Here is a 57671-nt window from a genome sequence, read left to right as displayed (position 1 = left end):
TGGTGTTTCACCGGTTCCCGGTCATCGGCGATTCCCTCTACACCCGCACCGAAGTGGTTGGGCTGCGGGCGAATTCGCCCAAGCCGGGACGGGCGCCGACGGGGCTGGCGGCGCTGCGGATGATCACGATCGACCAGGCCGATCAGTTGGTGCTCGACTTCTACCGGTGCGGCATGCTGCCCGCCAGCCCGGATTGGCAGCCAGGGGACGGGCCGCACGACGATCCGTCGCGCATCGGCGCCGACGTGCCCGGCCCGGCCCACGATCCGACCGCGCAATGGGACGGCGAGGCGTTCCGGGACAAGGTGCCAGGGCCGCACTTCGACGCCGGCCTGGCGGGTTCGGTATTCCACAGCACCGCCGACGTGGTCAGCAGCGCACCCGAACTCGCCCGGCTCACGTTGAACATTGCTGCCACGCACCATGATTCGCGCGTCGGAGGACGCCGGCTGGTGTACGGCGGGCATACCATCGGCCTGGCCCTGGCGCAGGCGAGCAGGTTGCTGCCCAACCTGGTGACGGTGTTGAACTGGCAATCCTGCGATCACACCGGGCCCGTGCACGAGGGCGACACCCTCTACAGCGAACTGCACATCGAATCGGCGGAGCCGACCGGGCACGGTGGCGTGCTGGGGCTGCGCTCGCTGGTGTATGCGGTCAGTGACGCCGCGGGTGAGCCGGACCGTCCGGTGCTGGATTGGCGGTTTCACGCGCTGCAATTCTGAGGCCGATGGGCGCCACGCGCACAATGGGGACGTGAGCTCGGCCGCCACCAACTGGGGAAGCAGCGGGCTGGCCTACCTGACCGGCCTGCCCGACGGTCCCGCCGACTTCTCCCGCGCCAGCCTGCTCACCCGCGTCCAGGAGGTCGCGACGGCCGTCGGTGACCGCCTGGGCATCGGTGTTGATGCGCCGAGCCTGCTGACGGGTCGGGCGGCATTGTTGGGACTGACCCGCGGCGGGCGGGTGTCGCCCGGCGGCGCTACCCGCCTGCTGGCCGCGCGGGACGGCTGGTGCGCGCTCACCCTGTCGCGCGCCGACGACGTCGACGCCGTACCGGCGCTGCTCGAGGCGGGCGGCGTGGCCGCCGACCCGTGGCCGGCGCTCGAGCGCTGGGCCGCCACCCGCCCGGTGTCGGAGGTCGTCGGGCGGGCGGGGCTGCTCGACATTCCGGCGGCGGCCATGGGCGAGGCCGCGCCCACGCCGCCACGGATACGCGCGGAAGGATCGCGGTTGGCGCCGCGCGCGCCGCAGGGTCTGCTGGTGGCCGACCTGTCCTCGATGTGGGCGGGCCCCCTGTGCGCGGGGCTGCTGGCGCGCGCCGGCGCCGCCGTCGTCAAGGTCGAAAGCCCGCGGCGGCCCGACGGCACCCGGGCCGGGAACCCCGCCTTCTTCGACTGGATCAACGGCCAAAAGCTGTGCTATGGCGTCGATTTCGATACACAAGCCGACGAGCTGCGGGAGCTCCTGGCGGTCAGCGACATCGTCATCGAGGGGTCGCGTCCGGCGGCCCTGGCGCGCCGGGGGCTCGGGCCGCAGGACATCGCGGCGTGCGCCGGCCGAATCTGGTTGCAAATCACCGCCTATGACGGCCGCAGGCCGGGCTTCGGCGACGACACCGCGGTGGCCGGAGGACTGGTCGGCACCAGCGCCGACGGGCCGGTGTTCTGCGGTGACGCCATCGCCGACCCGCTGACCGGGCTGGAGGCGGCCCTGGCGGTGGCCGAATCCCTGGGCCGCGGTGGCGGCGAGTTGATCCGCGTATCCATGGCCGGGATCGCCGCGACCTACGCGGCGGCGCCGACCGGGCCGTCGTCATCGAGCGCGCGGGTGTCGCTGCCGGCGGCCCCGCCGGCGGCGCCGCTGGCGTCCGGGCTGGGCGCCGACAATGCAGCGGTGCGGCGCCTGATCGACCAAAGGCGTTGCCTGTCATGCTGATTCAGCGTGCCACATTGCTGGACGGAACCACTGCGGACATCCGGGTGGGTACGCTCATCGAGGAGATCGCGCCCCCTGGCGAGGGCCTGGTGGCGCGTGCGGGGGAGGGAGTGCTGTACGCCGGCGGTGGCACGGTGCTGCCCGGCCTGCACGACCACCATGTGCATCTGCGCTCGGCGGCCTCGGCGGCCGATTCGTTCCTCGTCGGGCCGCCCGGGGTCAGCACCGAAAGCGAGCTCACCCAATTGCTGGCCAACGCCACACCCGGCCCCGACGGTTGGATTCGCGCCGTGGGCTACCACGATTCGGTTGCCGGAGAACTAGATCGGGGCGCGCTCGACGCCATCGTCCCCCACATTCCGGTGCGCATCCAACACCGCAGCGGGGCGCTGTGGATCCTCAATTCCGAAGCGCTGGGCCGGGTCGGCCTGGCCGAGCATCCCGACGGCCGGCTGCGCAGCGCCGACCGCGGCTGGTCGTTGGCCCTGCAGCGGCGCGAAACCGACCTGGCCGAATTGAGCCGCCGGATCACCGCGACCGGTGTCACCGGCGTCACCGACGCCACCCCCGACCTGGATGCCGACGGCATGCAGTCGCTGACGGTGGCGCAGCAGCTCGGCGAGTTCCGGCCCCGGCTGAGCTTCCTGTCACCGGGCAAGAAGATCCTGCACGACGACAGTCTGGACCTCGATGCGCTCACGGAATGGATTGCGCGCCAGCACAACAGCGGCCAGCCGGTGGCCGTGCACTGCGTGACCGCGGCCCAGCTGGTGGTGACCATCGCGGCCCTGCGCGAGGCGGGCGGCCACCCGCACGACCGCATCGAACACGCAGCGGTGGTGCCCGACGACAACCTGGCCGACCTCGCGGAGCTCGGGGTCACGGTGGTGACGCAGCCCAACTTCGTCGCCGAGCGCGGCGACCAGTACCTCGCCGAGGTCTCCGCCGCCGAGCACGATCAGCTGTGGCGTGTCGCATCCCTGCGCAACGCGCGGGTGCCGGTTGCGCTGTCCACCGACATGCCGTTCGGCCACGGCGATCCCTGGACGGCGATGCGCGCCGCGGTGCACCGCACCACGGTTCAAGGCGCCGTCCTAGGCCCGCGCGAATGTGTCTCGGCGCGAGAGGCTTTGACGATGTTTTTGGGCCGGGCCGATCAGCCGGGCCGGCCACGTACCGTGGATATCGGGCAGCCCGGAGACCTGTGTGTGCTCAACGAACCGCCGGAGACGGCGCTGGCCGCCCTGGACGCCGGCCTGGTGGCGGCCACCGTCATCGGCGGTGAGCTGGTGTACTTCGCGATGTGAGGCGTGTCAGGCGGCCGGGCTGAGCGCGGCGCGCAGACTGCTGCATTGGCTGTCGAAAAACCGCCGCGACACTTGGGCTTTCGGCAACACCAGGTCAAAGCCGTGGAAGGCGCCCGGAATGGTTTCGACCTGGCACGGCACTCCCGCGGCCGTCAGGCGCTCGGCGTAGGCCAGGTCTTCGTCGTGGAACAGGTCGTGCGTGCCCACCCCGATCCAGGCCGGCGGCAATCCGCTGAGGTCGTCGCGGCGGCCGGGAACGGCCACCTCAGGGTCGGCGTTGCCGAGATAGGCCGCCCAGCCGAACTTGTTGCTGCGGTTGTCCCACAACCGGTAGTGCGCCCTGGGCGCGGTTGCCGAACTGCGGTCGTCGAGCATGGGATAGGTCAGCAGCTGGAATGCCGGGCTCAGCTCGGCGCGGTCGCGGGCCAGCATGGCCAGGGCCGCCGCCAGGCCGCCGCCGGCGCTGGCGCCGCCGATGGCGATGCGGTACCGGTCCACCGAGGGCAGCCCGGCCAACCAGCTCAATGCCGAATAGCAGTCTTCCAGCGGCGCGGGATACGGATGTTCGGGCGCCAGACGGTATTCCACCGATGCGACGGTGATGCCCAGTCGCCTGCTGAAGCCGCTGCAGAGCTGGTCGTCCTGCTGGGCCGTGCCGATCACGTATCCGCCGCCGTGAATCCACAACAGCGCGGGCGTGGCCTCGGTGACCCCGATGGGACGGAACAGCCGAACGCCGGCGCCCGAATCCAGGGCGATTGCCTCGACGCCGGCGACGCGCTTGCCGAGGCGTCCCCGCCACGCGAGGCCCGCCCGCATGAGCGGCAGCGTCCGGGGGCCGACGAGGCGACGTGGGGCGATGCGGGCAAAACGTTGCAGGTCAGGATGAACGTCGTTGTTCGTCACCGCATCAGTATCACCGGCGTGCAAAATCAAGGCACGGCTGAGGGGATCATGCCGTGCACGATCAGATGTCAGGAGGCTCTCTAATGCGTTTGTCAAGCGGCGCTAGCTGAATGGCCGGCGTTGTAGGGCCGCCGGTTGCGAAGCATTGCGTGCAGAACGTTGACGCGGCGGAGCGCCAAGGAGATGACGGCTTGGTGGTGGACTTTGCCTTCGGTTCGTTTCCGCTGGTAGTAGGACTTGCTGGCCGGGTCGCAGCTGATCGCGATGAAGGCGGATTGGTAGAAGACTCGTTTGAGGGCCTTGTCTTCGGCGGTGGCACGTTGCAGGTACCGGGATTTGCCCGATTGTTTGAGCACGGGTGCCAGGCCGGCTGCCGCGGCGAGCTGATCGCCACGGGTGTAGCGGTCGATGCCACCGGTGATGGCAAGGAATTCTGCCGTGAGCGTGGCCCCCATCCCCGGCAGGCTACGGACGAGGGCCGCGTCAGGGTGTTCGGCGAGGATCGCTTCAATGCGCGCGTCGATCATTTTGAGTTGTTCACGGGCACTGAGCATTTCGGTGGCCAACGCGCGGATCAGCTGGGCGGCGACGGTTTCCCCGGGCACGGTGATGCGCTGGGTTTGCGCGGCGGCCACAGCCGCGTCGGTCAGCGCGGTCATGGTGGTTTCGCGCAGGTGGCCGGCCCTGCGCAGATGGGCCAAGAGCCGACGGCGGCCCGCAGCACGGATCTCGGCGGGAGTGACGTAACGGGTCAGCAGATGCAGTCCCGCTTTACCGGTCACATCGACGACCCGTTCCAATCCGGGATGAATCGACACCAACAGGTCCCTCAGCCGCGCTGCGCGACGGGTTTGGTCGGTGACGATTTCGCTGCGGCGACCGACCAGCAATCGCAGATCGACGTCCACGTCACGCTGAGCGGTAACTGGCCGCAGGTCCTCACGCATACGGACCTGGTCGGCGATCACCGCAGCGTCTTTGGGGTCACTTTTATGTTCGCCGTCCACAGTCGCGCGGCGGGCGCGGTTTACCGCCAGTCCCGGCACATGCACCAGCGTGATCCCGGCATCGAGCAGCATCGCCTCGGCCAGCGCAGCGATACCCCCGAGAATGTCAATCCCGACCGTGGCGGCTCCGTGTTGTTCTGCGGCAGCACGAATCTCATCAACCAAGCCAGCGATGTCCGCCGGCGTGTTGTCGACCTTATGGCTGGCCAGCAACTGACCTGTCTCAGTGATCTTCAGACATACCCAATGCATCTCTTGGGCGATATCGATACCCACAGCCACCGCCATCGGTGTACTCCTTCCCACGACTCGATACGGCACCTCGTGCAGCCGCTTCCCGCCGACGTTGCCCTACATAGCGATCAACCGCCGCAGTCCCTAGCGGTCAGGAAGAAGCAGCGGGACAGGGGGCCGAGCCTCCTTGGCCATCGAGTGCAGCCAACATGAAAACCATCCCTGCCCCGCTCGCACACCTCGATCATCCTCGAACATCGAAACGATCGAAGGCACATCAGAAAGGTAGGGCACCGTGACCGCCAACCACCCCCGACTGGCTTCGCGGTTCGTCGATACGGTTCTCGGCACGCTCCGCGTTCAGGTCAGCGCGGGCACCGGGCCCGCCGTCCTCATGTGGCCTAGCCTGTTGATGACGGGCGACCTGTGGGCCGGCCAGGCCGCGCGCTTCGGCGACAGCCATCGCCTGGTGCTCATCGATCCGCCCGGCCACGGCGGCAGCACGCCGCTGCGGGCGATGTTCAGCTTCACCGACTGCGCGCGCTGCGTCGTCGAGCTGATGGACACCCTCGACATCGACAGGGCCCACTTCGTCGGCAACTCGTGGGGCGGGATGATCGGCGGCACCTTCGCCGCCCGCCACCCCGACCGCCTCAACCGCGCGGTGCTGATGAATTGCACGGCCTCCAAAGCCGGTGTCGCGCAACAGGTGCAGTATGCCGCCATGCTCTGGATGGCGAGGCTGCTGGGAGGCATCCGGCCGCCGCTGACCCGCTCGGCCATCCGCGCCTTCTTGGGACCGACCACGCTGCGCACCCGCGCGGACGTGGTGCGGGCCGTGCGGGCATCCGTGCAGTCGGTCGACGCCGATTCGGTCCGCTGGGCGGTGCGCAGCGTGGTGTCCGCGCGGCCCGACCAACACGCCCTGCTGGCCGGGGTCACGGCCCCGGTGCTGGTGGTCGCCGGCGCGGAAGACGCCACCTTTCCGGTGGCGCAAACCCGCGCCATGGCCGACTCGATCCCCGGCGCATCCTTCACCGTGCTCGACGGGGTCGCGCATCTTGCGGCGCTCGAAGAGCCCGCGCGGGTCAACGAGCTGCTGGATGCGTTCTTGTTCGGCTAGCTGCAGCGGGCCGATACGTATCCGGCAAGCTACGAAAGGCCCTGCCATTGGCCATATTTCGGCAGCGCCCGCTACCGGCGCACGACGGCGCACACGTCCGGTCCGCATTGGTTGGTGAACCTTGCCGGTCGCTGCACCGTAGCCGCAGGGAGGGGCAAGGGAAAAAGATGGATTAACGAAGTCACGATCGGGGTATCGGAGCAGTGCTGGCGCGTGGGCCTGCCGCCAGCGCGCCCGATCGGCCAGGACGCGAGGACGTGAAATGCTTGGGCAGCTTTACGATCGGGCACTTGGCGGGGAGCGATGTTGGATCCGTCATGACGACGGCGACCTGCGGCCACTGCCGGCGCACCGATGGTTGGGTGCGCGATGTCCCGGTGATGGATCCGGTGACGCCTTCGACGAAATCTTCGACGAAGCCGTCACGCAGATGTGCACCGGGCCGACAATCGAGCTGGGTTGCGGTCCGGGCCGGTTGGTGGCCAGGCTGATCCAGCGGGGCATCCCCGCGCTCGGCATCGACCGGTCCGCGACCGCGATCCAACTGGCGGGTCGCGGTGGTGCGCCGGCCCTGTTGGGCGACGTGTTCGAGCCGCTGCCGGCAACCGGCCTGTGGCAGACGGTTCTATTGGTCGACGGCAACGTCGGGCTCGGCGGGGATCCGCGACGGATTCTCGGGCGCGCCTTCGAGCTGCTGGCCCGCGGCGGGCGTTGTGTGGCCGAATTCGAGGCCGAGGCCATCGGCATCTGTTCACGCTGGGTGCGTCTGGAGTCGGCGGGCGAGGTCGGGCCCTGGTTTCGCTGGGCATCCGTCGGGGTGGACAGCGCCGCCGCGCTGGCCGCGCAGGTGGGGCTCACGCTGACCAGCGTCAGCCTGGTCGGAGGCCGGGTGATCGCCGCCCTGGTGGCCAAGTAAGCGTGTCGTGCACAGCAAAAATCGGTGACCGCCGCGAACCACCAAAACCGTTCGAACGGTGTAAATATCGTCATGCGCGAGCTCGCCCGGCAAAGCGGTTCCGGCACGCCCTCGCGTTCTGCGGAAACGTCAGTTTGCGAGACGTCCTGGCGGGTACAGTCCCGTTCATGACGGCGATTGGACCGGGCATGACCGATTGCGTGAAATGGTTGCTGCGGGCCCGTCCCAGCGACTATGCGCTGGCATTGAGTGTGGCCGGGGCTTCGCTGCCCGTGGTCGGCAAGCATCTCGAGCCCCTGGGTGGTTTGACCGCCATGGGTGTCTGGGGCGCCCGGCACGCGCCGGAGGCGATCTCCGCGGCGACCAGAGACTGGTTCACCCCCGGCAGCAACGGCGTCCGGGACCGTGACCGGGCCAGCACCCGGCAGGTCGCGCTCGCCGCATTGCGTGGGGTCGTGTCGACAGCGGATCTCGAGATGGACTGGCCCGTCGCCGAGAAGACGCCGCCGATCTGGGACGGCTTGCGCCAGCGCCGCTATGTCCATCGCCGCGCGGTGCACTACGGCGACCACCCCGATCAAATGCTCGATGTCTGGCGGCGCAAAGACCTGCCCGCGCAACCCGCACCGGTCCTGATCTTCCTGCCGGGCGGCGCCTGGGTGCACGGCAAGTGCATGGGCCAGGGGTCGGCGCTCATGTCTCGGCTCGCCGAGCAGGGCTGGGTGTGCCTGGCGGTCAACTACCGCGTCGCGCCGCACCACCGCTGGCCGCGCCACATCCTCGACGTCAAAACCGCCATCGCGTGGGCGCGTGCCAACGTCGACAAGTTCGGCGGCGACCGGGATTTCGTTGCGGTAGCGGGATGTTCGGCCGGAGGCCACCTGGGTGCGCTGGCCGGCTTGACGCCCGACGACCCGCAGTTCCGGGCGAAGCTGCCGGAGGGCGCGGATACCTCGGTTGACGCCGTCGTGGGGATCTACGGCCGCTACGACTGGGAGGACCGCTCGACACCGGAGCGCGAGCGGTTCGTCGAGTTCCTGGAGCGCGTCGTCGTGAAGAGGTCGATCGCCCGCCGGCCCGAAATCTTCCACGACGCGTCCCCGATCGCGCGCGTGCACCGCAACGCGCCGCCCTTCCTGGTCATTCACGGCAGCAAAGACAGCGTGATCCCCGTCGAACAGGCGCGCAGCTTCGTCGAGCGGCTGCGGGCGGTGTCGCATTCGAAGGTGGGCTATCTCGAATTTCCCGGCGCAGGCCACGGATATGACCTCCTCGACGGCGAGCGAGCCGGCGCCGCCGCGCACGTCTCGTCGCTGTTCCTCAACCAGATCTACCGCACCAGAACGCGGGTCGGAGCAAAAGAGATCATCTGAACCGCCGCCGCTGAGTATGGTCCCTCTATGGGAAAGAGGCAGCGGTGAAGAGGCTTAGCGGGTGGGACGCCGTGCTGCTGTACAGCGAAACCCCGAACGTGCACATGCACACCATCAAAGCCGCCGTCATCGAGTTGGACAACGACCGCCGGTCGCTGGACGTCAACGCGTTTCGCGAAGTCATCGCCGGGCGGCTGAACAAGCTCGACCCGTTCTGCTACCAGCTCGTCGAGGTGCCGCTGCACTTGCATCACCCGATGTGGCGGGAGAACTGCGAACTCGACCTGAACTATCACATCCGGCCCTGGCGGGTGTCGCCGCCCGGGGGCCGCCGCGAACTGGACGAGGCCATCGGGCAAATCGCCAGCACCCCGCTCGATCGCAGCCGTCCGTTGTGGGAGATGTACTTCGTGCAGGGTTTGGCCAACAATCGGATTGCGGTCGTCGGCAAAATTCACCACGCGCTGGCCGACGGCGTCGCGTCGGCGAACCTGCTGGCGCGGGGCATGGACCTGCAGCCCGGCCCGGAGGGCGGGCCGTACCTCTGCGACCCGCCGCCCACCACGCGGCAGTTGATGGCGTCGGCATTCGCCGATCACCTGCGCCACATCGGCGCGCTGCCCCACACCATCCGCTACACCGCCCGGGGGTTGGGCCGGGTGCGCCGCAGCTCCCGCAACTTCTCCCCGGAGCTGACGCGGCCCTTCGAGCCGCCGCCCACCTTCATGAACCACAAGCTCACCCCCGAGCGGCGGTTCGCGACCGCCACCCTGGCCCTGGCCGATGTCAAGGAGACCGGCAAGCGGCTCGGGGCGACCATCAACGACATGGTGCTGGCCATGTCGACCGGCGCGTTGCGCACCCTGCTGCTGCGATACGACGGCAAGGCCGAACCGCTGCTGGCCTCGGTGCCGATGAGCTTCGACTTCTCGCCCGAGCGGATCTCGGGCAATCGGTTCACCGGCGTGCTGGTGGGCCTGCCGACCGATTCCGACGACCCCCTGGAGCGGGTGCGGTGCTGCCATGAGAACGCCATCGCCGCCAAGGAAAGCAACCAGCTGATGGGGCCGGAGCTGGTCAGCAGGTGGGCGGCGTACATGCCGCCCCGGCCCACCCAGGCCTTCTTCCGGTGGGCCTCCGGTCGCGCCGGACACAACAGGCTCCTCAACCTGAACATTTCCAATGTGCCCGGCCCCCGGGAGCGCGGCCGGGTGGGCGGGGCGCTGGTCACCGAGATTTATTCGGTGGGCCCGCTGACCGCCGGCAGTGGCCTGAACATCACCGTGTGGAGTTATGTCGACCAGCTCAACATCTCGGTGCTCTCGGACGGGGCCACGCTCGACGACCCGCACGAGGTTTCCGAGGCGATGGTCGCCGACCTCATCGAAATACGCAGGGCCGCAGGGCTATCCGAGAACCTGACGGTCATCGAGACCGCGATGGCTCCCGCGTGATCGGGCCGGATCGGTGGCTGATCGCCTTCGGGGGTAAGCGGGATCTGCGGGGACATCAACGCCATTTCCGGTAACCGTTACCATCGGTCCGACAGGAGCTATCTGGAAGCCACCATTCCCTTTAAGGAGCTGTGCGGCACGTGAGCACTGGGACCGACGACGCCAACGAACCCGAAGTTCTGGTCGAACAACGGGATCGAATCCTCATCATCACGATCAACCGGCCCAAGGCCAAGAACGCGGTCAATTCCGCGGTCGCCAACGGCCTGGCCGCCGCCGTGGATCGGCTCGACAACGAGACCGGCCTCTCGGTGGGCATCCTCACCGGCGCGGGCGGCTCGTTCTGCGCGGGCATGGACCTCAAGGCCTTCGCCCGCGGCGAACTGCCCATCGTCGAGGGGCGTGGCATGGGCTTCACCGAACGTCCACCGGCCAAGCCGTTGATCGCGGCGGTGGAGGGTTACGCGCTGGCCGGTGGCACCGAACTGGCCCTGGCCACCGACCTGATCGTGGCCTCCAAGGACTCGGCGTTCGGCATTCCGGAGGTCAAGCGTGGGCTGGTGGCCGGCGGCGGTGGGTTGCTGCGGCTGCCGCAGCGCATCCCGTCGGCGATCGCCATGGAACTGGCGTTGACCGGTGAGAACCTCAGCGCGGAGCGCGCCCACGCGCTGGGCATGGTCAACGTGCTGGCCGAACCAGGCGGGGCGCTGGACGCCGCGATCGCGCTGGCCGAAAAGATCGCGGCGAACGGGCCGCTCGCGGTGGCCGCCACCAAGCGGATCATCGTCGAATCGCGCGGCTGGAGCCCCCAGGAGATGTTCGCCGAGCAGAACAAGCTGCTGGCCCCGGTGTTCTCGTCCAATGACGCCAAGGAGGGCGCCATCGCCTTCGCCGAGAAGCGCCCGCCCAAGTGGACGGGCACCTGATCGCCACCAGGCGGCCCGATCCGGTTCGGCCGCAAGGCCCGAGAGTCCGCGCTGTCCTCGGCGGTGACGCGGCCGGGCCGCACGATAGTTGCATGATCTAAACTACAGACGAGCATGACACTTTTGGTCAGCTTTGTAACGTGTGAAGACCGGAGAAAGATCGAGGATGAGCATTTCGTTGCTGCTCGAGATGGCCGCGTCGGGCAACGCCGAGCGCACGGCCGTGGTGTCCGGGGACCTGCGGCTGACCACGCAACAGCTCAGCGACCTCGCCGACGGTGGCGCCGGGGTGATCGCCGCATCGAACGCCAGGCACGTCGCGTATGTGGGCATCGGCGGCGCGATGCTGCCCGTGCTGATCTTCGCCGCGGCCCGCGCCGGCGTGGCCTTCACGCCGATCAACTACCGTCTCTCCGCTGACGGCATCCAGGCGCTGATCGAGCGGCTGCCCGAGCCGTTGGTGATCGTCGATAGCCGCTACCGCGACGCCGTCGGCAATGTGTCGGACCGCGTGATGGTGTCCGACGACTTTTTGGCGGCCGCACGCACCGCCGAACCGGCGGCCGAGTTTCCCGACCCGGACTCCGTCGCGATCGTGCTGTTCACCTCCGGCACCACCTCCCAGCCCAAGGCCGTCGAGCTCTCACACAACAACCTGACCAGTTACATCACCGGGACCGTGGAATTCGGGGCGGCCGAAGAAACCGACGCGGCGCTGATCTGCGTGCCGCCGTATCACATCGCCGGGGTCAGCGCCGCGCTGTCGAATCTGTATGCCGGCCGCAAGATGGTGTACCTGCCCAATTTCGATCCGCAGGAATGGGTTCGGTTGATCAACGCCGAGAACGTGACCACCGCGACGGTGGTGCCGACGATGCTGGACCGCATCGTCACCGTGCTGGACAACGGCGACGGGACGGCCATCGAGCTGCCGTCGCTGCGCAACCTGGCCTACGGCGGGTCCAAGGTCGGCCTGCCGCTGGTCCGCCGCGCGCTCGAGTTGCTGCCCAACGTGGGCTTCGTCAACGCCTACGGCCTGACCGAGACCAGCTCGACCATCGCGGTGCTGACCCCCGAGGACCATCGCGCCGCGCAGACGGCGTCGAGCGCCGAGGCCGCCCGGCGGCTGGGGTCGGTCGGCCAAGCGGTGGCGGGCATCGAGCTGCAGATCCGCGACGAGGCAGGCAACGTGCTGCCGCCGGGTGAGACCGGCGAGCTGTTTGTGCGGGGCGAGCAGGTGTCGGGGCGCTATACCGGTATCGGCTCGGTGCTCGACGAGGATGGCTGGTTTCCCACCAAGGACATCGCCATGCTCGACGAGGAGGGCTACCTGTTCATCGGCGGGCGCAGCGACGACACCATCATCCGCGGCGGCGAGAACATCGCGCCCGCCGAGCTGGAAGAAGTCCTGGTCGAGCACCCCCACGTCCGCGACGTCGCCGTGGTCGGTGTCGAGGATCCGCAGTGGGGCCAGGCGATCGTCGCGGTGGTGGTGCCGGCGGCGGGCATCGACCCCGACCCCGAAGAATTGCGGGAATTCGTCCGCAAGAGTTTGCGCGGTTCTCGCACTCCCGACGAGGTAGTGTTTCGCGACGAGCTGCCCACCACCGCGACCGGCAAGGTCTTGCGGCGGGAGATCATCGGGACCCTCACCGGATTGCGCGCCGCACCGGCCCAGCAGTAAGCGATCAAGGACGGAAATCAATGATCAAGAACGGAACTCGTCTAGCCAGCCAGGTGTGTGACACCCAGGTGATCGTCGTCAGAAGCGCTGACAGCCTGGACGACTTGCGCTGTGGCGGTGTGCCGATGGTGCCGGTAGGTGGCGAGCGGTCGGGTGAATTGGACCCGGAGTTCGCCGACGGCACGGTCATGGGCAAGCGCTACGTCGACGAGACCGGCGCCGAGGTGCTGGTGACCAAGCCGGGCGCGGGCAGCCTGAGCATTGGGCAGACCGCCCTGCAGCTCAAAGACGTCAAGCCGCTACCCGCCAGCGACTGAGCGGGTGTCCTGTTTGCCCGCGACCTTGTTGCGAGCAACGAATTCCTTTGCCTTGATCAAGAATTCGAGTTGCTCGCCGACCTGGTGTAGCGGGCCCGCACTGCGGGTGGAGCGGGAGAGCACGATGGCGCCCTCCAGCGCGGCGATGGACATCACGGCCAGCGAGGCGGCGTCGGCGTCGTCGAAGCCGTCGTTGACGAATGCGCGGGTGAGCGCCGTGCACCAGCGGCCCAGGATGGCGCCGGCCTCGGCGGAGAGCTTGGGGCCGTCGTCGTCCGAACAGCCGATCGCCGCCGCCACGACCGGACACCCGGCGGTGAAACCGCCTTCGGTGAGCAGCCGCTCCCAAAATCCGACGAACTCCTGCAGCAACGCCCGGGCGCCGCGGCCCGCGGCGTCGTCGATCATGGCGGTGATGGAGTCACCCGAGTAGCGCAGCGCTTCGGTCAGAATCTGGTTGCGCCCGTCGGGAAAGTGGTAGTAAACCGAGCCGCGGGGGGCACCGCTGCGGGCGAGCACCGCGTCGATGGTCACGCCGGCCGCTCCGCGCTCGCGCATCACCTGGGCGGCGCTGGCCAACATCTTCGTGCGGGTACTCCCGCGTTTCGCCGGGGCCCGGCCCGGCGCGACCTGACCGATAGTCGGCACTGTCCAACCTCCGGTGGCTCGGGTCATGCAGCGTGCGAATGCCGCGACGCCGGCCAGGGCATATGACGTGGGCTGAAGCGGAATGTGCGGCGCCGCAACTCTGGCAGCTCGCGGGTGTACTGATAGCCGGCGACGTTGAGCTCGATGATCCACATGATGTTCTCCCGGCCTGTGTACGGCCCTAGATTATGCTATGAACCATATAAGAGATTCGTTAGTTAAGCAATTTCTCAGGTGAAGTGTGATGTTCGCCGCATAACCGCCGGTGGACCGAGCTATGGCCCGCAATCGCGGGCGCACGGTGCCGCGAGGATTATGCAATATTGCATAGTCACTAGAAGAGCGGTTGGCAGGCGCCGGGCCGCGAGCGTGACGGCACAGTGACGCTCGCGCCCGGAAGGGACGGCTACGTCGCGTTCGAGGTGACGAGGATCAGCTGTCGATGGTGTGGCCCATCGGCATCAACACGCTCTTCTGCTGGGTGAAGTGCTCGACGCCCTCCGGCCCGTTCTCGCGGCCGATGCCGGAGTTCTTGTAGCCGCCGAACGGGCAGCACGGGTCGAACGCGTACCAGTTGATGGCGTAGGTCCCGGTGCGGATCTTCTCCGAGATCTCGATGCCTCGCTGCACGTCCGCGGTCCACACGCTGCCGGCCAACCCGTACACCGAGTCGTTGGCGATCTTGATCGCGTCCTCTTCGGTGTCATAGGGGATGATCGACAGCACCGGCCCGAAGATCTCTTCCTGGGCGATCGTCATCTTGTTGTCGACGTCGGCGAATACCGTCGGCTGCACGAAGAATCCGCTGTCCAGGCCCTCCGGGCGGCCGCCGCCGGTCACCAGTCGGGCGCCCTCTTCAATGCCCTTGGCGATGTAGCCCTCCACCCGGGCGCGCTGCTTCTCCGAAATCAGCGACCCGATCTGGGCGGCCGGGTCCGACGGCAGGCCCACCGGCAACGCCTGCACGAACGCGCTTACCGCGTCGACGATTTCGTCGTAGCGCGACCGCGGGGCCAGGATGCGGGTCTGGGCCACGCAGGCCTGTCCGGTGTTCATGATCCCGGAGAACACCAGCATCGGGATGGACGCGGCCAGGTCGACGTCGTCGAGGACGATCGCGGCCGACTTTCCGCCCAGCTCCAAGGTGCACGGCTTGAGCATGTCCGCGGCGCGACGGCCGATCTCCTTGCCGACGGCCGAGCTGCCGGTGAAGGAGAAGATGTCGACGTCCGGGTTGGAGGTCAGCGCCTGCCCGGTCTCGATTCCGCCGGGCACCACCGACAGCACGCCCTCGGGCAGCCCGGCCTCGGCGAATGCCTCCGCCAAAGCGTTTGCGCTCAACGGGGTTTCGGCGGCCGGCTTGAGCACCACCGTGCACCCGGCCAGCAGGGCCGGGCCCAGCTTGTTGACGGCCAAAAACAGCGGCACGTTCCACGCGACGATCGCGCCCACGACGCCGATCGGCTCGCGGTGCACGATGCTCTGCCCGTAGCCGCCGGTGCGGACCTCTTTCCACTTGACCTGGTCGACGGCCGGGCCGGCGAAAAAGTTCAGCGCCCCGATCGAGCTCATCCAGTGCATCGTCTCGACGCTGGTCGGCGGCTGCCCGGTCTCGGCGGCGAGCAGCTGGGTGAACCGGTCCTTGCGCTCCTCCATCAGCTTGAGCGCGTTGGCGATCACGGCCGCGCGCTCCTTCGGCGGGGTGGTGGGCCAGGGGCCGTTGTCGAAGGCCGCCCGCGCCGCGGCCACCGCGGCGTCGACGTCGGCGACCGCGGCCAGCGGCACCTTCCCGACGTATTCACCGGTGGCCGGACAGTGCACCTCGATGACATCCGAGGTGGACGGTTCCGTCCACTTGCCGCCGATGAAAAGCTTGTCGTATTCGGTCTTGCTCTCGGTCATCTGCGCCGCTCCTCCTACCCTTTCGGATTGCGCTGCCCTGTCTATCGTCGCCGGCGCGCATGGGCGCCACCCTACCCAAGCCGGGGCAAAACGAGAACACGTTTCACTCTCGAGGTTGCAGGACCAACACCAGATTGCTGACCAGGAACTCGCGCAGCAGTGGCACCGAGGTCAGCCACCACGCCCATCGCGGGTGGTAGCGGGGAAATGCGGCCAGGGTGGCGCCGGTGTTGGCCGCCCAGTCCAGGCCGTCGGCGGCGGACACCCCGAACAACGACGACCCGTAGTTGTTTTTGGGCGGACGGCCGTGTTTGCGGGTGTAGCGCGCGGCGGCCCGGGCCCCGCCCAGGTAGTGCGTCAGGCCCATCTCGTGGCCACCGAAGGGACCCAGCCAGACGGTGTAGGACAGCACGGCCAGCCCGCCCGGCTTGGTCACCCGCAGCATCTCGGCGCCGAGTTGCCAGGGCCGCGGCACGTGCTCGGCGACGTTGGAAGACAGGCAGATGTCCACGGAGTCGTCGGCGAAGGGCAGCGCCATGCCGGAGGCACGCACGCATGGCGCAGCCCCGCGGGCGGCGGCGGGCCCGGCCGCGTGCATTTCGTCGGGGTCGGGTTCGACCCCGATGTAGCGGACCCCGGCCTCGATGAAGGCCGCCGCGAAGTAGCCGGGGCCGCCGCCGACGTCGAGCAGCGTGCGGCCGGCCGGGGAGCCACCGCGGGTGGCGCGCCACAGGTCGCCCACCATCGCCGCGGTGTCCGCCGCCAGCGCGCCGTAGAACCGGGCCGGATCCGACTGCTCGTAACGAAACTGCGACAGCAGCCGCACCGAGCGGGCCAGCGTCGCCCGCCGCGCGAAGAGGTCGGTGGCGCCCACCGGCCACACCCTACGGAGGTGGCCGGAACCGTCGCCATGCCGCCGGTGTGGATAGCCGCCGGTTAGGCTAGCGATCAATGTCTTCTTTGCGCTCCGTGCTGCTGCTGTGCTGGCGCGATACCGGGCACCCGCAGGGCGGTGGCAGCGAAGCGTATTTGCAGCGCATCGGCGCGCAGCTGGCCGCCTCCGGCATCGCCGTCACGCTGCGCACCGCGCGCTATCGCGGCGCGCCGCGGCGCGAGGTGGTCGACGGGGTGCGCATCGACCGCGCCGGCGGCCGGTATTCGGTGTACGTCTGGGCGTTGCTGGCGATGGCCTGGGCCCGGCTGGGGATCGGCCCGCTGCGCAAGGTGCACCCCGATGTGGTCGTCGACACCCAGAACGGCCTGCCCTTTCTGGCCCGCCTGATCTACGGCCGCCGGGTGGTGGTGCTGGTGCACCACTGCCACCGCGAGCAGTGGCCGGTGGCGGGCCCGGTGCTCGGCCGGCTCGGCTGGTTCGTGGAGTCGACCCTGTCGCCGCGGGTGAACCGGCACAACCAGTATGTGACGGTGTCGCTGCCGTCCGCGCGCGACCTGGTCACCCTGGGCGTCGACGGCGCTCGGATCGCGGTGGTGCGCAACGGCCTCGACCGGGCCCCGGCACAGTCCTTGTCCGGGCCCCGCTCGGCCGCGCCGCGCGTGGTGGTGCTGTCGCGGCTGGTGCCGCACAAGCAGATCGAGGATGCCCTGGAGGCGGTTGCGCGGCTGTTGCCGCGGATACCGAGCCTGCACCTGGACATCGTCGGCGACGGCTGGTGGCGCGACCGGCTCGTCGAGTACGTGCAGCGGCTCGGCATCTGCTCGGCGGTGACCTTCCACGGTCACGTCGACGACATCACCAAACACCATGTCCTGCAAGGGGCTTGGGTGCACCTGCTGCCCTCGCGCAAGGAGGGCTGGGGCCTGGCCGTCGTCGAGGCGGCCCAGCACGGGGTGCCGACCATCGGCTACCGATCCTCGGGCGGATTGTCGGACTCGATCGTCGACGAGGTGACCGGGATCCTGGTGGACAGCCACGCCGAGCTGGTGGATCGGCTCGAAGAACTGCTCGCCGATCCGGTGCTGCGCGATCAACTGGGCGCCAAGGCGCACACCCGCAGTGGCGAATTCTCCTGGACGCAAAGCGCCGACGCGATGTGTGGCGTACTGGAAGCGGTGCAAGCCGGCCGCACGGTCAACGGACTAGTCACCGGGCAGGGCTGAGCGGGTGCGGTGCCGCCACGCGCCGATCACCGCGCCGGCGCCGCCGCCGATCAACATCGCCAGCCACGCCAGATGCGCGATCACCGTCACGGTCCGCTGCCCGGCGGCCACCCCGGCGGTGCGCCCGCCGATCCGGTAGAGCGCGATTTCGCGGTCCCGGTAGACGGGCGCCAGCGCGCCCAGGGTGCGGGCGGCCGACCCCATGTAGCCGGCGCTGTCGGATTCGACCACCAGCCACGCCACGCCGGCCGCGGCCAGCGCCGACGGCTCCGGCCCGGACAACAGGAGCTCCTGCACGGCCCGGGCGTGCGCGCCTTCGCCCGCGATGGTGGTGCCCGAGATCACCAAGTCACCGGTGCTCAGGACGTCGGCTCGCACCCAGCGGGGCAGCGGATCCAACACCGGTGCCGCGCCCGACCAACCGAACAGCCGCATGGTGCCGGCCGGCAACACCGCTACGGCCCCCGGGTGGGTGTCGATCGCCGCGGCGACGGCGGTCCAGCCCCGCGGATAGCGCACGGGCGCCACCCTGCCGAGCACCCCCCAGCCCAGGTCGGGCAGCGCCAGCAGCAGCGCCAGGCAGCAGACCAGCGCCGGGGCGCCGGCGCCCGGGAGCCGCAGCCATCGGCGCAGCGTCACCACCGCGCCGGCCCCCGCCAGCGCATAGCCGGGCATCGCCAGCGCCACCCACTTCTGACCGTCGCGCAGCACCCCGAAGCCGGGCACGGTGTCGACCACGGTGCCCAGCAGCTGCAAGCCCGTGCCGGTGGCCAGCGCCGCCGGGATCAGCAACGACACGGCGGCCAGCACCAGCAGCGGCACCGCCACGGGCCGCCGGACGACCGCCGGTAGGCCCGCCGCCACCACGCCCAACAGCACCACCGCCGAGAACACCGCGAAAAGCGTGGTGCGCGAACCGGGTACGGCGTCGCCGTTCCAGATGCCACCGAGGCTGGCCAGACTGCCCAGGGTGCCCAGCCCGGGCTCGGCGCGTGGCGCGAACGCCTCGACCCCCAGCCGGTTGGCCGCCGTGTGGGCGGACAGCGACGAACCCATCACCGCCGCCGTCAACCACGGCAGCGCCGCCACCAGAGCGGCGCCCAGCGCCACCGCGGCGCACCACCGGCGCGGCCGGCCGGTACCGGGCACCACCACGCAGGCCAGCGCCACCGTCGCGGCGAGCAGCAGCCCGGTCGGGGTCAGCCCGGCCAGCGCGATCCAGAAGGGTAGCCCGAAGAACCCGAACCCGCTCGCATTCGGTGCCGTCCGCAGCGTCAGCATCGCCGCGGCCACCCAGGGCAGGCAGCCGTAGCCGACCAGCAGGCTCCAATGGCCCTGCAAAAGCCGCTCTGCGACATAGGGATTCCAGATCGCCACGGTGGTGGCGACGAACTGGCCTGGCGCGCCCGCGCCGGGCAGCGCGACCGCGACCAACCGGGCCGCGCCCCATCCCGCCAGCGACAGCCCGGTCACCAGCAGCGCCTTGACCACGACGCCGCCGTCGAGCAGGTGGGAGGCCAGCGCCACCGCGAAATCCTGAGGGGTGGCGCGCGGCGCCGACGTCAGCCCCAGCGCGGTATCGGACAGATAGGACCGCGGCGTCGACACCGCGTCGCGCAGCAGCAGGTAGCCGGGCGCCAGGAGCGGCCCGACCACCAGCAGCGCCAAGACCAGTGCGTACCCGGGTCGGGTCCAGCGCACGGTTAACGCATCCGGGCCGGGCTATTCCCGGTCGTGGGTGCCGGGCGGGTGGGATTCGGTGGGCCCCGCTTCGGTGGGCTCGTCCGGGCCGGGCGTGCCGGATGGCTCGGAGCCCGGCGGACCGGACTCCTGGCGCGGCTCGGGTCGCTGGGTGGGCAGCTTCTCGGTCTCGGCTTCGGCGCCGGGCACCGGTTCCTCGAGGCCGGTGCGGCCGAAGAAGTCCTGGTCGTCCCGGTCCAGGCCGGGGTCGGTCAGCGCGCTCTCGCTGCGCAGGCTGAATGAGGCGAGCAGCCCGCCGCCGATCAGCGCGATCAGGCCTACCGCGGTGAAGGTGATCGGCAGCACCCGCGACCACAGCGCCAGCCGGTCGCGCTCATCGCGGGCGGCATTCACCTGGGATTCGACGGTGTCTTCGTTCGAGGTGACCTTGTAGTCGGCCAGGGTGAGCTCCGGCTTGAGCGGATCGCGCGCGAAGTAGTGATCGGCGTGCTCGGTCTCCTTGACGATGGTGCCCGACACCGGGTCCACCCAGAACGTGCGCTGCGCCGCGTAGTAGCGGGTCATGGTGATCTGTTCGTTCGGGTCACCGCCCTGCACGCCCCACATCGACGCCGACGTCGTCTGCTTGGCATCCTCGTTGCCCGCCAACAGCGACGGGTAGGCCACCGGGGCCACCAGCTTGCCGTCGGCGTTGTAGCCGACGTTCTGAGTGAACTTGTACGTGGTCAGACCGTTGACGTCTTCCTGGGTGTCGTAGTTGACGTCGAACGCCTTCTGCGCGATCGGATCGAAATACGGGTAGGTCTTCTTCTCGGTGTGGAACGGGAACCGGTAGGACAGCCCCTCGTGCCGCAGCGGCATCGCGGTGGGCGGGTTCTCGTCGTTGACGGCACGCGGCTTCTGGACCGAACCGCCGGTGTGGGTGTCGTCGGAGACGGCCAGCGCGGTCTTGCGGTTGAGCGTGACGGTGTCGACGATCGCCAGCAGCAGCCCGCTGTCCTTCTGCTTGTCCGTGCGCCGCAACGTACTTCCGACCTGCAGCGTCACCACGTCCGAGTTGGCGGGCGACTCAACGCCGATCTGCTGCTGGGAGACCAGCGGCACGTTCTGGTTGACGACGACGTGGTCGGTCGACAACGACGCGGAATCCAGCGCGGTCCCGGTGCCGTCGCCGATCAGCGTGGCGTCGATGTTCAGGGGCACCTTGGTGATCCTGCTGGTGGTGTACGTGGTCAAAAGCAGCGCGGCGATCAGCAGGGCAGCCCCGAGTCCGATGATCCCGCATGCGGCGAACCGCAACATGACTGCTCGGTTCACGTCGCTGTGCCCTCCTCATTTCCTTGCTTCATCAGCCGCGACCCGACCCGAGCAGGCAGCCCGGGGCAAACTCGTTTGACCCTAACAGCAGAAAGTAAGGCAGCGACTTACCAGCCTGATGCTCGCGCGGACGGGTCCTGCGGGCGTGCCCGTTAGTCGGGCCACACAGCACAGGCAGACTGTGGTGGTGAGCGATGACCAGCGGGTGGGTGGGGTGCGCAGCTTCCTGCCGGCCGTGGAAGGCATGCGCGCCTGTGCGGCAATGGGCGTGGTGGTCACGCACGTCGCGTTCCAAACCGGGCACTCCAGCGGCGCCACGGGCAGGCTGTTCGGGCGTTTCGACCTGGCCGTTGCGGTGTTCTTCGCGCTGTCGGGTTTTCTGCTGTGGCGCGGGCATGCCGCGGCGGCACGGGGTTTGGGGCCGCGCCCGGCCACCGGCCACTACCTGCGGTCGCGGGTGGTCCGCATCATGCCGGCCTATCTGGTCGCCGTGGTCGTGATCCTGACGCTGTTGCCCGACGCCGACCACGCCAGCCTGACGGTGTGGCTGGCCAACCTGACGCTCGCCCAGATCTATGTGCCGCTGACCCTGACCGGCGGGCTGACTCAGATGTGGAGCCTGTCGGTCGAGGTCAGCTTTTATCTGGCGCTGCCGATTCTCGCGCTGCTGGCCCGCCGCCTGCCGGTGCGGGGCCGGGTGCCGGCGATCGCCGCGTTGGGGGCGCTCAGCTGGGCGTGGGGCTGGGCGCCCATCCATTCCGGGTCCGGCACCAATCCGCTGAACTGGCCGCCGGCGTTTTTCTCCTGGTTCGCTGCGGGCATGCTGTTGGCCGAGTGGGTGCACAGCCCGATCGGCGTGCCGCATCGGTGGGCGCGGCGGCGCATTTTGATGGCCGCCGTCGCGGTGGTCGCCTATCTTTTGGCGGCCTCCCCGTTGGCCGGGCCGGAGGGCCTGATCCCCGGCACGGCCACTCAGTTCGCGGTGAAGACGGCAGCGGGCTCCGTGGTGGCGTTCGCACTGGTCGCCCCGTTGGTGCTCGACCGCGTCGACACCCCGCACCGCGTCTTGGGGACCACCGCGATGGTGACCCTCGGGCGCTGGTCCTATGGGCTGTTCGTGTGGCACTTGGCGGCGCTGGCGATGGTGTTCCCTGTGCTCGGGACGTTCCCGTTCACCGGCCGCATGCCCACCGTGCTGGCGCTGACGCTGCTCTTCGGTTTCGCGATCGCCGCGGTCAGTTACGCGCTGGTCGAGTCGCCGTGCCGAGAAGCGTTGCGCCGCTGGGAGAAACGCGAGAAGCCGGGCGAAGCGGCTCAGGTGCTCGACGCCGAGGCGGACGCGATCGCGCCCTGACTGGCGGTCAATTGGCTTCCGCGGTCGACAAGCGCTCCATGATCTGTTCCCGGACCGCCGAGCGGCGGGCCTTGCCTGCGTCGTCGCGCAACGGCGTGTCGACGAATTCGATGGTGTGCGGCACCTTGTATCCCGCGAGGTGCTCGCGCAGAAACGCTTGCACGGCAATGGAATCCAGCGTGGACCCGTCGGCCGTGTGCACCAGGGCGTAGGGCACTTGGCCGAGGTCGTCGTGGGGGACGCCGACGACCAGACAGGACAACACGTCGGGGTGCGCCGAGAGCGCGTTCTCGATCTCGGCGGGGTAGACGTTGCGGCCACCGACGGTGAACATGTCGACCCGCCGGTCCGAGAGGTACAGGTACCCGTCGGCGTCGAAATAGCCGAGGTCGCCTAGCGAGTCCCAGCCGTCTCGGCTTTTCGCCGTGGCGCCGACATAGCGGTAGGTGGGCGCGCTGTCCGGGCCGGGCCGCATGTAGATCTCGCCGACCACGCCCGGCGGGCAGGGATTGCCGTCGTCGTCGAGCACTTTCATCTCCCCGGCGACCACCACACCGACCGACCCGCGGTGCGCCAGCCACTGGTCCCCGGAGATGAACGTCAGGGCCTGTAATTCGGTGCCGCCGTAAAGCTCCCAGACCTTCTCCGCGCCGAGCAGGTCGATCCACGCCTCCTTGATGGCGGGCGGGCAGGGCGCCCCCATGTGCCAGAACCGCCGAACCGACGACAGGTCGTAGGCGGCCGGGTCGACCTGGTACACGGGCAGCGTCCGCTGCATGATGGTCGGCACCGTCGTCAGGAACGTCACGCGATGGTCGGTGATCACCCGCAGGAACCGCTCGGGGTCGAACCGGCTCATCAACACCAGGTGATGGCGCATCAGTAAAGCGATGGTGGCGGTGGTGAAGCCGGTGTTGTGCGACAGCGGGATCGGCACCAGGGTGGTGTCGCCCTCCTGGGCGCCCAGCGGATAGCCGATCGCCGACGGTATCCGGCTGTCACCGCCGGATTCGATCAGCTTGGGCCGGCCGGTGCTGCCGCCCGAACCCATCGCCTTCCACACCGGCGACACCGCCTCCGGTAGCGCGCCGTCCGACAGTTCCGGATCGGGCGTGAAACCCGTTGGCACGTGTGGTATCTGGTGATGATCGCGGCCCACCAGCAGGGCGGGTGGCCGCAAGTCGAGCAGGCCCCGCAGTTCGGCATCGGGCAACCTCGCGGACAGCGGCTGCGGCACCGCGCCCAGCTTCCAGCACGCCACCGCGGCCTGGATCCACTCGACCGAGTTCGGCAGCACCATCGTCACGTAATCGCCGACGCCCACGCCGAGCTTCGCATAGGCGCGGGCCAGCCGATTCGTCGAACGATCGAGCTCGGCCCGGGTCAGAGTGACCCCGTCACACGTCACCGCCGGCTCGTCGGGGGCGAGCCCGGCCAGCGCCGATATCTGGGTGCCGATCGGCGGGATCGGCTCACTCATAGGAGCCCTGCCGCTCGAAGATGCGCCGCGGGTTGTCCACCAGCATGGTGTGCAGCTGCTCGTCGGTGACGCCGCGCTCCTTGAGCGCGGGGATGACGTCGTTGTGGATGTGCAGGTAATGCCAGTTGGGCATGACCTGCGGCACCAGCTCCTCGGGCAGCGCATCGAAATAACAGTTGGCGTCGTGCGAGAGCACCATCTTGTCGGCGTGCCCGCGCTCGCACATCTGCGCCACGATGTTCACCCGATCCTCGAACGGCGAGATCGCGTCGATGCCGAAGCGGTCCATGCCGAGGTAGGAACCGGCGGCGATGAGCTCTTCGAGATAGCCGACGTCGGTGCTGTCGCCCGAGTGCCCGATGACCACCCGGCTCAGGTCGACGCCCTCTTCTTCGAAGATGCGTTGCTGCTCAAGCCCGCGCCGCAGCCCGGCGTGGGTGTGCGTGGAGATCGGCACCCCGGTGCGCTTGTGCGCCTGGGCGACCGCGCGCAGCACCCGTTCCACGCCGGGGGTGACACCGGGCGCGTCGGTGGCGCACTTGAGGATCCCGGCCTTGATGCCGGTGTCGGCGATGCCCTGCTCGATGTCGCGGACGAACATGTCGGTCATGATCTCCGGCCCGCCGAGCTCGCCGCCCGGGCCCAGGTAGTGAAAGTAGAACGGCACGTCGTTGTAGGTGTAAAGGCCCGTTGCCACAACAATATTCAGCTCGGTGGCCGCCGCGACCCGGGCGATGCGCGGAATGTAGCGGCCCAGGCCTATCACGGTGAGATCGACGATGGTGTCCACCCCGCGGGCCTTGAGCTCGTTGAGCCGACTGATGGCGTCGGCCACCCGCTGTTCTTCGTCGCCCCACGCTTCCGGGTAGTTCTGGGCGATTTCGGTGGTCATGATGAACACGTGCTCATGCATGAGGGTCACGCCCAGCGCAGCGGTGTCGATGGACCCGCGAACGGTATTGAGTTCTGACACGCCACTGATGCTAGGTCGACGGACACCCGACCAACAGGGTGGTTTTGCTCCAGGTGCCCCGACGGCCGCCCTATTGCAGTACCGTCACCCTCGTCTTCGTCGAGAGCCCGCCGGGAGGCACGTCATGTTGCTCAATCCCAACCACCTGCAACGCCAGTACCCAGACCGCCGCTCGGGGGAGATCATGGCCGCCACGGTGGACTTCTTCGAATCCCGCGGCAAGGCCAGGCTTAAGTCCGACGACCACGAACGGGTCTGGTACTCCGACTTTTTGGAGCACGTCGCCCGCGAGCGCATCTTCGCGTCGCTGCTGACACCGAGCGCCTATGGGGCCTCAGAAGTAGAGGCTTGCCGCTGGGACACCTACCGGATCAGTGCGTTCGCCGAGATCGTCGGGTTCTACGGGCTCAACTACTGGTATCCCTTCCAGGTCACCGCCCTGGGCCTGGGGCCGATCTGGATGAGCGCCAACTCCGACGCCAAGCGCAAGGCCGCCGCGTTGCTCGAGGCCGGTGAGGTCTTTGCGTTCGGCTTGTCGGAGCAGACGCACGGCGCGGACGTCTACCAGACCGACATGAACCTGACGCCGTCTCCGGGCGGAGGCTGGACCGCCACCGGGGAGAAGTACTACATCGGCAACGCCAACGTGGCCCGGATGGTCTCCACCTTCGGCAAGTTCGAGGGCACCTCGGAAACTGACCGGGAGTACGTGTTCTTTGCCGCCGACTCCCAGCACGAGCGCTACGACCTGATCAAGAACGTGGTGAATTCGCAGAACTTCATCGCCAACTATGCGTTGCGCGACTACCCAGTGACCGACGCCGACATCCTGCACCGCGGGCCCGAGGCCTTCCACGCCGCGCTCAACACCGTCAACGTCTGCAAGTACAACCTCGGCTGGGGCGCGGTCGGCATGTGTACCCACGCGATGTACGAGGCGGTCACCCACGCCTCCAACCGCATTCTGTACGGGACCGTCGTCACCGACTTCACCCACGTGCGCCGGCTGCTCACCGACGCCTACGCGCGACTGGTCGCGATGCGGCTGGTCGCCACCCGCGCCTGCGACTACATGCGCAGCGCTTCGGCCTCCGACCGCCGCTACCTGCTGTACAGCCCGCTGACCAAGGCGAAGATCACCAGCGAGGGTGAGCGCGTCATCACCGCGCTGTGGGACGTCATCGCCGCCAAGGGCGTGGAGAAGGACACCCTCTTCGAGGCGATGACCCGCGAGATCGGCCTGCTGCCCCGGCTGGAGGGCACCGTCCACATCAACATCGGCCTACTCGGCAAGTTCATGCCCAACTTCCTGTTCGCCCCCAACGGCGCGCTGCCGTTGATCGGCCGCCGCGACGACGCCGCCGACGACACGTTCCTGTTCGCGCAGGGGCCGACCGGCGGGCTGGGCAAGGTGCGTTTCCACGACTGGCGCGCGCCGTTTGACGGCTTCGGGCACCTGCCCAACGTGGCGCTGCTGCGCTCGCAGATCGACGTGCTGGCCGACATGCTTGCCGCCGCTACCCCGGATGCCGTGCAGCAGAAGGACATCGACTTCGCCTTCGCCGTCGGGCAACTGTTCGCCACCGTGCCCTACGCCCAGCTCATCCTGGAGGAGGCCGGGCTCTCGGGCGTCGACGACGGGTTGATCGACGAGATCTTCGCCGTGTTGGTGCGCGACTTCAACGCCTACGCCGTCGAGCTGTCCGACAAGCCCGCGACGACCGACGAGCAGGCCCGCTTCGCGCTGCGGATGATCCGGCGCCCCGCCCACGACTCGGCGCGCTACGACCAGATCTGGAAGGACCACGTGCTGCCCCTGAGCGGCGCCTACCAGATGCGGCCCTGAGGCTCGCAGCACCGAGCTCCAATCCCCGCCGAGCGTGAAGTTAGTTTCACGTTGAGCGGCGAGCGCGAAGTTAGTTTCACGTTGGCCAGGAAAAACGCCCTTGACTGTGACGCAGCTCACCGTAGTATGACCAGTGGTCATCAACGTTAGGAGGCCGCGTTGCCAACGGTGACTTGGGCACGGGTGGACCCCGCCCGGCGCGCCGCGATCGTCGAAGCCGCGGAGGCGGAGTTCGGGGCGCACGGGTTCTCCCGCGGCAGCCTGAACGTCATCGCGCGCCGCGCCGGGGTCGCCAAGGGCAGCCTGTTCCAGTACTTCGCGGACAAGCGCGACCTTTACGCGTTCATCGCCGACGTCGGCAGCCAGCGGGTGCGGGCCCACATGGAGGACCGCATCCGCGAACTGGATCCGAGCCGGCCGTTTTTCGAGTTCCTCACCGACTGGCTCGACGCCTGGGTGGCCTACTTCGCCGACCATCCCCACGAACGCGCGCTGCACGCCGCGGCGACCCTGGAAGTCGACACCGAAGCCCGAGTCAGCGTGCAGCACGTCATTCACCGGCACTACCTGGAAGTGATGCGCCCGTTGGTGCGCGACGCGCAGCTGCGCGGCGACCTGCGCGCGAATTCCGACACCGATGCGCTGCTGTCGTTGCTGTTGTTGATCTTCCCGCACCTGGCACTGGCGCCGTATATGCGCGGCCTGGATCCGATCCTCGGCCTTGACGAGCGCACACCCGAACAGCCGGCCCTGGCGGTACGCAGGCTGGTCGCGGTGCTGGCGGCGGCGTTCTCGGCCGCGCCAATCAGCCCAGCCCCCAAACGATCTGAGGAGGTCACATGAATCGCACCCGAATCGCCTCGATGGCCCAGGGCGGCCTCAACTGGGACAGCTTGCCGCTCAAGCTCTTCGCGGGCGGCAACGCAAAATTCTGGAATCCGGCCGACATCGACTTCTCCCGCGATCGCGAGGACTGGGAGCGGCTCACCGACGACGAACGCAGCTATGCGACCCGGCTGTGCGCCGAGTTCATCGCCGGCGAGGAGTCGGTGACCCAGGACATCCAGCCGTTCATGGCCGCGATGCGGGCCGAAGGCCGGCTCGGCGACGAGATGTATCTGACGCAGTTCGCCTTTGAGGAAGCCAAGCACGTCCAGGTGTTCCGCATGTGGCTCGACGCCGTCGGCATCACCGAGGACCTGCACTACTTCCTCGACGACGTGCCGGCCTACCGCACGATCTTCTACGAGGAACTGCCGGAGTGCCTGAACGCGCTGACGGTCGATCCGTCGCCGGCCGCCCAGGTACGGGCGTCGGTGACCTACAACCACATGGTCGAAGGCATGCTGGCGCTGACCGGTTATTTCGGCTGGCACAAGATCTGCGTGGAGCGCGGCATTCTGCCCGGCATGCAGGAGCTGGTGCGTCGCATCGGCGACGACGAGCGGCGGCACATGGCGTGGGGCACGTTCACCTGCCGGCGCCACGTGGCAGCCGACGACGCCAACTGGGGCGTCTTCGAAACGCGGATGAACGAGCTGATGCCGCTGGGCCTGCGCCTGATCGAGGAGGGCTTCGCCCTCTATGACCCGATGCCCTTCGGCCTGTCGGTGGACGAGTTCATGGCCTACGCCTCCGACAAGGGGATGCGGCGCTTCGGCACCATCTCCAGCGCGCGGGGGCGACCGCTCAGCGAGATCGACCTCGATTACTCGCCGGTCCAGCTCGAGGACACCTTCGCCGAGGAGGACGAGAAGGCCCTGGCTGCGGTCTGACGCTGAGCAGACGCAAAAGCCCCCAACACTTCGGCGTGTCGCGGGCTTTTGCGTCTGCTCGCCAGCAGTCACTCGACCTTGTCGTCGCCCGACGAAGACCCGCTTTCGGATTCCCCGACCCACACGGTCTTGGCGTTGACGAACGCGCGGATGCCCAGGCCCGCGAGCTCGCGCCCGTAGCCCGACCGCTTGACGCCACCGAATCCCAGCTCCGGGTAGGACACCGTCATCCCGTTGATGAAGACCTGGCCGGCCTCGATGTCGTCGATGAAGCGCTGCTGCTCGGCCTCGTCGTTGGTCCAGGCGTTGGACCCCAGGCCGAAGGTGGTGGCGTTGGCGATCTCGATGGCCTCGTCGATGTCGGCGGCCCGGTACATCGACGCCACGGGTCCGAACACCTCCTCGGTGTAGAGCGCCATGTCCTTGGTGATGTCGGTGACCACCGTCGGCGGGTAGTACCACCCCGGCCGGTCGAGGGGCTTGCCGCCGAGCCGGATCACCGCGCCCGCCGCGGCGGCGTCGTCGACCTGCTTGGCGATCTCGTCGCGGCCCGACTCGGTGGCCAGCGGACCCACGTCGGTGTCCGGGTCGGTCGGGTCACCGACGGTCAGCGCCTCCATCTGCTCGGTGAACTTGTCGACGAACGCTTCGTAGATGTCGGTGTGCACGATGAACCGCTTCGCGGCGATGCACGATTGGCCGTTGTTCTGCACCCGGGCGGTGACCGCGGTCTTGGCGGCCTCGTCCAGGTTCGCCGACGGCATCACGATGAACGGGTCGCTGCCGCCGAGTTCGAGCACGGTCGGCTTGATCTCGTCGCCGGCGATGGCCGCCACCGACTGGCCGGCCGGTTCGCTGCCGGTCAGGGTCGCCGCCACCACCCGCGGATCGCGCAGGATGCGCTCGACCGCGCTGGAGGAGACGAGCAGGGTTTGGAAACACCCCTCGGGGAAGCCGCCGCGGGCGATCACGTCGGCGAGGTACAGCGCGGTCTGCGGCACGTTCGACGCGTGCTTGAGGATCCCGACGTTGCCGGCCATCAGCGCCGGTGCGGCGAACCGGACGGCCTGCCAAAGCGGGAAGTTCCATGGCATCACCGCCAGCACCACCCCGAGCGGCTGATAGCGGGTGTAGGCCTTCTTCGCGCCCACCGCCTCGGCGTCGGCCGGTTCGTCGGCCAGCAGCTGCTCGGCATTCTCGGCGTAGTAGCGAAAACCCTTGGCGCACTTGAGTACTTCCGCCTTGGCCGACTTCAGGGTCTTACCCATCTCCAGGGTCATCATGGCGGCGACCTCGTCGGCCTCCGCTTCGAGCAGGTCCGCGGTGGCGTTTGCCCACTGCGCCCGCTGGGCAAACGTGGTGTTGTGGCGGTAATCAAGGAAGCGTTCGTAGGCACGCGCAATGGCGGCGTCGACTTCTTCATCGGTGGCCGGGGTGAAGGTCTTCACTGTCTCGCCGGTAGCCGGGTTAATGGTGGCGATGGGCACGTCGGCCCTCCTTCATCGGGTTCGTGTTGCTTAAGGCTGAAGAGTCCAACTCCTAGCCTGCCACTATCGTTCCCTTAAGGGAGGTGTCGGATGAGCAAAGCCGCTGAGCTGATCGTCAAGTGCCTGGAAAACGAGGGTGTTTCCGTCGTGTTCGGGGTGCCGGGTGAGGAGAACATCCGGTTGGTGCAGGCGCTGGCGTCCTCGACCATCCGCTATGTGCTCACCCGGCACGAGCAGGCCGCCTCGTTCATGGCCGAGATGTACGGCAGGGTCACCGGACGCGCCGCGGTGGTGTCGGCCACGCTGGGGCCCGGCGCCATCAACATGCAGCTCGGGGTGGCCGACGCCACCACCAACAGCACCCCACTGGTCGCCATCTCCGCGCAGGTGGGCCACGACCGGGAGTTCAAGGAGTCACACCAGTACGTGGACCTGGTGTCGATGTTCGCCCCAATCACCCGGTGGTCGGCCGGCATCCCGACGGCGCGCGCCATTCCCGAGATGATCCGCAAGGCGTTCAAAGTCTCCGAGGCCGAGCGTCCGGCCGCGGTGTATTTGGCCGTGCCCGAGCACATCGATGCCGACGACACCGACTACGACCTGGGTCCGTTGCCGCGCAACGTCGTCCGCGCCGATGCCCCGGCGCCCCGCCAGGTAGCGCGCGCCGTCGATGTGCTGCGCAACGCCAAGCGCCCGGTGGTGCTCGCCGGGCACGGCGCCGCGCGCGCCGACGCCACCAAAGCGCTGGTGCGCTTCTCCGAGGAATTCGGCATCCAGGTGGCCAACACCTTCCACGGCAAGGGCGTGATGCCCGACGATCATCCGAACAGCATCGGGACGTTGGGCTTCATGCGGCACGACTACGTCAACTTCGGGTTCGACAACGCCGACGCCGTCATCGCCGTCGGCTACGAGTTGCAGGAATTCGACCCGGTCCGGATCAACCCGCAGGCCGACAAGAAGATCATCCACATTCACCGCTTCCCCGCCGAGGTCGACGCGCACTACTCGGTAGACGTGGGGATCATCGGTGACATCAGCGACTCGCTGAACGCCCTCACCGACGCGTTGTCCGGTCACACCTTCGATCACGCCGCCGATGTGCCCGGCTCGGGTCTGCTGGCGGAAGAATTCGCACGGGGGCAACAGGATTCGCGTTACCCGCTGGCACCCGCCAGGGTGGTCGCAGACACCCGCGCGGCGCTGGGCCGCAGCGACATCGTCCTGGTTGACACCGGCGCCACCAAGATGTGGATGGCTCGGCTCTACCCGACCTTCGAGCGCAACACCTGCCTGATCTCAAATGGCTTGTCCACCATGAGTTTTGCCCTCCCGGGAGCGTTGGGCGTCAAGCTGGCCCAGCCGGAGGCCAAGGTACTGGCTGCCGTCGGCGACGGAGCGTTCCTGATGAACTCGCAAGAAATCGAGACCGCCGTGCGCGAGCGGATCCCGCTGGTCGTGCTGATCTGGGACGACGGCGGTTACGGCCTCATTGAATGGAAGATGGACCTCGAACTCGGGTCGCACTACTACGTGAAGTTCAATAACCCCGACGTGGTGACCTACGCAGAAAGTTTCGGCGCCAAGGGATACCGAATTAGCAGCGCCGACGAACTGCTGCCCACGCTGCGGGCCGCGCTCGACGACGACGGCGTCTCGCTGATCAGTTGCCCGGTCGACTACTCCGAGAATTTGCGGCTGACCGACCGCCTCGGCGAGCTGGACGAAACGCTGTAAGCAACGCGCCGGCCGTGGCAGTACCTAGGAGCGGGGGCGCAGCCGGACGCGTGGTCGAATGGTCATATGCTGTTCCGTCAGCTGGAGTACTTCGTCGCGCTCGCGCAGGAGCGCCACTTCGCGCGCGCGGCGCGCACGTGTTACGTGTCTCAACCGGCGCTGTCGGAAGCCATCCGCAAGCTCGAATCCGAACTCAACGTGCCCCTGGTGCGGCGCGGCCAGAAGTTCGAGGGCCTCACCCCGGAGGGGGAGCGTCTGGTGCCGTGGGCGCGGCGCATCCTGGCCGACCGCGATGCCCTCAAGCAGGAGGTCACCGCGCTGCGAGCCGGCCTGACCGGGGAACTGCGCCTCGGTGTGGTGCCGGCCGCTTCGACTACCGTTGCGCTGCTGACGGATCCGTTCTGCGCGGCGCATCCGCTGGTGCGGGTTCAACTCGAGGTCAACCTGCGCTCGGCCGGCATCGTGGAACGGGTCCGCAAGTTCGAACTGGACGCGGGCATCCTCTATCCGGACCAACAGGACACGGCCGACCTGCTGGTCACCCCGCTGTATCACGAGCGGCCAGTCCTCATCGCCGCCGCCGAACTCCTTGGCGGTGAGGCGGACACCCTGGCGTGGTCGGATGCCGTGCAGCTGCCGCTGTGTCTGCTGACGCAGGGCATGCGGGGGCGCCGGGTCATCGACGACGCGCTGGCCACCCACGGCCTGCAGGTGACCCCGCAGCTGGAAACCGATTCCGTGGCAGCGTTGTTCGCCCATGTCCGCACCGGCCGGTGGGCGAGCATCGTGCCGCAACCATGGATCCACACCCTGGGCGTGCCCCCCGGGGTCAGCGTGCTGCGGTTGCGGCGCCCGTCGGTCACCTCGCTGATCGCGCTGGTCACCAACCGGGCCGAGCCGGGATCGTTGCTGACCCGCGCGCTGCGCCGCACGGCGCGCGAGGCACGCATCGGCGCGACGCTCAGCGAGCCGTCCTAGCGGCGCTGATCGGCGCCGCCTATCGGACGGTCGGAATCGCGTCTTGGACAACCGCGCGGTCGCCTCCCGACACTGGGCTTGACCCCCGGCTGAAGGAGGACTCGATGGCCAAGTGTGTGATGGTGCTCTACCCCGACCCCGTCGACGGGTTCCCGCCGCGCTATGCGCGCGAGCGCGTCCCGACGATCCAGGGCTACCCCGACGGCAGCACCCTGCCGAGCCCGTCGACGATCGACTACACCCCCGGCGAGCTCCTCGGCTGTGTGTCGGGCGCTTTGGGTCTGCGCAAGTTTTTCGAAGGCGCCGGGCACGAATTGGTGGTGACGTCGGACAAGAACGGCCCCGACTCGGAATTCGAGCGCGCGCTGGCCGACGCCGAAATTGTTATATCGCAACCGTTTTGGCCCGCCTACCTGACCAAGGAGCGCATCGCCAAGGCACCCAACCTGAAGCTGGCGGTGACCGCCGGCATCGGCTCGGACCACGTGGATCTGGATGCGGCGCAGGCGCGCGGCATCACCGTGGCCGAGGTGACATACAGCAACAGCATCAGCGTCGCCGAGCACACGGTGATGCAAATCCTGGCACTGGTACGCAATTTCGTGCCGTCGCATCGGTGGGCGGTCGACGGCGGCTGGAACATCGCCGATTGCGCGGCGCGCGCCTACGACCTGGAGGGCATGGACGTCGGCTTGATCGCCGCCGGGCGGATCGGTCGCGCGGTCTTGCGCCGGCTGGCGCCGTTCGACGTCAACCTGCACTACACCGACACCCGGCGGCTGGCGCCCGAAACCGAGAAACAGCTCAACGTGACGTTTCACCCCACGGTCGAATCGCTGGTTCGGGCGGTCGACGTGGTGTCCATCCACTCGCCGCTCTACGACGACACCCGCAGGATGTTCGACGAAAAGCTGATCTCGACGATGCGGCGGGGCTCCTACATCGTCAACACCGCCCGCGCCGAGGAGACCGTCCCGGAGGCCATCGCGGCTGCGCTCAGGTCCGGTCAGCTGGCCGGCTACGCCGGAGACGTGTGGTATCCGCAGCCGCCGCCCCCCGATCACCCCTGGCGAACGATGCCGAATAATGCCATGACACCGCATGTTTCGGGCACCACATTGTCCGCGCAGGCGCGCTACGCGGCCGGCACCAGGGAAATCCTGGAAAACTGGTTCGCCGGTGCGCCCATCCGTCCCGAATACCTGATCGTCGAAGGCGGCCAGCTGGCGGGCACCGGGGCGCTGTCCTACCAGAAATAGCCGTAGCTTCGACCGCCAGCGGAGGATCGCAGTGCGGAAGCACACCGAGCACGGCACGACCGACCCATCGGGGGGGGCAAGGCCCGCGATATTTCCTTGGTCGTTCAGCGACTGCCCTTGCCGCCATCCGCAGCTTGGAGTTGTCGCGGGCAGTACGCCTTCGCCGAGATGGTCGCGAACTGAGCGGCGCCGCTGGTGGTGAGTGCGGGGTTGCTGTCGCGGAGGTCGATGAGGAGTTGAAGGCCTGATTCGCCGCGCGAAATCAGGCCGCACACTGATTTGCCGGCGTTGACGGCCTGGGCTGGATCTTGAAAGCTGATCCCTACGGTGTGGAGGTCGGAGAGGAAGGATTCGGTGTTTTCGTCGCTGGCCGGCTCATCCTCGCCTGGCGTGGCGTGGGCGGGTACCGCCATAGCGATCCCCATCGCTATGCCGACAAGCGCCAGCAACAGTCTCATGATCCTCCTTCGGTGTGTCGCATGGTGGTGGTTATTTCCGTTGCGGCTGTGTGGCTCTCCTGCTTGTCGCCGTTGGAGACGGCCGCATCGCCCTCTGGTTATCCCGACTGTGTTTCTGGCTGCGCTGCGGTCGCTGCCGACTCGTCGCTTACGTGTACCGCGTGGACGCCGGGTGTTGTTCTCAGTTTGGCGACCAGGTCGTCGAGGCCGGCCTCATCGACGTTCCAGTGCTGCACCTGATCCGGCATTTCTTGCAATTGCGCGATGATGCGGTCGAGCTTGACCGGCCCTGCCCGGCGCTCGCCGGCGATTGACCGGTTCTGGATGCCGGTTGAGCTCACGACCCGGGCGGCGGGGCTACCCAGCGCACCGCCGGCCAGGCTGCCCAGGGTCGATTCGTTGACCAGCCCGCCGGGAAAACCCGCCGCGGGGGCCGCAGCGACGTCGGTGGTCGGTAATGCGTTGGAGGAGAGTCTGATCGCGGGGGCGGCGGTTGCCCAGTTGGATGGCACCGACAACTTGCCCACGGTGGGCGCGTTGCCCAGGACCGCCGATACCGGCTGCGTCGAAATGCCGGCGGCAAGACGCCCCGGCGACGTCAGACCGGCGCCCAGCGACGCTTTCGACAACCCAGCGGTCCACGGCGCGTAGAGATAGGAGCTCTTCCACACCGGAACGCCCGTACTGAAGCTGGCACCGGCCGTGTTGGCCCAGGTGACTTGCCCGCTGATTCCCTTGATGCTGGAGTACAGCTGCTCCCACGCCGGTGCTATCTTCGAGTTTCCAGTCCCCCCAAGCAGATTCTCCCAAGATTGGGTGTATTGCTTGGTGAGCGAATTGATGTAGTTTTCCAACTGTGTCAGCCACGACGACGTAGACGTAGTTGATGACGTGGACGACGTGCTCGCCGCGGTTGCCGCCGGGGTTGCGTTGCTGGTGTTGTTCGTCGTGGCTGGAGCTTTTTTGAACGGGGTGAGCTGACTGGCTTCTTCTGACGTGCTGGCGTAACTGGATATCGCGGCGACGTCCTGGGCCCACATTTGGCCGTACTCCGCTTCGGTGGCCGCGATGGCCGCGCCGTTTTGCCCAAAAATGTTGGTCGCCTGTAGTGCTGCCAGCTGGCTGCGGTTCGCCGCCACAGCCGTTGGTGGTACGGTGGCCGCCAACGCGGCCTCGTAGGCGCTGGCCGCGGCCCGGGCTTGGGCGGCGGTTTGCTCTGCCTGATCCGCCGTGGTCGACAGCCAGGTCGTGTAAGGCGCGGCCGCGGCCGCCATGGATGCCGAGGACGGGCCCTCCCACCCGTCGCTTACCAGCCCGGAAATCACTGAGCCGTAGGATGATGCGGTTGAGTGCAACGCGGCGGCCAGCGCCTCCCAGCCCGCGGCCGCGGCCAGCAGTGGCTCCGCGCCGGGGCCCGAGTAGATTTGGGCGGAGATTAACTCCGGTGGCCGTAATACGAAGTCCCCGAAAACCATTGCCGCGCCCTTCCTTTATTGTGCGTTCGGCGGTATCACGATGACAGTGGAAGTGGTGGCGATGTCGTCGGCGGCCACCGCGCCGGGCACGCGGACGGCCGTCCCGGCCACGGCGCGAGTCGCGGTCCCGGCGGCGGCCCGTCCGGCCAGGCTCGACAGGGCCGCGGGGCCGAACATGCCTGCCTCAGCGTTCGTGGCCAGCGCTGGGGCGGCGTCGACCATGGTCTCCGGCAGCTCCGAGGCGAGCGTCCTGACCGCCGGGACGGCTGAGGCCCAGTTCGCCGGTACCGACATCGTTCCGATGACTTCGGCCCGGCCCACCGCGGCGGAAACCGTTCCCGCCGAATGGATTGCGGTGGAGCCGGTCAGAAGATCGCTATGTAGCAACGGCGCCAACAGCCCGATGCGAGCGGGGTGAAGCACGCTGCCAATGCTTGCCAAGGCACGGCTCTGACCCCCGATATTCAGCGCAAGGTTGATGTAGCTCTTCGCCACGGTCGCGAACCCGCCCGGTGAGTATGGTCCGGTGGCGGCGTTGAGGACGTTGTTGAAGCTCGTCAGGGCCCCGGTCGCGTCTCCCAGGCTTAGCGGAAGGCCGGTCGCCGATGTCGCCGCCGCGCTCGTTGTGCCGCTTTGCGCCGCGGCCGGGGCCTGCGAGACCGCCTGTGAGAGCGCGGTTTCCACATTGGAGCTCGTTGAAGACTGCATCGCGGAGGCGATCGCTGCCGACTGGTTCGTTTCCCCGTCGCCGTTAGTGGTCGTTGGTGGCGCGGTGAACGGGGTTAGCTGGGTCGCGGCGGCCGAGGAGCCGGCGTAGCCGTACATAGCGGCGGCATCTTGGGCCCACATCTCGGCGTAGTGGCTCTCCGTGGCGGCGATAGCCGGCGTGTTCTGACCCAGGAAGTTGGTCGCAATCAGTGATGCCAACAAGGCTCGATTGGCGGCGATCACCGGCGGCGGCACCGTGGCCGCGAAGGCGGCCTCATAAGCGCCGGCGGCGGCCTTGGCTTGCACCGCCGTTTGCTCGGCTTGCGCGGCGCCACTGCTCAGCCACGCAACATACGGCGCGGCCGCGGCCGCCATCGACATCGACGAGGGTCCGAGCCAGCCGGTCCTCAGCTCTGAGACTACGGAGCCGTAAGAGGCTGCTGTTGAGCGCAATTCGGTCGCCAGCCCATCCCAGGCAGCCGCGGCGGCCAGCAACGGTGCCGCCCCCGGCCCCGCGTAGATCCTTCCGGAGTTGATCTCCGGCGGTAACGCCCCGAAATCCATTTTCTTCTCCGCCTCCGGCTGCGATCATTCATCGGTTTACACGCTTGCTTGCTCACTAGCGTTGAGCGCCAACAACATTGAGAAGTTCCGGCATCAACACCAGGCGCTTGAAGCTCGTTTGTCGAAAGGCTAGCCACCGTCGCCAGCAGAAACTATTGCCAACGGAAGCTGACGCCGCGTCATCGATGCGCTCCGATCTCGGCGGCTGCGCCCTCGACGGCGCGGGAAGCAAACGCACGCAAGAACCCGTCTACCTCGGGATTGAACGAGAAGGCACCTCAGGTGAGCAGGGGGGAAATCCCGAGCAAACGTTGCCCAAGCAAACAGTGTCGATAAGTAAAAATCTTGCTACGCATAATTCGAAAACGTGGATCCGGCCGAAGTCACCTGGCAGGCCGACCGCGCGTTAACCCGCTTTCCGGTGCAACGGCTGTGGTCAGCGGGGTCCGCGGGTCGGCTTCGTGGTGTCCACAGCCGCTCTCGACGGAGCCGTGCGACATGGCGCGGTCTGTCCGATGTGTTCGGCAACGCAACCGATGAAGGCCTTGCACGCCTCGGATCGCTTGTCGGAATGCGGGGCCACGAGGTATACCCGGCGGTGCATGTCCGCTCCGGCAACCGGCCGCAGCGCCAGTGTCGGATCGGCGTCAGCGCGGGTGCGGGCAACGGATTCCGGCAGCAACGCGACACCCAGGTCTTTGCGCACGAAGTGGATGACTTCTTCGACGCGCGTCACTTCGAAAGCCACACGCCGGCTTGCGTTGGCGAAGCCGCGGTCGGTTTCGTGTCGAAGACCGTAGCCCGGGGGAAAGTCGATGAACGGTAATGCGGCCAGCGCGGTGATGGACACCGATGGTTTTTTGGTAAGTGGGTGGTGGGCGGGCATGACGGCGATGAGTGGCTCGCTGAACAGACGGGTGAACGTCAAGGCACCCCCGGCGGTGGATACGTTGGAGCCCACGATGGCCACATCCAGGTTTCGGTCGCGGACCGACGCGATCAGCATGTCGCTGCCACCGCTGCGCAACGTGACGGTGACGTCGGGATAGTGCGAGTGAAAGGTCGCCATCAGGGTTGCCACATCGAGGCTTTCGGACGGGATTTCCATCATCCCGACGGTGAGCCGACCGCGAACGGTGCCGGCGAGGGCCCGGGCGTCGACCGCGATTTGGTCGATGCCGGTAACGACTTGACGCACCAGTGGCAGCAATTCTTCGCCGGCCGGGGTCAGTGACACGGACCGGGTAGTCCGCTGGAAAAGCTTGAGCCCGATTTCGTCTTCGAACCGGCCGACTTGCTGGCTCAAGGCCGATGGCACGACGAACATGGCCTCGGCCGCCTTGGTGAAACTGTTGGCCTCGGCCAGCGCCACCACATAGCGCAGCTGCTGCAGGTTCACAATTGTTCATTCTCCATGATTAATTGCGCCATATCTATTCACTGGACTCTGGGAGTGCGTTGGCCTCAGGATTAGGCCATGTCCGCGGACCCGTCTACACACGCGCCCTCTTCGGGTGCTGGTGTTGTGGTGCGTCCACAGCCGGCGTTGACCAGTAACGACTGCTCCGTCGCGGTGGTGCGCGACGAGATCACCGCGCAGTTCGACGGGTTGCCGTTTCTGGGAGAGTTGCGTTGCTCGCATGACCGGATGGTCGCGGGTTCGCTCGACGAGGTGGTGTTCACCTACATCGTCGGAGCATCTGGCATCGCGGACAGCGGTTGGTTGAAGCTTTGCTTCCGCTACTACTCGGATTGGGATCTGCAAACGACGAGGCCGGACGGTCGCGACTTCGCGAGCTCCCGCCTGGTGAGTCGATCGCTGGTCGGGGGGGCATCCGAGGACAGTGCAGCGACGGTTCAGCGACTGGTCACGAGCTACGACGTCAAAGGCGGGGAGCGTCCGTTTCAGAAGTCGCTGCTGATCCACGTCGTGGATGGGTACCTGCGGCCCGGTGACGTGATCGAGATCCGGTGCGGCGACCGCCGTTTCGGCGGCCCGGGAACGCGGGTGCAGACCTTCGTCGAAGACGAATTCGAGGTCCAACTGTTCGTCGACCCGCTGGGTACCTCCCGCATGGCGCGCGCAGCTGTGCATCGAATCGCCGTCGTGCCCGGCACACCGGAACGGGTCGTCGTGCAGGGCCCCCGCATTGTGCGCAGTGAGGCATCGGTTGTGCACCTCTACGCGCATCTTGAAGACCGTTGGGGCAACACGTGTTCCGATATCCCTGCGACGCTGCATGCGCTGATCGACGGTGCCACGGTGGCCAGCGCTCGTACGCCTGCGAATGGCTGGTCCACGGCGTCGCTGTGTGTGCCCGCGGTCGCTGCCCGCATCGCCGTTGTCGCCCAGACCAGCACCGCCGTGTTGCGGGGCGGCGAGACCCTGGTCGATGTCGTCGACGACTTCCCGGCGCCGCGGGCCTATTTTTGCGATCTGCACGTCCATTCCAATGACACCGTAGGCACGCAGGATACCGACTGGAATCTGCGCTACGCCCGCGACATCGCCGCGCTCGACGTACTCGGCTACACCGCCAACGATTTTCAGATCACCGACGACGCTTGGGATGACGTCGTCAAGGCTTGCAGGCGGATCGCCAAAGATGGCCGCTTCGTCTGCTTCCCAGGGGTGGAGTGGTGCGGCACGGCAGGTGCCGGTGGCGACCACAACGTGGTCTTCCTCGGCGAGGACACCACATTGGCGCGCTCACTGGAATGGCATCAGCGCATGGCAGCCACAGTTCCCACGCCGCAGACTTGGCCGGTCACCCGGCTATATGCCGCCTATGAGAAGGATCCGGAGTCCTACCTGCTGATTCCGCACGTCGGCGGTCGTCGAGCGATCCTGGACTGGCATCACCCCGAGTTGGAGCGGCTGATCGAGGTTCACTCGACCTGGGGAAGCAGCCCATGGTTTTTTGAGGACGCGCTGGCGCGGGGGCTACGGATGGGGGCGAGTGCCGCCGGCGATGAACACCGCGGCCGCCCTGGGGCCGGGGCACCAGGAGCCAACATCTTCGGTGGCTTTGGTGGGCTCACCGGCGTTGTGGCGCCGGCCCTTTCCGCCGGAGACATCGGTGCCGCACTGCGGGCCCGGCGCACCTGGGCCACGACGGGAGCCCGTGCGGTCGCCCTGCTGCGTAGTGGCGACAAATGGATGGGTGACGAGTTCACCACGGATGCCGACGAATTGAGCTCCGAATACGCTCTGTACGGCACCACCGGATGGGATGACGTGGCCGTCTACGACAGCGCCGGCTTGATCTGGCGCCGTGACTTGCACGCCGAAACCGGGCTTTCTGATGACCTGGTCCGTGTGCGGTGGGGTGGGGCTCGGCACCGCGACCGTTACCGGTGGGCCAGCTGGTCGGGCCAAATGCGTGTCGATGGCACCGCAGTCGAAGACGTAATCCCGTGGGCGATCACGCATCCCGAACAGGTCGTCGAATTTGACGGATCGACCATCGCATGGGATACGAAGACTTACGGTTCGGATATTGGTTTCGTGGTCCGGCTCGGCGACCTCAGCCGCGCGCGATTCGCGTTCGACACGACGGTGCGCGAAGACAACTCGAGCATCAGCGTGACCCTCTCCGGAACGGAGCTGATCGCCGAGGGGCATCGTGACGTCACCGTGGGCGCTCTCAATCTACACATCCGCCTCGAGCGAATCGCCGACCCGAAGGCGTTGCCGGCCAACGTTACCGGGGGACTCAACCTGCGCCTGCCCGGCGGTAACAGCGCAATATATGTGCGCGGCAACCAATTCGACGGGCATCAGGTATGGACCAGCCCGCTGTTCGTGACTCGCACCTTAGGAAGATCGCCGCGGTGAGGAAACCTCGGCCGTTTCTTACCCGTCGCCTGCACATCGACTTGCGACGCGTTACCTGTGCCGCCTGTCCGGCGGCGTACACCGCCGTCTGATCGCTGCGCCACCTGCGCCACCAGCACTCGGGGCGCCCAGCGCTGGGCGACGATTCGCTTAGTTCACCGGCGTGCCAAACGCGGCACGTTTCATCCACCCGATCCGAGGACACCATGGTATTGCACCGAATCGCCGGGAAGGCTGCAGCGCTGATGGTAGCGCTGACCAGCTCAGCCGTACTGGCCGGTTGCTCGGGGGCTTCGCCGATCTCCTCCACAGTGGCACTGCGCCTGGGCTACCTGACCCGCATCACGCACGCCTCGGCGCTGGTGGGTATCACCGACGGCTTTTTCACCAAACAACTGGGCCCCCGCGTCGACTTCACCGCGCAACCGTTCAATCAGGGCACCGCGGAAGCGACCGCACTGCTGTCGGGCCAACTCGACGCCGCCTACGTCGGACCCAATCCCGCCTTCAATGCCTGGCAGAAGTCGGGCGGGAAAGCGATAAAAATCATCTCCGGCGCGGCAACCGGAGGCACGTCGATGGTCGTCAAACCCGGCATTACCGACGCTGCAGACCTCAAAGGCAAGACGGTGGCCGACCACGCGCTCGGCGGAACCCAGGACGTCAGCCTCCGTGACTGGCTTGCCCGCAACGGATTGAACACGAACACCCAAGGCGGGGGCGATGTTTCGGTTAAGCCGACCAGTCCAGACTCGGCCATGGTGCAACAGTTCCTCAATAACCAGATCGCCGGCGCCCTCGCCTCAGCGCCCTTTGATGTGCAGATGATCAAGGCCGGTGGCGTGCGACTGTGGTCAGACCCCAACACCATCACCGTGCTAGTTGTCCGCCAAGACTTCCTCGCGGCCCACCCTGACGCGGTGGCCGGGCTGTTGCGCGCCCAGACCGAGGCCACCGCACGTATCACCAGCGACCCCACCGCCGCTGCGCAGTCGGCCAACACCGCTCTGGCGAAAACCCTCGGCAAGGGTCTTGAGCCTGACGTGCTCGCGGCCTCCTTTCAGGAGACCACCTTCACCAACGATCCCGGAATGGCGTCACTGCGCGACCAGGTTGCCAAGGGCGTGGCCATCGGGCTGCTGCAGCCGCTCGATATCGGTGGCCTGTACGACCCGGGACCGCTCGACAAAGTGCTCGCCGAGCCGGCAAGTCGGAGGTGACCCGTGATCCACTACGCCCACTCCGATCACCTCACCGGGAGAGAACCCGAGACCAGTCCGCAACGGTCATTGGCCGTGCAGCTCACGGAAGTGACCAAGCAGTACGGACGGGGGCGATCGGCAGTTTCTGCGCTCGATCGAATCACCTTGACCGTCGCTGCCGGTGAGTTCGTATGCGTCGTAGGGGCCTCCGGTTGCGGTAAGAGTTCACTGCTGTCGTTGATCGCAGGATTGGACCAGCCGTCCGCCGGCGAGGTCGACATCTTTGAGCGGCGGGTGGCTTTGATGTTCCAGCAACCAGCGCTGTTCCCGTGGCTGACGTCGGCCGCCAATGTCGAGTTGGCGTTGCGGGCACGCGCGGTGCCGCGCCCGCAACGCCGCCAACGCACCGCTGGCTTGTTGCAAGCAGTCGGCTTGGCCGACTTCGCTGATAAGCGCCCGCATCAGCTGTCCGGCGGCATGCAACAGCGCGTGGCGCTGGCGCGTGCGCTGGCCCAAGACGCCGACGTTTTGCTGATGGACGAGCCATTCGGGGCGTTGGATGCCCTGACCCGCGACCGCTTGCATGAAGAGCTCGAGCGCATCGTCGACGAGCGCGGCCTGACCGTCGTGTTCGTCACGCACAATGTCCGCGAAGCAGTGCGACTCGCCGACCGCGTCGTTTTGCTCAGCCCGCGGCCGGGTCGCGTCGTCGAAGAATTCGCCGTTCCGGTGCCACGGCACCACAGGGTCACCAACCCGGCCGTTGGCGAGCTGGCCGAGCACATCTCCGCGCGGCTACGGAAGGAAGGAAACCGTGGTGCTGCTCAGTAGCGATACCTCTGCCCGGAGTCCCCAACTTCCCCTGCGGCGTGACACACCACGCCCCAACCGCTTGCGGACCAGGTCGGTGCTGGCGGGGCTGCGGACGAAAGCCGTTGCCGTCGCAACGGTTCTGTTCATTTGGCAGCTGGTATACCTCAGCGGCTGGAAGCCGTCATTTGTGCTGCCCGGCCCGGGAACCGTCGCAGTCAACCTATGGCAGCGGCTGCATGAGGCTTTGCTCTGGGAAGCGATCGCGACCACGCTGTGTCGCGCGGTAGCCGGTTTCGCGCTGGCGTTGCTCATCGGGTCGGTCGCCGGGGCGGTGATCGCGCAAAATAAGCTGCTCCGCACGGCTTTCGGGCCGGTGATCACCGGCCTGCAAACCATGCCGGCCATTGCCTGGTTTCCCTTCGCCATCATCTTCTTCGGGCTTAACACGTCTGCCATCCTGTTCGTCGTCGTCATCGGCGCCGCGCCCTCGGTGGCCACCGGCGTGATCGCCGGAGCCGGCCAAATACCGCCTCTCTTGTTGCGGGCGGCAAAAACCTTGGGATTACACGGATTCAGCCTGTATCGGCATGTGGTCCTGCCCGCGTCCCTACCGATGTTTGTCGGCGGGCTACGCCAGGGATGGGCGTTTGCCTGGCGCAGCCTGATGGCCGGCGAATTGGTGGTTCTGGTCAGCAATACCGCGTCGATCGGGGTGCTGTTGGAAAACGCCCAGAACCTCAGCGATATGCCCTCGGCGATCGCCATCATGATCGTGATCCTTCTGACCGGCATCGCCATCGACGCTGTCTTCAATGCCGCCGATCAGCGCATCCGCCGGTACTGGGGACTGATCGAAACCGACTCGGAATGACTCGACCACCCGCTTTAGAACGAGGAGTTTGATGCCCGACGGCAACCACGCCCATCACTCGCCGGGACGGCCCTTTCGGCTGTGGGCATTCGGCGATGCCCACGTCGGAACCGACAAGAGCCACGGCAGGCAGAGCCTGGCAGAGGCGATTACGCAATCGGAGTCCGGTGGAACGGAAGGTGGGCCCCCCTTCGAGTGGGATATCGCCATCGACGTCGGCGACATGTCCGGCGCACACCACCACCTACCCGACGACGCCGAGGGAGCCGAACTTCGCCGCCAGTTCGGCAGCCTGCGCCGCCACCGGCGCGAGGACATCTACAGCGTCTGCGGCAACCACGACCGCAGCGGCCTGCACGAGCCGGAGGCATGGTGGTGGCAGAAGTGGGTGGATCCACTGGGACAGCACACCGAGTACTCAGGAGTCGACGCTGACGCGCGTCCTTATCCGGTCGAGGGGGCGTGGGACCACTACTCCTTCCGGGTGGGCAACCTCTTGTTCCTCATGCTCAGCGACCGCAACGAACCCACCCAAACGGTGGGGCGCGGGCCGCTTGGCGGCAACCCGGGCGGTGTCGTCACCGGTGAGGCCTTCCGCTGGTTCAAACACATAGTGCTGACCAACCCGGATTCAATCATCATCGTTGTCCACCATTACGTCCTCAAGGACACCACCGTGGCCTCCGGCGAATGGGAAGGCGTCCGCAAAGCGCCGGACGGCAGGTTGCTCGAGCACTACCACCGCCCGTTCGAACTCGGCACCCCGCAAGGAGCGTCCTATCTGTACTGGGTGGACAGCCAACCCGATTCCGGTGCGTTCGAAAACTTTCTCATCGAACATCCGGGCCGGGTTCATTTATGGATCGCCGGACACACCCATACCCACCCAGACGACACCCACGGGGGTAAGACCCATATCGAACAACGCTGGGGCACCTGGTTTTTCAATGTCGCGTCCTTAAGCCGCCACCACATGCCCATCACCACGCTCCCGATGAGCAGACTGCTCACCTTCACTCCCGGCAGCGCTGAGGTGCGCATCCAGTGCTATCTGCACACCAGCCAATACGCACGCCAAGGCTGGTACCCAAACGCCGAAAGGACCGTCACACTCAACAAGGCGTTCACGGCACCGCCGAATGATTCGCCCAGGCGGACAGGCGCGGCGTTGCCCGCACTCGGGCGACAGCGCGGATGAACCTCGTTCGTGTTGTCGGCCGCACGCTCGGATCGTACGGTTGTCACACTTTGGGTTTGTGGCGTGTCGATGGGACTCGACGATGGCAGATAGCCATCGCGATGGTCGCTGTGCTCGGTGTTTTCGTCGCCCTGGTTATCGGATCGTCGTTGCGTCCTCGGTATTCCGCGGCCGCGGTACCCATGCCGGTGGCATGGTCGCATTCGGTCTCCGGCGTGCGTCTAGATGCTCCACGCGTGCCCTCTCATGCCTTGGCGTGGCTTAGCCGCGATAATCGCCGTCACTCTTCGCCGACATCGTCGACGGTATATACCAAACATAAGAAGCCTTTTCACAGCATGTGGATGAAGCAGGACCGCCCATCGACTTGGGCGCGTCTATCGCCACAAACTCTTCTGCTGGCGTTGCCGACTTCACTTGCCTTCCGGTGGGACGGCTTAGCGCCGCAGCCGACCGCTCACCGTGGCGGCGTCCCCCCGGGTGGCCGTTTCGACCACGACATTTTGACCGAACTTTGCGTCGCTCGTCGCTGACGGGATAGCCGCCCGGCCCGGTTGTCATGTCATAGCCGCTGCGTCCAGCCTGGCCAACGAACACCAGCTTGTGTCAGCCGCCGAGGTCTCGTTGCCTGCCTGCCGCTTGCGTACAGAGCTCACGGCGATTCGAAATCGTCCGTCCGGTGCCACCTACGGCAATCAGACAATGCTCCGGGCTGTTGTCAGACCGCTCGACAACCACAAACGCCAACCCATCTCGACTTCGCATGCTTTGAAGGAATGCTGATGTCCTGTTCGACCACTCACGCTACTGCCACTAAACGCCGCGGCCGCGAAGTGGAACAACAGTGAATTTCGGGGTGCTGGCGCCGGAAATCATCTCCGCCCGAATGTATTCGGGTCCCGGTTCGGCCTCGATGAGCCTGGCCGCCGAGGCGTGGGACGAAATGGCTTTGAGCTTATACGGCATCGCTCAGGCGTATCGGTCCGCGATCTCGACACCGGTCCGGGCGCCGCAGCGCTCGGCGGCGACGGTGATCGCCGAGTCCGCTGTGTCCTACATCGGCTGGCTCAATGACGTTGCAGCACAGGCGCAACGGACGGCCGCTCAGGCGAGAGCGGCCGTCGACGCCTTCGAGTCCGCGTTAGCGGCGGTGGTAGCGCCGTCGGTGATCCACGCCAACCGGGCGCTGCGAATGTCGCTGGTGGCGACGAACTGCCTGGCCCAAAACGGCCCGGCAATCGCGGACACTGAAGCCGACTACCAACAGATGTGGGCCCAGGACGCCGATGCCATGTACGCTTATGCCGCAGCCTCGCAAGCCGCATCAACGGTGATGCCGTTGCGCTCCCCGCCGGCTATTGTCCCGGCGCCAGGTGATCATGGCGCGGCTGTCACCGAAGCGTCCGACAAGTGGAGCTTGATCGCGGCGCCGCAAATTGTCTCGGCGGGCTGCCACGTGATGCGTTCGATTCCTCCAGCGCTGGAGGCGCTCTCGCTCTCACCATTGACGACGTTGACTGCGTGCCTCTCGGCGGTGACGTCGCCTTTGTCGAAACTGGGTTCGCTATCCGATCCTTCGAACGTTGCGATAAGCCATCTGAGTTTTCTCCATAAGGCAGCCTCATTGGAGACCGCAGCGGCATTGATGTCGGACTTGTCCCAGTCCCGCGGCACCAGGCCCGCGTTATCTGCGAGGTTAGGTCGCGGCGTTTCGATCGGGAAGCTATCCGTACCGCCATCCTGGGACACAGCTACCACCCCTGCGAGCATTACCTACAAACCACTGGACCACTATCGGGTAATCGACCCGTCCGAGTTCGAATGGTGACGCCGTTTCGTCGACGGACCCTGGCATCTGAGCGCGGTGACACGCTATTCACACCGCATAAATCCGGGCTTACTGGCCGCCACGTGGTCTCGCCGTTCAGTGCGTCGCCGCGGTGGCGTTGAAGCGACGATCCACCCAGTCACCGAAATGCGGCGCGGACTGGATCTGGCCGGCGGCCGCGAAGAGATCGGTGAGCCGTTGCTCGGCGTCCACCACCGTGTCGTCGAGTGAAATCGGCTGCCGCAGCGTGCGGCCCTGCGCGACGGCGGCGACGGCGGGGTCGACGCCTGCGGACTTGGCGTACTCGGCGGCCCACTCCTGCGGGTGCTCGCGCGCCCAGGCCGCGGCCCTGACGTATCGCGTCAGGAGGTCCCCGAGGGCCGTGTTGGTCTTCGCGTCGGCCAGTGCCTTATCGGAGGCGATGCCAAACGAGTACTTGTGCTTGCGTGTGACCAGGCCGCGCACCGCCAGCTGCTGTTCGGCCTGGGCGGTGTAGGGATCCCACACCGCCCAGGCGTCGACCTGACCGTTACGAAATCCTGACAGGGCGTCGGCGGGCTGCAGGAACACGAGGTGGACATCGGCGGGTTTGAGGCCGGACTGGTCCAGCTGGTCAAGCACATTGGCGTGCGCTGAACTGCCCTTGGCCAGCGCAATCGTCTTGCCGCGCAGGTCCGGGACGGACCGGATGGTCGAATCGGTGTGGACCAGGATCTGGTCGCCGGGGCCACCGCCGTCATATGCGGACACCACCATGATGCGGGCGTTGGCGACCGCACCGAAAATCGGTGGGGTGTCGCCGGTGATGGCGAAATCGATCTTGCCCGCGGCGGCGGCTTCGACCATCGGAGGCCCGGATGTGAAGGTGGAGAAATCAATCCGGTACGGAAGGCCCTGCAGTTGGCCGGCGGCACGCAGCATGGCTTCGGTGCCCACGCTCTTTTGATCGCCGACCTGCAGCGTGATGTCGGCCAGCTGTGACAGCGGGACCTGCTTCGGCACCTGGCCGGGACCGGTGGCGTGTTGGCGGGAGACGCACGCCGGTAGCAGCAGCGCCATGGCGGCCAACAGTACCGCGGCATAGCGTGTTCGGTGCGGTGCCGACGGGGTGACGGCCACAAGCAGGGCGCTGGACAGGCTCACAGGTTGGTCAATCCTCACGGCGGTTCGGCATAGGCGATGCGCGCCCGCAACAACTGGCGGCGCAGTGCCACGCGAGGGTATGCCGATTCGGTTGGGCCGACCAGGGTTTGAATTGCGCTGAACCGAATCGCGACCGGACACCGGGTTTCGAACGGTTTTGCGTTGTGTCCCGGTCGAATGGGCTACGACGCCCGATTGGCGCTCAATTGGCGGTGGTCGCGCGCGGCAGACTCATCGGCGGTACGTATCCGCCGATCAGGCCGCGGTGCCACCACGCCCGATCGCGCCTGAGCTCGGCCGGCGTGGTGAAGCGGTACTGGTAGAGCTGCGCCCGCACGAATCGCGGCGGGGCATCCGGGAAAGGGTTGTGCCGCAACAACCGCAGGGTCGGTCGATCGTTTTGCAGCAACCGTTGCAGGAGCGGCCGCAGCCACGGCTGCGCGTAGCCCGGCGAGATCGCGGCGAACCACATCAGCCAGTCCAGCCGCAGATGATAGGGGGCCCACTGCCGCGGGAGCCGGCGCAGCGCGCCCGGCTTGCCCTTGAATTCGTATTCCTTCCAGACGGTATGGGTGGTGATGACCGCATCGTCGGTGCCCTCGATCACCACCTCCCGGCGGATTCGCCCGATGCTGCCGAAGGCGCCGTAGGTGTTCACCAAATGGAACGAGTTGAACGCCATGTTCATTCGCTGCCGCGACGACAGCATGTTCGCCACGGGCCAGTAGCTCATGAACAGCACCGCGGCGGTGACCGCGACCACCAGACCGATGAACCACAGCGGCGTCGGCCCCGCGTGCGCGGGAGCCAGGCCCTTGGGCAGCACCGTCGCGACCGACGCGTCGTCGATGGCGCTGAACGCCAGCACGATCGTCACCCAGTTGAGCCAGGCGAAGTTGCCCGAGGCGACCAGCCACAGCTGGGTGACGACGATGATCGCGGCGGCCACGCCGGCCACCGGCTGAGGCGCGAACAACCCGAACGGCACGATCAGCTGAGCGAAATGGTTGCCCGCCACCTCAATCCGATGCAGTGGCTTGGGCAGATGGTGGAAGAACCAGCTCAACGGGCCCGGCATGGGTTGCGTCTCATGGTGATAGTACAAACACGTCAGGTCGCGCCAGCACGGGTCGCCGCGCATCTTGATCAGTCCCGCACCGAATTCCACGCGGAACAACAGCAGCCGAACCATCCACAACGTCAGGACCGGAGGTGCCAAGTCGTGGTTGCCCAAAAAGATCATCAGGAAGCCGGTTTCGAGCAGTAGTGATTCCCAGCCGAACGAGTACCAGGTCTGCCCGACGTTGACGATCGACAGGTAGAACACCCACAGCGCCAGCCACATCACCATCGAGGCCCACAGCGGCACTAGGTCGGCGGCCCCGGCGACGACGGCCGCTGACAACGCCGCTCCGAACCAGGCGACCGCCGCAAACAGCCGATCGGAATAACGCAGATGAAACAGGCTCGGCGTGCGCCAAAACGATTGCCTTGCCAGAAACTGCGGAATGGGCAGGATGCCGCGCTCGCCGAGGAGCGCGCGGAACTGGACCGCTGCCGCCACAAATCCGAGGAGATAGATCGCCGCGGCGCCGCGCTCGAGCACCAGTCTGCCCACCCAATATTGGGGTGCGGAAAACCAGTCCATGGCGCCAACTCCTCGGTCGATGACGGTCACGCCAACCCGCGCATCCAGTCAATCAGCCGGAAACCGGGTAGCCAATAGCCCGGCCGACTATTCGTCGCGCGGCCCGTCGGCCCGATCGGCGTGCCGATGCGGTGTGGCCACGACCGAAGCGGCAAGCACCGCAAGTGAAATCAGGGCCAGCGCCTGGACACTCGCGGAGTGGCCGGCGTAGCCGTCCGCCGACCGCCAGGGCTGCCGCGACAGCGCGGCCCCGGCCAGGATCAGCCCGCCGGCAGCGCACACCACGCTGAGGCGTTCCCAGCGCCGCTGCCGCAGCGCGTACCGCAGGCCCAGGGCCATCCCCGTCACCGCCACGCCGCCCACGCCCGCGATCACCGCCGCTGCGGCCAGCACCGGGATCACCGCCCACGCGCCGGGCCGCCATGGTCGCGCGGGCACGGTCGTGTCGTCGACGCCGCTTCTGCGAGTGCGCCATAGCGCCAGCAGCGCCAGCAGCGGCAGCAGGGCGAGCCCCACCGCCAGGCCCGCCCGGTAGAGCGAGTTTGAAGCGAACGTCAGCGTGATGGTCCCGGGGTCGCCGGCGGGCACCACCCAGCCCTGCTGCCACCCGTTGACGGCGATCGGCGTCAAGCGCGCCCCGCTGCTGGTGCGAGCGACCCAGCCCGGGTTGATGCTCTCCGGGATGACCAGCACGCGGGCGGTTTCCGAGGCTGGTGCCTGCACTTCGCGGCGGTCCGGGCCCCATCGGTGCCATGACGAAACACGAACGGGCGGTGCGGCTTCGGCGGGGACCGGGGCGGACAGCTGGGCCCCGTCCACGACGAACTGAGCGCCCGGGCTGATCAGCAACTCCTGTTGACCCGCGGGCAGCGCGATCGGGTCGGGTTCGCATGGCACCGCCTGGATGGGAGCGTCATCCAGGATGGCCCCCACGGTGGTGTGAATCGCGGTGTGCACGAATCGGCCCGCGACGGCGATGACGGGTCCGCGCTCGCAACCGACGGTGACCTCCCGGGCGCGGTTGCGGCCGGGGTCGGCGGCCGCGATCGGGTTGCCGTCGGCACCCAGCGCCGCGATCTCGGCCAACCCGGGCGGCTTGAGCTGGTCGAAACCCAACGCGTTGCGGTCGATGACGTCTTCCCAGTTCAGCAGGCTGACGGTCACCGTGTCGGTCAGCCGGGGCCTGAGCGGGACCGTCTGTGTCCCGTCGGCTTGCACCGCCGCCACTTGCGGGCCGTCGCCCAGGTTGACGGCCACCATCGTCGGGTGCACGGGCAGCACCGATCGGCCGGGGGTCAGCCGCACGCCGGTGACCTCGGTCGGCCGTGGCAGGGTGAGCGTCAGGGTGGGCGGGGTCTTGTGCTGGACCACCCGCTGGGGTGCGGTCCACGCGGTGGCCGGGTCGCCGTCGGTGGCCGCGTAGGCCGAGCCCAAGACGTCCACCGTGTCCGAATCACCATGGGCGACTGCGGTATCCGGCTCGGTGATCAGGTCGGCGAGTTTGGGGCCCTGCCGCGGCCGCACCCACACCGTCGGCGTCACCGACATCGGTGCGGGCACGGTGAGCGTGCGGCTGAAGTTGACCGGTTCCTCCGGCGCCAGCGACATCGACGGCGCGCAGCGCACGGCGTCGGGCGCGCGGGCGCAGCCCGGCCTGCCCAGCAGTTCGGATCCCAGATCCCAGCCCGCGATCGGTGTGCCCGGCGGCGGCCCCGGCACCCGCACGGTGTGCCGCAGGTCGACCTGGTGGGCGAATCCGGACGCGTCGTATTGGGTGACCGTCAGGTCGGTGATGCCGAACTGTACCCCGGCCGAACCGTCGTCGGTGCCCGCCGCGGTGATCCGCACCCACGGGGTCTCGCCGTAGGGGAGCGCCGCAGCCAGCGGCTTGCCCGGCTCGTCGAAGCGCAAAGTGGTGCTGCCGGTGGCGGTTTCGATCAGGATGCGGCGCACCTGCGCGCCGACGGCGGTGCCGCTCGGCGTCAACGTGATCGCCGCATTGGTCACCGGGTGGTCGAAATCGATGCGCAGCCATTGACCGACGGCGGCCTGCAGCGAGTTGGACACCCAGGCGGTCGCCGAATCCCCGTCGATCGCGGCGGCCGGCGAGGTCGCCGGGGCGACGTCGGGCATGGCGGTCGAATCCGACGACGAACTCGATACCGTGATGCGGCCGCCGGTCCACCCACCGGCCACCGGCTCGGTGCCGGGGACGGGGTAGTCGAGCACCCGATTGAAGGTGTGCCGCGCGTCGCCCGGGGCGCGGATGGCCGACGAATGTTGGTCCACCCGGCCGTAATCGGTCTCACGGGCCACCGGGGTGTCGGTGATGGTGACCCCGGCGTTCGCCGGCAGCCCCGCGGCTCGCGCGTCGGCGCTGAGCAGCGCCGGGCCCAGCGGCGCCCGGCCCAGCAGCCGCCGCCGCTCGTCCAGCCGCAGCAGCGCCTCCGGCCCTCCGTCGACCCGGACCATCCGGTGGGCGTCGACGAAATACGGTGTGCCGATGTCGTCATCGCCGCCGACCCGGTAGATCTCGACCGCCGGGTAGCGCGGCCGCAGCCCGCTGTCCGCGACGAAACCGGCCACGGTGCCGGGGCCCACCGGCGCGCCGAATTGGGCGACTTTGCGCAGCCCGGGTGACCCGTCGATGGCGCGGTGCACCAGGATGGGGCGCGCGGAACGGGACGTGTCCGGATCCAGGTCGTTGCGCAACGCCAGATATGAAATTCCTTGCCGGGCAAGGGTATCGGCCAAGCCAGCCGACGGACGGCCGGCGGCGAACAGGCGCTGCACCGAATCGAGCGCCCGAATGGTCTGCGGTGGGGTCAGCGGAATGGAATCCCGCACCCCCCACGGGCTGGCACCCAGCACCTGCAGCGGCTCGTCATGGCTGGTGCCCCACACCTGGGTGGCGAACGGCGCACCCGGAACCACGAGAACCCGCCCGGCCGTCGGTGTCCCGGTGTTGTGCTCGGTCAGCCAGTCGGCGGCCTCGTGCCAGTACTGCGGGATCGCGGTGAACGTCCCCGGCGGGGCCAGCCGACCGGTCCACGCCAGCGACGTGCTGACCAGCAGCGCGGTCACGACCGCGATCGCCGTCGCGACCCGTTTGTCGCGCTCGGGGTGCGCAAAGGCCCGCAGCCACACCGCAATTGGCGCGCTGCCCGGCAGCGGTATCCGGCCCAACAGCTGCGCGAGGCCGAGCACCACCGGGATCCTGATCACCGAACCGAGCTTGTGCACGTTGCGCAGCGGGGCGCCGCCGGCGTCCATGAAGGCCTGTACCGCGTGGGCCACCGGCGAGCCCAGCCCGCCGCTGTATCCGGCGGCCATCAGCACCACCCCGACCAGCAGCATGGTCACCAACCGCCCGCGCGCCGGCATCGCCGGGCGGGCCAGCCCCGCCAGTCCGGCCGCCGCGACCAGGCAGGTGCCCAGGATGGCCGCCGAGCCGGTCACCAGCGGAGCGCCCGCGGTGGCGGTCGGCGCCACGTACGGGGTCCAGCTGTCGGTACCGCGCAGCATCTCGACCAGCGACGACCACTGCGTCGTCACGCCGGACGATTCGATGAAATCCAGAAACGGCGGGCTGATCGCGCGCAGCATCATCAGCGCCACCACCCACCACAGCGTGGCCAGCACCAGCGCCACCAGCCACCAGCCGGTGTATCGCCACCACAACCGGTTCGGCCGGTGGCATGCCCACCAGATCACCGCAGGCAGACAGCCGGCCGCGGTCGCGATGGCGTTCACCGCGCCCATCAGGGCAACGGCCAGGCCGGCCTGCCCGGCCAGCGCGCGCACCGACCGGTCACCGGTGGCGCGCAGGGCCAGGATCGTGGGCAGTAACACCCACGGCGCCAGCATCATTGGCAGGGTTTCCGACGAGATCGAGCCGAGCGTCGTCAGCACTCGGGGCGACAGCGCGAACGCGGCGGCGGCGATCACCCGCGACGCCGGGCTGCCGATCCGCAGCGCCTCGGCGACCCGTAGCAGCCCCCAGAAGCCGACGGTGAGCAGCAGCGCCCACCACAGCCGCTGGGTGATCCAGCCGGGCACGCCCAGCGCGTGGCCGACGAGAAAGAAGGTGCCGTGCGGAAACAAATAGCCGTAGGCCTGGTTCTGCGCCTGCCCGAACGGCAGCTCGCTGTTCCAGAGATTGGTCGCCCGGGCCAGAAACCGCAGCGGATTGACGGTCAGGTCAAGCTTGGTGTCCGGGGAGACCCGTCCGGGGGATTGGGCGAACGTCAGGGTCAGCGCGATCGCACCGACCAACCACAACCACCGGCGCGACACCGGCCCGGCCGTCGAGCATGAGACCGGCGCTGCGGTCCCCGTCTCCGACCGGTTAGCTACGGTTGCCGTACTCGACCCGGTTGAGCACTGACGACTGCGGATCGCCCCCGGGAAGTGGCGGCTTCGTGTCTTGCTGGACCATCAAGGTGACCCCGAAGATCGCGGCCGCACCGAGCAACAGGCCAACCACAACGCTCGCTGCGGCGGGCGCAACGATCCGGTTCATCGACGGCTCCTGAGTGTCGGCTAGCGGTCCTGACTCTCGACCAACCTAGCAGAACGGCGCCCGGCCAACCGGTGCCCCGGTCACCAGTGCAGGCAGTGTCCGTGGAAACAGCGGTCGCCGTATTCCACCTGATAGGGGCCGGCCGGAAGCGCGGGGCGCCGCAGGCTGGGCACCGACATCAGGCTCTGGTCGGCCACGGCGAGCGTGATGCCGACGGTCGTCGCCACCCCGACGGACAAGCCCACCGCGATGCTGACCGCGGCGGCCAACCCGAAACCGGTCACCGCTGGCTCCTCCCTGCCAGTCGAACGGGCGTGCGGCCCCCGATCAGCAACGTACCGCTGATGCCCCCTGGGGCCGGGCAGGAAACGCCCGCCGTGAAAGCATGGCCCGATGGCATTTTCGCGCACCTTCGCCGTGCTCGCAGCAGCGTCGGTGCTGGTGGCCGGTTGCGGCCACCAGCACGCCGCGCACCCGTCCAGCTCGTCGACGTCGAGCAGGCCGGTGGCCGCTCCGGCGCCGCCGGTGTGCGCCGACCCGTCGGCGGTCCCGGCCACGCTGGGCCTCCGCGACAAGCTCGCGCAGCTGCTGATGGTGGGCGTGAAGAACGCCGACGACGCCCGCAACGTCGTCAACGGCTACCACGTGGGCGGGATCTTCATCGGCAGCTGGACCGACCTGTCGATCTTCAAGGGACCGTTGGCCGACATCGCGGCCAAGGCGGGGCCGCTGCCGCTGGCGGTGAGCGTCGACGAAGAGGGCGGCCGGGTCTCGCGGTTGAAGTCGCTGATTGGGACGTCGCCTTCGCCCCGCGAGCTGGCGCAGACGCAAACGGTCCAGCAGGTGCACGACCTGGCCGCCGACCGCGGCAAAAAGATGCACGACCTGGGCATCACCGTCGACTTCGCACCCGTGGTCGACGTCAGCGACGAGCCCGACGACGCCGTCATCGGCAACCGGTCGTTCAGCGCGGATCCGGCCGCGGTCACCGACTACGCCGGGGCCTACGCGCAGGGACTGCGTGACGCCGGGCTGCTGCCGGTGCTCAAGCACTTCCCCGGCCACGGGCACGGCTCGGGCGATTCGCACACCGGGGGGGTGGTCACGCCGCCGCTGGACGCTCTGCAGAACAACGATCTGGTGCCCTACCGGACCCTGGTGACCACGCCGCCGGTCGGGGTCATGGTGGGCCATTTGCAGGTTCCCGGTCTCACCGGCGACGCCCCGGCCAGCCTGAGCCCCGAGGCGGTGCAGCTGCTGCGCAACGGGGTCGGCTACAAGGGCCCGCCGTTCACCGGGCCGGTGTTCAGCGACGACCTGTCCAGCATGGCCGCCATCTCCGACCGATACGGGGTGTCGGAGGCCGTGCTGCGCAGCCTGCGGGCCGGCGTCGACGTCGCGCTGTGGGTGACCACCGACGAGGTGCCGGCGGTCCTGGACCGGTTGCAACAGGCGGTGGCGTCCGGCGACCTGCCGGCCAAGCAGGTCGACGATTCGCTGGTGCGGGTGGCGACGATGAAGGGCCCCAGCCCGAACTGCGGGCACTAGCGGGTCGCCGCCATAGGCACTAGCGGGTCGCCGCCGTCGCCACCAGCGAACGTGGCGGCCGGGCCGCATTGCTTACCCTTGAGTCAGATAGGCGGAAAGGCAAGCGATGGCGGGTGGCACCAAGCGGTTACCGCGTGCTGTCCGCGAGCAGCAAATGCTCGACGCGGCCGTGCAGATGTTCTCGGTGAACGGTTATCACGAGACCTCGATGGACGCCATCGCCGCCGAGGCGCAGATCTCCAAGCCGATGCTGTACCTGTACTACGGCTCTAAGGAGGACCTGTTCGGCGCCTGCCTGAACCGGGAGATGGGCCGGTTCATCGACGCGGTCCGCGCCGACATCGACTTCTCGCAGAGCCCGAAGAACCTGCTGCGCAACGCGATCGTGTCGTTCATGCGCTACATCGACGCCAACCGCGCGTCGTGGATCGTGATGTACACCCAGGCCACCAGCTCACAGGCGTTCGCGCACATGGTGCGCGAGGGGCGCGAGCAGATCATCGAATTGGTCGCGAGCCTGGTGCGGGCCGGTAGCCGCACCCCCCGGTCGGACCGCGAACACGAGATGATGGCCGTGGCGCTGGTGGGCGCGGGCGAGGCGACCGCCCACCAGCTCAGCACCGGCGACATCGATGTCGACGAGGCGGCCGAGCTGATGATCAACTTGTTCTGGCACGGCCTGCGGGGCGCGCCGGAGGACCGCGAAGCCGCCGCGGGGCTGCCCGACAAGGGCAGCCCCGGCACCGCCCGCCGCTAACCCCTACATTCATGGGGTGGCTCGACTGCCCGCCCGCCCGAACCTCGACTTCTTCTGCGCCGTAATCATCGTCGGGTTGCTCGCGGGAGTTGCCGGAATGGCGACGACGTTCGTGCTGCGCCTCGTCCAGCACGCCACCTATCACTACAGCTTCGGCACGCAACTGGCCGGAGTCGCCGCCAGCAGTCACATACGCCGCGTCCTGGGCCCGATGGTCGGCGCCGCCTTGGCGGGCCTGGGCTGGTGGTTGTTGCGGCGCCGGGCGGAGGTGCCCCCACTGGCGCGGACCATCGCCGCCCGCAAACCCGTGCCGAGGCTTTCCTGGAGCCTCGACGCCCTGCTGCAGGTGTTGCTCGTCGGGGCAGGGGCATCGCTGGGGCGAGAAGGGGCCCCGCGTCAATTCGCCGCAGCCCTCAGCGATTTGGGCACCGGATGGCTCAAGCGGCTCTCCCCGCGCGATCGTGAAGTCCTGCTGGCCTGCGCGGCCGGCGCCGGGCTGGGCGCGGTGTATGCGGTCCCGCTGGCCGGGGCGCTGTTCTCGATCCGGGTCCTGCTCCGCACTTGGCATCCCCGCGCGGTGGGCGCGGCGTTGCTGTCCTGCGGCTTGGCGGTTGCCGTCGGCTCGGCCATCACCCGCGATCAGCCCAATCTGCGGTGGCCGATCGAGGAGTCGACCTATCTGCTGACCGCGCACGGGTTGTTGCTGGCGCCAGTGGCTCTGGCGGTGGGGCTGGCGTTCAACCGGTTGATGGCCGTGGCCCGGCCGGCCCGCCAGCTCAGGACTTCGCTGCTGATCCCCGCGCTCGCCGGCGCGGGCCTGGTGATGGGCGTGTGCTCGCACTGGTGGCCCGAGCTGCCCGGCAGCGGCCGAAGCATCCTGACCGTGAGCCTGGCCAGCGGCATGACGCTGACGTCGGCGCTGGCCATCCTGGCGCTCAAACCCCTATTGACCGCGCTGTTTCTGCGCGCCGGCGGGGCCGGCGGACTGCTGACCCCGTCCCTGGCCACCGGCGCCGCCGCCGGGGCGGCGGTGATCTTGGCGATCAACTGGGCGACGGGAACTCACCTGCACGTGCCGGCGGTGTCCTTGGCCGGGGCCGCCGGCGTGCTCGCGGTGACTCAGGGCTCACCGATCTGGGCGGCGATCTTCGTCTGGGAACTCGCCCGGCCGCCGCTGTGGCTGTTTCTGCTCTTCCTGCTGACCGCAAGCGCCGCCTACGCGCTGAAAGTGCTTGCCCAGGGAGGCGGTACGACGCACGCGGGCTAGGGCGTGTCTGACAAATGGGGTAGCCAGAGGGTGATGGCGCGTAGGACTGCTGCGCCGCGGTAGACGACGGC

47 protein-coding genes (1 of these 47 running past the window's edge) are annotated in these 57671 nt (G+C 67.9%); 27 read left to right on the top strand and 20 right to left on the bottom strand.

The annotated features are described in order from the left end of the window. The 3 genes in view from BST14_RS10995 to BST14_RS10985 are tightly spaced (at most 31 nt apart) and all read left to right on the top strand, a layout consistent with a single transcriptional unit that may run on beyond the window. Positions 1-725, top strand: the 3' portion of a protein-coding gene (locus BST14_RS10995) for a MaoC family dehydratase (RefSeq protein WP_083064541.1). 292 nt of this gene lie to the left of the window's left edge; the window shows 725 of its 1017 coding nt (coding positions 293-1017); its start codon lies beyond the left edge, outside the window; its stop codon occupies positions 723-725. Positions 726-756: 31 nt separating this feature from the next. Then, positions 757-1938 carry a CoA transferase gene (locus tag BST14_RS10990; protein WP_083064540.1) on the top strand — a complete coding sequence of 394 codons (1182 nt, stop codon included), beginning with the start codon at positions 757-759 and terminating at the stop codon, positions 1936-1938. Then, positions 1932-3245 (top strand): amidohydrolase family protein, encoded by a 1314-nt coding sequence (locus BST14_RS10985; protein WP_083064539.1) that lies wholly within the window; start codon positions 1932-1934, stop codon positions 3243-3245. Before BST14_RS10990 ends, BST14_RS10985 begins: the two co-directional genes overlap by 7 nt. Positions 3246-3251: 6 nt before the next feature. Here the strand turns inward: BST14_RS10985 and BST14_RS10980 are convergent, their stop codons facing one another. Together BST14_RS10980 and BST14_RS10975 are read right to left on the bottom strand one after the other, a co-directional pair. Continuing rightward, positions 3252-4151: an alpha/beta hydrolase gene (locus BST14_RS10980; protein ID WP_083064538.1), complete on the bottom strand. Its 900-nt coding sequence runs from the start codon at positions 4149-4151 to the stop codon at positions 3252-3254. Positions 4152-4243: 92 nt separating this feature from the next. Beyond that, positions 4244-5446: an IS110 family RNA-guided transposase gene (locus BST14_RS10975; RefSeq protein ID WP_083064537.1), complete on the bottom strand. Its 1203-nt coding sequence runs from the start codon at positions 5444-5446 to the stop codon at positions 4244-4246. A gap of 340 nt (positions 5447-5786) precedes the next feature. Between BST14_RS10975 and BST14_RS10970 the strand changes: the two genes are divergently transcribed. The 7 genes from BST14_RS10970 to BST14_RS10940 all read left to right on the top strand — a co-directional run bounded on the left by BST14_RS10970 (position 5787) and on the right by BST14_RS10940 (position 13185). After that, positions 5787-6515: an alpha/beta fold hydrolase gene (locus BST14_RS10970; RefSeq protein WP_083064553.1), complete on the top strand. Its 729-nt coding sequence runs from the start codon at positions 5787-5789 to the stop codon at positions 6513-6515. Positions 6516-6777: 262 nt separating this feature from the next. Beyond that, positions 6778-7431, top strand: a complete 654-nt coding sequence (locus BST14_RS10965) for a class I SAM-dependent methyltransferase (RefSeq protein WP_083064536.1) — start codon at positions 6778-6780, stop codon at positions 7429-7431. Between the two features lie 167 nt (positions 7432-7598). Further along, positions 7599-8804: an alpha/beta hydrolase gene (locus BST14_RS10960; protein ID WP_083064535.1), complete on the top strand. Its 1206-nt coding sequence runs from the start codon at positions 7599-7601 to the stop codon at positions 8802-8804. Positions 8805-8848: 44 nt separating this feature from the next. Next, entirely contained in the window at positions 8849-10258 is a 1410-nt protein-coding gene (locus BST14_RS10955; protein ID WP_083064534.1) for a WS/DGAT/MGAT family O-acyltransferase, read from the top strand. 131 nt (positions 10259-10389) lie between these two features. Further along, positions 10390-11184: a crotonase/enoyl-CoA hydratase family protein gene (locus BST14_RS10950; protein WP_438502147.1), complete on the top strand. Its 795-nt coding sequence runs from the start codon at positions 10390-10392 to the stop codon at positions 11182-11184. A gap of 166 nt (positions 11185-11350) precedes the next feature. Further along, positions 11351-12868, top strand: a complete 1518-nt coding sequence (locus BST14_RS10945) for a class I adenylate-forming enzyme family protein (RefSeq protein ID WP_083064532.1) — start codon at positions 11351-11353, stop codon at positions 12866-12868. Between the two features lie 20 nt (positions 12869-12888). Further along, positions 12889-13185, top strand: coding sequence for a hypothetical protein (locus tag BST14_RS10940; protein ID WP_083064531.1), 297 nt, complete (start codon positions 12889-12891; stop codon positions 13183-13185). Here BST14_RS10940 and BST14_RS10935 read toward each other — a convergent pair. The 4 genes from BST14_RS10935 to BST14_RS10925 all read right to left on the bottom strand — a co-directional run bounded on the left by BST14_RS10935 (position 13168) and on the right by BST14_RS10925 (position 16609). After that, positions 13168-13767 carry a TetR/AcrR family transcriptional regulator gene (locus tag BST14_RS10935; protein WP_083064530.1) on the bottom strand — a complete coding sequence of 200 codons (600 nt, stop codon included), beginning with the start codon at positions 13765-13767 and terminating at the stop codon, positions 13168-13170. The two genes, BST14_RS10940 and BST14_RS10935, sit on opposite strands and share 18 nt — an antisense overlap. An 89-nt stretch (positions 13768-13856) precedes the next feature. Beyond that, complete coding sequence (locus BST14_RS31405; protein WP_281252800.1) at positions 13857-13988, bottom strand: hypothetical protein; 132 nt, start codon at positions 13986-13988, stop codon at positions 13857-13859. A 277-nt stretch (positions 13989-14265) separates the two neighbouring features. Next, positions 14266-15735, bottom strand: coding sequence for an aldehyde dehydrogenase (locus tag BST14_RS10930; protein ID WP_083064529.1), 1470 nt, complete (start codon positions 15733-15735; stop codon positions 14266-14268). Between the two features lie 103 nt (positions 15736-15838). Beyond that, a complete protein-coding gene (locus BST14_RS10925; RefSeq protein ID WP_083064552.1) occupies positions 15839-16609 on the bottom strand; it encodes a class I SAM-dependent methyltransferase in 771 nt (256 codons plus the stop codon). 77 nt (positions 16610-16686) lie between these two features. Here BST14_RS10925 and BST14_RS10920 point away from each other — a divergent pair, with 77 nt between their 5' ends. Next, positions 16687-17853, top strand: coding sequence for a glycosyltransferase family 4 protein (locus BST14_RS10920; RefSeq protein ID WP_083064528.1), 1167 nt, complete (start codon positions 16687-16689; stop codon positions 17851-17853). Here BST14_RS10920 and BST14_RS10915 read toward each other — a convergent pair. Both BST14_RS10915 and pgfA read right to left on the bottom strand, forming a co-directional pair. Then, the gene (locus tag BST14_RS10915) at positions 17833-19554 is read right to left on the bottom strand and encodes an MmpA family trehalose lipid delivery protein (protein WP_083064527.1); all 1722 of its coding nucleotides are present in this window, start codon (positions 19552-19554) and stop codon (positions 17833-17835) included. The genes BST14_RS10920 and BST14_RS10915 overlap by 21 nt on opposite strands. 21 nt (positions 19555-19575) lie before the next feature. Next, on the bottom strand, positions 19576-20871 hold the full coding sequence (pgfA, locus tag BST14_RS10910; protein WP_158085863.1) for a cell envelope lipid trafficking protein PgfA: 1296 nt from the start codon (positions 20869-20871) through the stop codon (positions 19576-19578). 118 nt (positions 20872-20989) lie between these two features. Between pgfA and BST14_RS10905 the strand changes: the two genes are divergently transcribed. Continuing rightward, entirely contained in the window at positions 20990-22225 is a 1236-nt protein-coding gene (locus tag BST14_RS10905) for an acyltransferase family protein (protein ID WP_142279357.1), read from the top strand. Positions 22226-22232: 7 nt separating this feature from the next. Here BST14_RS10905 and BST14_RS10900 read toward each other — a convergent pair whose 3' ends face one another. Beyond that, the gene (locus BST14_RS10900) at positions 22233-23705 is read right to left on the bottom strand and encodes an AMP-binding protein (protein WP_083064524.1); all 1473 of its coding nucleotides are present in this window, start codon (positions 23703-23705) and stop codon (positions 22233-22235) included. Then, positions 23698-24678, bottom strand: a complete 981-nt coding sequence (locus tag BST14_RS10895) for a phosphotriesterase family protein (RefSeq protein ID WP_083064523.1) — start codon at positions 24676-24678, stop codon at positions 23698-23700. The genes BST14_RS10900 and BST14_RS10895 overlap by 8 nt, the downstream gene beginning before the upstream one ends. A gap of 124 nt (positions 24679-24802) precedes the next feature. On the opposite strand from BST14_RS10895, the gene BST14_RS10890 reads away from it, so the two are divergent. The 3 genes from BST14_RS10890 (at position 24803) to BST14_RS10880 (ending at position 28299) form a co-directional block, all read left to right on the top strand. Continuing rightward, complete coding sequence (locus BST14_RS10890) at positions 24803-26524, top strand: acyl-CoA dehydrogenase family protein (RefSeq protein ID WP_083064522.1); 1722 nt, start codon at positions 24803-24805, stop codon at positions 26522-26524. 159 nt (positions 26525-26683) lie between these two features. Continuing rightward, complete coding sequence (locus BST14_RS10885; protein ID WP_083064521.1) at positions 26684-27367, top strand: TetR/AcrR family transcriptional regulator; 684 nt, start codon at positions 26684-26686, stop codon at positions 27365-27367. Then, complete coding sequence (locus BST14_RS10880; RefSeq protein ID WP_083064520.1) at positions 27364-28299, top strand: R2-like ligand-binding oxidase; 936 nt, start codon at positions 27364-27366, stop codon at positions 28297-28299. Before BST14_RS10885 ends, BST14_RS10880 begins: the two co-directional genes overlap by 4 nt. A gap of 68 nt (positions 28300-28367) precedes the next feature. Here the strand turns inward: BST14_RS10880 and BST14_RS10875 are convergent, their stop codons facing one another. After that, on the bottom strand, positions 28368-29786 hold the full coding sequence (locus tag BST14_RS10875; RefSeq protein ID WP_083064519.1) for an NADP-dependent succinic semialdehyde dehydrogenase: 1419 nt from the start codon (positions 29784-29786) through the stop codon (positions 28368-28370). Between the two features lie 90 nt (positions 29787-29876). Here BST14_RS10875 and BST14_RS10870 point away from each other — a divergent pair, with 90 nt between their 5' ends. From BST14_RS10870 to BST14_RS10860, 3 genes are all read left to right on the top strand, one after another. Beyond that, positions 29877-31523 carry an acetolactate synthase large subunit gene (locus BST14_RS10870; RefSeq protein ID WP_083064518.1) on the top strand — a complete coding sequence of 549 codons (1647 nt, stop codon included), beginning with the start codon at positions 29877-29879 and terminating at the stop codon, positions 31521-31523. 66 nt (positions 31524-31589) lie between these two features. Beyond that, entirely contained in the window at positions 31590-32501 is a 912-nt protein-coding gene (locus BST14_RS10865; RefSeq protein WP_083064517.1) for a LysR family transcriptional regulator, read from the top strand. A 104-nt stretch (positions 32502-32605) separates the two neighbouring features. Then, positions 32606-33760, top strand: coding sequence for an NAD-dependent formate dehydrogenase (locus BST14_RS10860; protein WP_083064516.1), 1155 nt, complete (start codon positions 32606-32608; stop codon positions 33758-33760). 104 nt (positions 33761-33864) lie between these two features. Here the strand turns inward: BST14_RS10860 and BST14_RS10855 are convergent, their stop codons facing one another. The 4 genes from BST14_RS10855 to BST14_RS10840 all read right to left on the bottom strand — a co-directional run bounded on the left by BST14_RS10855 (position 33865) and on the right by BST14_RS10840 (position 38364). After that, a complete protein-coding gene (locus tag BST14_RS10855) occupies positions 33865-34218 on the bottom strand; it encodes a DUF732 domain-containing protein (RefSeq protein WP_083064515.1) in 354 nt (117 codons plus the stop codon). A gap of 98 nt (positions 34219-34316) precedes the next feature. Then, positions 34317-35693, bottom strand: a complete 1377-nt coding sequence (locus BST14_RS10850; RefSeq protein WP_083064514.1) for a PPE family protein — start codon at positions 35691-35693, stop codon at positions 34317-34319. A gap of 15 nt (positions 35694-35708) precedes the next feature. Next, positions 35709-36965, bottom strand: coding sequence for a PPE family protein (locus tag BST14_RS10845; RefSeq protein WP_083064513.1), 1257 nt, complete (start codon positions 36963-36965; stop codon positions 35709-35711). 436 nt (positions 36966-37401) lie between these two features. After that, a complete protein-coding gene (locus BST14_RS10840) occupies positions 37402-38364 on the bottom strand; it encodes a LysR family transcriptional regulator (protein ID WP_083064512.1) in 963 nt (320 codons plus the stop codon). 78 nt (positions 38365-38442) lie between these two features. Between BST14_RS10840 and BST14_RS10835 the strand changes: the two genes are divergently transcribed. From BST14_RS10835 to BST14_RS10810, 6 genes are all read left to right on the top strand, one after another. Continuing rightward, the gene (locus BST14_RS10835) at positions 38443-40803 is read left to right on the top strand and encodes a CehA/McbA family metallohydrolase domain-containing protein (RefSeq protein ID WP_083064511.1); all 2361 of its coding nucleotides are present in this window, start codon (positions 38443-38445) and stop codon (positions 40801-40803) included. Positions 40804-41009: 206 nt separating this feature from the next. Then, positions 41010-42023, top strand: a complete 1014-nt coding sequence (locus tag BST14_RS10830; RefSeq protein WP_083064510.1) for an ABC transporter substrate-binding protein — start codon at positions 41010-41012, stop codon at positions 42021-42023. 75 nt (positions 42024-42098) lie between these two features. Beyond that, on the top strand, positions 42099-42836 hold the full coding sequence (locus BST14_RS10825) for an ABC transporter ATP-binding protein (RefSeq protein ID WP_083064551.1): 738 nt from the start codon (positions 42099-42101) through the stop codon (positions 42834-42836). Between the two features lie 61 nt (positions 42837-42897). Next, positions 42898-43689: an ABC transporter permease gene (locus tag BST14_RS10820; RefSeq protein WP_083064509.1), complete on the top strand. Its 792-nt coding sequence runs from the start codon at positions 42898-42900 to the stop codon at positions 43687-43689. Between the two features lie 31 nt (positions 43690-43720). After that, a complete protein-coding gene (locus tag BST14_RS10815) occupies positions 43721-44887 on the top strand; it encodes a hypothetical protein (protein ID WP_083064508.1) in 1167 nt (388 codons plus the stop codon). Between the two features lie 856 nt (positions 44888-45743). Next, a complete protein-coding gene (locus BST14_RS10810) occupies positions 45744-46715 on the top strand; it encodes a PPE family protein (RefSeq protein WP_245845366.1) in 972 nt (323 codons plus the stop codon). A 96-nt stretch (positions 46716-46811) separates the two neighbouring features. On the opposite strand, the gene BST14_RS10805 is transcribed toward BST14_RS10810, so the two are convergent. The 5 genes from BST14_RS10805 to BST14_RS10785 all read right to left on the bottom strand — a co-directional run bounded on the left by BST14_RS10805 (position 46812) and on the right by BST14_RS10785 (position 54312). After that, complete coding sequence (locus BST14_RS10805) at positions 46812-47774, bottom strand: ABC transporter substrate-binding protein (protein ID WP_083064550.1); 963 nt, start codon at positions 47772-47774, stop codon at positions 46812-46814. A 286-nt stretch (positions 47775-48060) separates the two neighbouring features. After that, on the bottom strand, positions 48061-49506 hold the full coding sequence (locus tag BST14_RS10800) for a lipase maturation factor family protein (protein WP_083064506.1): 1446 nt from the start codon (positions 49504-49506) through the stop codon (positions 48061-48063). A gap of 87 nt (positions 49507-49593) precedes the next feature. After that, positions 49594-53802: an alpha-(1->3)-arabinofuranosyltransferase gene (locus BST14_RS10795; protein WP_083064505.1), complete on the bottom strand. Its 4209-nt coding sequence runs from the start codon at positions 53800-53802 to the stop codon at positions 49594-49596. 52 nt (positions 53803-53854) lie between these two features. After that, positions 53855-54028 carry a DUF2613 domain-containing protein gene (locus tag BST14_RS10790; RefSeq protein WP_003874046.1) on the bottom strand — a complete coding sequence of 58 codons (174 nt, stop codon included), beginning with the start codon at positions 54026-54028 and terminating at the stop codon, positions 53855-53857. An 80-nt stretch (positions 54029-54108) separates the two neighbouring features. Next, complete coding sequence (locus BST14_RS10785) at positions 54109-54312, bottom strand: DUF2613 family protein (protein ID WP_083064504.1); 204 nt, start codon at positions 54310-54312, stop codon at positions 54109-54111. A gap of 109 nt (positions 54313-54421) precedes the next feature. On the opposite strand from BST14_RS10785, the gene BST14_RS10780 reads away from it, so the two are divergent. From BST14_RS10780 to BST14_RS10770, 3 genes are all read left to right on the top strand, one after another. After that, entirely contained in the window at positions 54422-55576 is a 1155-nt protein-coding gene (locus BST14_RS10780; RefSeq protein WP_083064503.1) for a glycoside hydrolase family 3 N-terminal domain-containing protein, read from the top strand. A gap of 106 nt (positions 55577-55682) precedes the next feature. After that, complete coding sequence (locus BST14_RS10775) at positions 55683-56333, top strand: TetR/AcrR family transcriptional regulator (protein WP_083064502.1); 651 nt, start codon at positions 55683-55685, stop codon at positions 56331-56333. Positions 56334-56349: 16 nt separating this feature from the next. After that, positions 56350-57600 (top strand): chloride channel protein, encoded by a 1251-nt coding sequence (locus BST14_RS10770; protein ID WP_083064501.1) that lies wholly within the window; start codon positions 56350-56352, stop codon positions 57598-57600. Positions 57601-57671: the final 71 nt, after the last annotated feature.

Origin of the sequence: Mycobacterium arosiense ATCC BAA-1401 = DSM 45069 (assembly GCF_002086125.1) — a bacterium.
GTDB classification, from domain to species: Bacteria; Actinomycetota; Actinomycetes; order Mycobacteriales; family Mycobacteriaceae; genus Mycobacterium; species Mycobacterium arosiense.
Note: the sequence above shows the minus strand (reverse complement) of the source record. Positions and strands in the feature narration are given on the sequence as shown.

Excerpts from the sequence above, each read along its gene's own strand:
- BST14_RS10880 (WP_083064520.1), top strand. The coding sequence starts at position 27,364 with ATGAATCGCACCCGAATCGCCTCGATGGCCCAGGGCGGCCTCAACTGG.
- BST14_RS10890 (WP_083064522.1), top strand. The coding sequence starts at position 24,803 with ATGTTGCTCAATCCCAACCACCTGCAACGCCAGTACCCAGACCGCCGC.
- BST14_RS10800 (WP_083064506.1), bottom strand. The coding sequence starts at position 49,506 with ATGGACTGGTTTTCCGCACCCCAATATTGGGTGGGCAGACTGGTGCTC.
- BST14_RS10830 (WP_083064510.1), top strand. The coding sequence starts at position 41,010 with ATGGTATTGCACCGAATCGCCGGGAAGGCTGCAGCGCTGATGGTAGCG.
- BST14_RS10865 (WP_083064517.1), top strand. The coding sequence starts at position 31,590 with ATGCTGTTCCGTCAGCTGGAGTACTTCGTCGCGCTCGCGCAGGAGCGC.
- BST14_RS10930 (WP_083064529.1), bottom strand. The coding sequence starts at position 15,735 with ATGACCGAGAGCAAGACCGAATACGACAAGCTTTTCATCGGCGGCAAG.
- BST14_RS10845 (WP_083064513.1), bottom strand. The coding sequence starts at position 36,965 with ATGGATTTCGGGGCGTTACCGCCGGAGATCAACTCCGGAAGGATCTAC.
- BST14_RS10775 (WP_083064502.1), top strand. The coding sequence starts at position 55,683 with ATGGCGGGTGGCACCAAGCGGTTACCGCGTGCTGTCCGCGAGCAGCAA.
- BST14_RS10970 (WP_083064553.1), top strand. The coding sequence starts at position 5,787 with ATGTGGCCTAGCCTGTTGATGACGGGCGACCTGTGGGCCGGCCAGGCC.
- BST14_RS10960 (WP_083064535.1), top strand. The coding sequence starts at position 7,599 with ATGACGGCGATTGGACCGGGCATGACCGATTGCGTGAAATGGTTGCTG.
- BST14_RS10860 (WP_083064516.1), top strand. The coding sequence starts at position 32,606 with ATGGCCAAGTGTGTGATGGTGCTCTACCCCGACCCCGTCGACGGGTTC.
- BST14_RS10940 (WP_083064531.1), top strand. The coding sequence starts at position 12,889 with ATGATCAAGAACGGAACTCGTCTAGCCAGCCAGGTGTGTGACACCCAG.
- BST14_RS10945 (WP_083064532.1), top strand. The coding sequence starts at position 11,351 with ATGAGCATTTCGTTGCTGCTCGAGATGGCCGCGTCGGGCAACGCCGAG.
- BST14_RS10805 (WP_083064550.1), bottom strand. The coding sequence starts at position 47,774 with ATGGCGCTGCTGCTACCGGCGTGCGTCTCCCGCCAACACGCCACCGGT.
- BST14_RS10780 (WP_083064503.1), top strand. The coding sequence starts at position 54,422 with ATGGCATTTTCGCGCACCTTCGCCGTGCTCGCAGCAGCGTCGGTGCTG.
- BST14_RS10870 (WP_083064518.1), top strand. The coding sequence starts at position 29,877 with ATGAGCAAAGCCGCTGAGCTGATCGTCAAGTGCCTGGAAAACGAGGGT.
- BST14_RS10975 (WP_083064537.1), bottom strand. The coding sequence starts at position 5,446 with ATGGCGGTGGCTGTGGGTATCGATATCGCCCAAGAGATGCATTGGGTA.
- BST14_RS10985 (WP_083064539.1), top strand. The coding sequence starts at position 1,932 with ATGCTGATTCAGCGTGCCACATTGCTGGACGGAACCACTGCGGACATC.
- BST14_RS10920 (WP_083064528.1), top strand. The coding sequence starts at position 16,687 with ATGTCTTCTTTGCGCTCCGTGCTGCTGCTGTGCTGGCGCGATACCGGG.
- BST14_RS10850 (WP_083064514.1), bottom strand. The coding sequence starts at position 35,693 with ATGGTTTTCGGGGACTTCGTATTACGGCCACCGGAGTTAATCTCCGCC.
- BST14_RS10935 (WP_083064530.1), bottom strand. The coding sequence starts at position 13,767 with ATGTTGGCCAGCGCCGCCCAGGTGATGCGCGAGCGCGGAGCGGCCGGC.
- BST14_RS10790 (WP_003874046.1), bottom strand. The coding sequence starts at position 54,028 with ATGAACCGGATCGTTGCGCCCGCCGCAGCGAGCGTTGTGGTTGGCCTG.
- BST14_RS10855 (WP_083064515.1), bottom strand. The coding sequence starts at position 34,218 with ATGAGACTGTTGCTGGCGCTTGTCGGCATAGCGATGGGGATCGCTATG.
- BST14_RS10905 (WP_142279357.1), top strand. The coding sequence starts at position 20,990 with ATGCTCGCGCGGACGGGTCCTGCGGGCGTGCCCGTTAGTCGGGCCACA.
- BST14_RS10900 (WP_083064524.1), bottom strand. The coding sequence starts at position 23,705 with ATGAGTGAGCCGATCCCGCCGATCGGCACCCAGATATCGGCGCTGGCC.
- BST14_RS31405 (WP_281252800.1), bottom strand. The coding sequence starts at position 13,988 with ATGTGGATCATCGAGCTCAACGTCGCCGGCTATCAGTACACCCGCGAG.
- BST14_RS10815 (WP_083064508.1), top strand. The coding sequence starts at position 43,721 with ATGCCCGACGGCAACCACGCCCATCACTCGCCGGGACGGCCCTTTCGG.
- BST14_RS10835 (WP_083064511.1), top strand. The coding sequence starts at position 38,443 with ATGTCCGCGGACCCGTCTACACACGCGCCCTCTTCGGGTGCTGGTGTT.
- BST14_RS10965 (WP_083064536.1), top strand. The coding sequence starts at position 6,778 with ATGCTTGGGCAGCTTTACGATCGGGCACTTGGCGGGGAGCGATGTTGG.